Consider the following 57,671-nt stretch of genomic DNA (forward strand, 5'->3'; position numbering starts at 1 on the left):
CTAAGATACGCGTTAAATCACTCGCTTTTCCACGCTTTGCCAGAGGAATTTCAATTAAGTTAAACTGAACAAATTCCTGCAATCGTTTTGAAAATTCAGAAACAGCCTGCTCCACCCAAGAAGGCATTTTATTGCCACAAGCAACCAGCGTAACTTTAAGCATAATTTTATTTACTTTGCGGATTAGCTTGCCAAAGTCCTTCAAGATTATAAAAAGCACGACTTTCCGGTTGCATAATGTGCAACACAAAATCGCCGAAATCGATCAAAACCCAATCACCTGTTTCAAGGCCATTTTGGCTAAGTGCCGCTAATCCTATAGCTTTCATCTTTTCAACCACAACATCAGCGATTGCTTTGACGTGGCGGGATGAGCGCCCACTACAGATAATCATATAATCGGTTACAGAGGTTTGTTTTTTAACATCAATAACTGTCACCTCGCTAGCTTGAATATCGTCTAACGATTTTAGTAGTTGATTTAAAAATGATTGTTGCTCGGTCATAAAGTATAAAAATCTTATTCAAAAGGGGTGGATAATAACAGCAAAATTAAAACTCTCAAAGGTTTCTTTCTGAAACTTTCAAGAAAACGGTTAGATGTTCAGGCTGTGCTCGACTGCAAGCATTCAGACTAAAAGAAAATCACCAAGTTATAGACTGAAGCATAAATTGAACCCAACGTAAATGCTTGTACTACAATGTAGTTATTGTAACTATCATTCTAAAAAATGGAGATCTCTATGGCAGCCGCTTTCGGATGTGCGATCGAATCACATAATAACCCTGTGGGTAAAAGAATCGTACTGGTTTTGCAGGGTGGTGGAGCTTTAGGTGCTTTTCAGGCGGGCGTTTATGAAGGGCTTGAGAAATCACATTATATTCCGAATTGGGTTGCAGGGACTTCGATAGGAGCAATTAATGCAGCAATTATTGCAGGAAATGAACCAAAGAATCGCTTACCCCGTTTAAAACAATTCTGGGACGCAGTCACTCAACCTGAGATTTTTAATACAGGTTATGATTTTCCCGATGCATTAAACAAGCTGGTCGCTGACTGGCAATATCAGCAGGTTGTTTTATCAGGGATCCCTGTTTTCTTTAAACCTCGCGTCGACTCAGTAATTAACATGTTTTATGGCCCTTGGAATAGTTTTTATGACACCGAACCTTTGCGTGCTTTTCTCCAAGAGTTGGTTGATTTTGATTATCTAGCCAAAGGTGAAATGCGTCTTAGTCTTGGTGCTACTAATATTCATACGGGGAAAATACGTTATTTCGATAGTAAATATGAAAAGCTCGGTCCGGAGCATATAATGGCAAGCGGTGCCTTACCTCCGGCTTTTCCTCCTATTTTAATTGAAGGCCAATATTATTGGGACGGCGGTGTTTATTCCAACACACCATTGTCGGTTGTTTTGGATGATATGCCGCGAGTTAGTTCACTTTGTTTTATGGTGGATTTATGGAGTGCTAATGGAGACTTGCCTAATAGCGTCGATGAAGTGAAAAAAAGAAACCTAGAAATTATTTATAGTAGTCGTTCAGACGAACAACGTTGTCATTTTGAAGACAAACATAATTTACGCCGAGCAATTAGAGCCCTCTATGAGCAATTACCTGAAGATAAACAGCTATTAGCTGACAATGTGGAGCTAGCTTCCCTGGGATGCGTATCTGATTATGACATCGTGCAGCTTGAATACCAGCAAAAACAGTGGGAATCATCCACCAAAGACGCTGATTTTTCCGCTTATTCGACTAAAGAACGTTGGCGTCAAGGCTTAAAACAAGTGCAAAAGGCGCTCAAAGCAAAGAAATTTTGCACTCCTCACCCACCCCATGTCGGTGTGGCTGTTTATCGTGCTCTGGATGATTAGTCTCCAATTAATGGCATTTGATTAAAGACGCGGGTGATACTTCGCCTTTGTGGCGCGACAAAAGTGCTTTTATCGCGCCATACAAAATGAAACAAACGATTGTAGCGACGATTAAGATATTCAAAAGCGTCGAAAAAGTTTGTGTATAATGTGCCTTTAATTCAAGGATAGATAAGCTTTCCATTTTTATTGACGTTAGGGAAGCAAGTTTTCCAGATAAAAAGCCACCAATCCCTAAAGATACAAAGAAGATTCCCATCATCGTGCTAACTTTTTTACGACTGGCTAGCAGAGTTATTGCCGAGAGTCCAACAGGTGAGAGCAATAATTCAGCAACCGAAATAAGTAAATAAGCTGGGATAAAAAATAAAGGAGATAATAGCGCTCCGCCACTAGAGTTTTTGCAGACTAGGGTAATTAAGGCATAAGCAGCAGTCATGCAAACCATAGCGAGCAAAAACTTCCTTCCGGTTCGAATACCGCTTTGTACCAAGGTCAACTGAGTTTTGCTGCGTGAAAATAGATAACCAAAAATGATCATGCCAATACTCTGAATGCCAACGTAATAAGGAGGAGGAAAGTTAACTCCCCATAGTTTTGGTTCGACAACTCTAGAAATAAAGAGAGTTAAGGACATAAACATTTGAAAATAGAAAGCCCAAAACATAACCGAAATGATGCATAACAAACCGATAACAGCAGTCTGTTTTGCCTGATTAGGCGATTCACGTCGAATAGAATAGATCAAGTAGCCTAAAGAGAGTAAAACGACTACTGCAAAGGCTGAGTCGGCAAAAATAGGGAAGTTCAGAGCAGAATAAGAAATCAACCATAATCCAAACATCATAGCGATTGCTTTGACTAATTTTTCCAAGCGAAATTCATAGGGATGATAATCAGCCACTTTGTAGCGGTAAGCACCAAAGGCAAACACTGCAAAAGCAATGATCATCCCAAAAGCTGCACTTGCAAAAGAAACTGACCAACTAAAGCGGTCATTAAGTAAGCTTGGTAAAGTCGTCCCTAAAATGATGCCTGTAGTGATACCCATATAAAAAATAGTGAAACCACTTTCTCGTTTAGGAGAACCAATGTCATATTCATTACCCAAAAGCGAAGAGATGTTAGGCTTAAGCAAGCCTGTTCCCACCGCAACGCCGGCTAGCGCGACAGTTAGACTTGAATCAGATCTAAGTAGGGTGAGTGCAAGATAGCTAAAAAATAGGAAAGTTGCACCTGCAAGAATCGCTCTTTTTTGGCCTAATAAATGATCGGCAATCCAACCACCAATAACAGGTGAAAGATAAGTAAGCGCGGTAAAAGAACCAACCAATGCATAGATTTTATCGTCTTGCCATTTAAAATGCAGCGCAAGATAAAGTGCAAGTAAGGATTGCACAACATAAAATCCATATCTTTCCCACATTTCAGTGGCGAAAAAAAACCTTAATGAAGGTGGGTGTGAAGCATGATTAGTTAATTCGTTCTGCACAATGATTTCTTAGGTTGGATCCTGGTGGATGTAGTTTATCATATTGGCTTTAAATTTTACATACTGATGGTTTGAGAAGGTAGATTATTTTCTTTCTTGAGTATAACCCATAGTGTATGATAGCGCTCATATTCCCAGGACGGAGAAAAAATGCCAATTCAAAAGACAAATCCTCGCCATATCAAAGCAAATCGTGGTGCCGAGCTTGAAACCAAAAGTTGGCTTACTGAAGCTGTTTTACGTATGCTTTGCAATAACTTAGATCCCGAAGTTGCGGAAAATCCAGACTCTCTAGTTGTCTATGGCGGACTTGGCCGCGCTGCACGTAATTGGCAAGCTTTCGACAAAATAATCGAAGTACTTAAAAAACTTACAATCAACCAAACCTTACTCATTCAATCAGGCAAACCTGTCGGTGTATTTACTACTCATGAAGATGCACCTCGTGTATTAATTGCCAATTCTAATTTAGTTCCACGCTGGGCGACTTGGGAACATTTTAATGAACTCGATAAGAAAGGGTTAATGATGTATGGTCAAATGACCGCCGGCAGTTGGATTTATATTGGTTCACAAGGCATTGTTCAAGGTACTTATGAAACTTTTGTCGCCTGTGCGGAAAAGCATTTTGCAGGTGATTTATCGGGACATTGGATTTTAACTGCCGGCCTTGGTGGAATGGGTGGGGCACAGCCTCTTGCAGCAACAATGGCCGGTGCTAGTGTGCTCGCTATTGAATGTGATCCAACCCGTATCGAAAAGCGTTTAAAAACCCGCTATCTAGATAAATCGACTAATGATCTTGAGGAGGCTTTAGCATGGATTGAAGAGTCCTGCAGAAATAAGACTCCCTTATCTGTAGGTCTCTTAGGAAATGCTGCTGAAATCTATCCAGAACTCCTTAGGCGCAATATTAGACCCTCTTTGATAACCGATCAAACAAGCGCCCATGATCCACTCAATGGCTATCTACCCAAAGGATGGTCCTTAGAAAAAGCGAAAGAATTAAGACAAACTTCACCGCAAGAAGTAGTGGCTGCTGCGAAAGCATCCATTGCCGAACAAGTCCAGGCCATGCTTGGATTTCTAAGGCAAGATATTCCTGTGTTCGATTACGGCAACAATATTCGCCAAATGGCTTTTGAAACAGGTGTGAGCGAAGCCTTTGTTATTCCTGGATTTGTCCCTGAATATATTCGTCCTTTGTTTTGCGAAGGCATTGGTCCTTTTCGCTGGGTGGCTTTATCGGGCGATCCGGAGGATATCTATGCTACTGATGAAAAAGTGAAGGAATTGATGCCAGAGGATAAACATTTACACCGTTGGCTTGAAATGGCGCGCGAAAAAATCGCTTTTCAAGGGCTTCCCGCAAGAATTTGCTGGGTAGGCTTAAAAGACCGGGCCCGTTTGGCTTTGGCATTTAATGAGATGGTAAAAAATGGTGAGGTAAAAGCGCCGATTGTCATTGGCAGAGATCATCTTGATTCAGGTTCTGTTGCGAGCCCAAATCGTGAAACGGAAGGCATGTTGGATGGCAGTGATGCGGTATCGGATTGGCCACTATTAAATGCGCTGTTAAATTGCGCTAGCGGTGCAACTTGGGTCAGCTTTCATCACGGTGGAGGTGTTGGAATGGGCTTTTCACAGCATGCGGGAGTTGTTATTGTTGCTGATGGTACAGATAAAGCAGCGGCACGCCTTAGCCGAGTTCTCCACAATGATCCAGCAACAGGAGTTATGCGTCATGCTGACGCAGGGTATGAGCTGGCAAAAGAATGCGCTAGAGAAAATAATTTATGGTTGCCCATGGAGTTAATTGGAGAGCCCCAATAATGGAATTATTTACTCTGCTACCTGGCCAATTAAGTTTGCATACTATCAAGTCCCTAACTAAAGACAAAAAAAATTGCATGTTGGACGATAGTGCTGGGCCAATGATTGAAGCATCTTGCAATATTGTTCGCGAAGTGCTTGAAAGCAAAAAAACAGTTTATGGAATTAATACGGGCTTTGGCTCATTGGCTTGCCAACGCATTTCTACTGAACACCTACAACAACTACAACGAAATATCGTGCTCTCACATGCTTGTGGAGCAGGGGAACTACTTACAGATGAAATTGTTGCCCTGATCTTGCTACTTAAGATTAATAGCCTAGCCCAAGGTTATTCAGGAGTGAGAAGAGAGCTCATCGATGCCCTAACTATCCTTTATAACAAAGGAGTTTATCCTTGTATTCCTGCGAAAGGCTCTGTCGGTGCGTCGGGTGATTTAGTTCCTTTAGCACATCTTTCCTTACCATTAATCGGCGAGGGTGAAGTGCGCTATCAAGGCAAAATAATGAGTGCTGAAGAAGGTTTAAAACTCGCTGGAATAAAACCCTTAGAACTTGCACCCAAGGAAGGTTTAGCTTTGTTGAATGGTTTACAACCTTCAGCAGCACTCTGTATGGATGCTTTTTTTAAAGCTGAATTGTTGTTTGAAGCGGCTGTCTTAGCCGGTGGCCTATCGGTTGATGCGGCCTGTGCCAGCGATGTACCTTTTGATGATCGTATCCATTTAGCGCGTGGCCATCAGGCGCAACGTGATGTAGCGGCAATGTATCGTGAGTTACTAGCAGGTAGTCCTATTAGAGAATCGCATCGTCATTGTAATCGTGTACAAGATCCATATTCTTTAAGATGCCAACCACAGATTATGGGTGCCGTTTTGCATCAAATGCGCTTCGTTGGCGAAACCCTGCAGGTTGAGGCGAATTCAATTTCTGATAATCCACTGGTTTTTGTTGAACAAGAAGATATTCTTTCTGGCGGTAATTTTCATGGTGAAATGATCGCCATGGCTGCTGATAATCTTGCTCTTGCTATCGCAGAAATAGGAGCTAACTCCGAACGGCGTATTGCTTTGTTAATTGATAAAAATTTCAGTGGATTACCTGCATTTTTAGTTAAAGAGGGCGGCTTAAATTCAGGGTTTATGATTCCTCATGTGACGGCTGCGTCTTGTGCTAGCGACAATAAAGCGCTTGCACATCCGCATAGCGTGGATAGTCTGCCTACCTCCGCAAATCAGGAAGACCATGTCTCAATGGCTACCAATGCTGCAAGACGTTTGCATACTATGGTTGATAATACAGCAACGATTCTTGCTATCGAATTTTTAGCTGCTTGTCAGGGCTTAGAATTCCATAAACCGTTGACCACATCACCCAAATTAGCTGCAGTTTATGCAGAGGTTAGAAATTTTGTGGATGCCTATACCATGGATCGTTATTTTGCACCGGACATAGCTATTATTAAACAGAAAATTCTTGATGGTGACTTTGCGTTAGAGCCCTAATTATTAACTGATTAAAGGAGGAATCATGAGGCAGGTCCTATTTATTAGTGGAGCAAGCCGAGGAATAGGTCGCAGCATTGCCCATAAATTTGCAGGCATCAAAGCCTCTATTGTTGTGGCTGCTAAAACTGATAAGCCTCATCCAAGCTTGGAAGGAACAATCTATAGCGTTGCCAAAGAAATCGAAGAGCTGGGCGGGCAGGCCCTGCCATTGGTAGTCGATGTGCGGGATGAGGAGCAAATTCATCGGGCTATTGAAAAGACCATAAAGCAATTTGGCGGTTTGGATATTTTGATTAATAATGCCAGTGCTATCAGCTTAACCGATACAGTCTCGACGCAAATGAAACGTTATGATCTCATGCAGTCAGTCAATGCACGCGCAACCTTTGCTTGTTCACAGGCAGCAATTCCCCATCTGAAAAAATCCAAAAATCCGCATATTCTCACCTTATCTCCCCCTTTAACGATGAATCCAAAATGGTTTGCTCCCAACCTTGCTTATGCAATTAGTAAATATGGCATGAGTATGTGCACTTTAGGTCTAGCTGAAGAGTTGAAGGAATATGGAATAGCGGTTAACTCATTATGGCCGAAAACAACAATTGCAACCGCTGCAGTTCGTGTTCATTTCCCTGATCTTTATCAAGCGAGTAGAAAACCAGAAATTGTTGCGGACGCAGCTCATTGGATTTTATCTCAGCCGGCAAAATCGACGACTGGGAATTTTTTTATTGATGAAGAAGTGTTGGCGAAAACTGGCGTTAGAGATTTTTCAGTGTATGCTATCGACCCAACAATTAAGCCCTTTAATGATTTATTCTTATGACGGTCGAAATTTATACAGATGGTGCTTGCAAAGGCAATCCAGGTCCCGGAGGTTGGGGTGCTTTGCTGCGCTTTAATGGACATGAAAAAACGCTCTACGGCGGCGAACTTCAGACAACCAATAACCGTATGGAGCTCACCGCTGCAATTAAAGCCTTAGCAGCCTTGAACCGGCCTTGTGTCGTCAATTTGTTTACCGACTCGCAATATTTGCGCCTTGGAATGACAGAGTGGTTAAGCCAATGGAAAAGAAAAGATTGGCGTAATTCAAAAAAAGAACCGGTTAAAAATGCGGATTTATGGCAACAGTTGGATGAGTTAGCGAGTAAACATACGATTGTTTGGCACTGGGTGAAAGGGCATTCCGGCCATCCAGAAAATGAGCAAGTGGATGCGCTTGCTAATCAAGCGATTGAGGAACTTTTAAAGACTTAAAGATAAAATCTTTCGCCTAGTACCTGAACAAGTCGGACAAACTGCAGTACCTAGGGGTGGATTAAATGTAGTTAAAAAATCCTTCCGCCTACCTCCCGTGACTTGTCCGCGGTACCCACGTATCGAAGGTATGAGCAAAATCTCTAGATCAAGATCACGCGGACAGGCAGCGGGTCGTAGGGATGGGGTAAAGGTGATGAGGCAACAGGATTGACATCCAGTACAGATCTGAGCCAATATTCGCGATTTAACTTAAACATTAAGGTTTTTCGATGCGGCAAGTTGTCTTAGATACCGAAACAACAGGGATTGGACATGAATTAGGCCACCGAATCATTGAAATTGGCTGTGTCGAGTTAGTTGATAGAAAGCTCACAAATAATCATTTTCATGTCTATTTAAACCCCCAAAGAGCTGTCGATGAAGGCGCCTTTCGCGTCCACGGTATCAGCACCGAATTTTTGCAAGATAAACCTTTATTTCAAGAAATTGCGAATGATTTAATTGAATTCATCGATGGCGCAGAATTAATCATTCATAATGCACCATTTGATATCGGCTTTTTAGATGCTGAATTAAAGCGGATTAATTCTACTTTCCAAATTAAAATTCGTTGTTCGGTCTGCGATACCCTCGTTTTGGCGAAAGAAAAACATCCAGGCCAGCGCAATAATTTAGATGCACTTTGTAAGCGCTATGAAATAGATAATTCCAATCGTACGTTGCATGGCGCTCTACTTGATTCGGAAATTTTAGCCTCTGTCTATTTAGCTATGACAGGAGGACAGGCTAATTTATTCGATGATGCGGCTGAACTTATCGCTAATTCTGAAATTGTTGTTAACCAGCAAACTGAACAATTGATTAGTGGTTCCCCTGTCTTGACAGCGACTCCAGAGGAATTAGAACGTCACAAAGAGTTTGTCAAGTTCTTAATTAAAAAATCAGGTTCTAACCTTTGGGATACCGATACAGAGTAAGGGCGAGGTTGCTGAGATCCGCAATGCCCAAAAGACCCGTTACCCTCCGCAAAAGTGGGGGGATCAATATTCATTACTCCTTCAGCTCACAATCTCAATTCTCTAAATAATTAAGCTATTCCAGCTTTTCTATCCTTAACCGCTGTTTTTATTAGTTAAAAAAATTTGAAATGTGCAATTTTTGTCCTATAGTTAGATTCAGGAGCACTAACAACAGGAACCATCATGGAAGGAATAAAACCTCAAAAACTAGGTTATTTAGCTGTTCTTGGTTTTAGTTTTCTCTTCGCCGGTATAGACCAATCGGCCAGTGCTGCATCAATTGATGTTGGTTCGCCGAAAATGGTTCTTGCCTCTAACACCTTTGTCTTTAATCCGCGTACTCTCAGTTGGAAAGCTGTCAAAGATGGCAAGGTTATTCGCAGCGGAAAAGCAATTGGTGGTAGTAAATATTGCAAAGATATAGGGCGCTCTTGCAGAACTCCTTCTGGTACTTATCATGTACTTAGCAAAGGAGGGGCTGGTTGTCGTTCAAGCCGATATCCTGTTGGCAGAGGTGGGGCTAAGATGCCTTATTGCATGTTCTTCTCGACCAACTATGCTGTCCATGGTTCTTATGAACTGCCAAATTATAATGCGAGCCATGGTTGTATTCGGGTAAGTCCTGATGCAGCCCGATGGTTGAGTAACAATTTTATGCATATCGGTTCTACTGTGGTGGTAAAACCTTACTAAGATCTATCTATAGAACGTAGAGGATAAGTACTCTACGTTCTATAGATATTCTCAAAACTCATCATTACCCATCATATCCTCATCCCCGATACTGAAGGATGAACCGCAGCCACAAGTCGTTTTTGCGTTAGGATTACGAATGACGAATTGAGCACCTTGAATATTTTCAACATAGTCAATTTCTGCATCATTTAGATATTGATAACTCATTGAATCAACCAATAATTTAACAGAAGATTGACCATCTGAGCAGGTTTGCTCAATGATGGTGTCATCGTCTTGAATTTTTTCATCGAAGGTGAAGCCATATTGAAATCCTGAGCATCCTCCGCCGGTTACAAATACGCGAAGATTTAAGCTAGGATTTTCTTCTTCTGCGATTAAAGAAGCAACTTTGTCTGCTGCACTGACTGAAAAATAAATGCCTGCAGTAGAAGGGGAAGCATTGATTGCGCTCATAAAAACTCCCGATTAAAAATCTGATTCAGTGAGTCAAAACTTGGGGGACACACTGTACTTAAATTGAATATATATTAATATTGTACAATATTATCGAATAATTTGTTCTATTGTAGCTCCACCTAGGCAGAGATTTTTATCATAAAAAACCACGTATTGCCCAGGAGTTACTGCTCGTTGAAAACTTGAAAACATCACATAATGCTGATTGTCGTTTTCGGGTGAAATCATGCAGGCTTGTTCTGGCTGGCGATAACGTGTTTTTGCATAGCAAGTTAGAGGTAAATTATTTTTATAATCTGCTGCTAACCAGTGAATTTTACTACAGATGAGCCCCTGAGCATAAAGCATTGGATGACTATTGCCTTGGGCGACAATCAAGGTGTTGCTTTGCAGATCTTTATCGACCACGTACCAAGGGTCTTCACTTGCTTCTTGCCGACCACCAATGCCAAGTCCTTGGCGTTGGCCTAAAGTGTAATACATTAGTCCATCATGACGCCCCAAAAGTTGACCTTCAGAACTTTTAATATCACCTGGTTTGGCTAAAATAAATTCTTTTAGAAAACTCTTAAAGCGTTTTTCGCCAATAAAACAAATTCCGGTAGAGTCTTTTTTATCATGAGTGACTAAACCTAGGTCCTTAGCAAACTCACGAATTTGTGATTTTAAGTAGTCACCGATTGGAAATAAGGTTTTATTTAATGCTTCAGGATGAACGGCATGTAGAAAATAGGTTTGATCCTTTTCTCTATCTTTAGCTTTAAAAAGCTGGCCATTTTGAACCCTCGCATAATGTCCGGTCGCTATATAATCAGCGCCTAAATGCAAAGCATGATTTAAAAATGCGTTAAATTTAATTTCCTTATTGCAGAGTACATCGGGGTTTGGTGTACGTCCTTGCTCATACTCGCTAAGAAAATGAGCAAATACGCGATCCCAGTATTCTTGGGAAAAGTTAACGGTATGTAAAGGAATTTTTAATTGCTGGCATACTGCTTGAGCATCGGCTAAATCAAGAGCAGCAGGACAATACTCGTCGCTATCATCTTGCTCCCAATTCTTCATAAATAGGCCTTCAACCTGATATCCTTCCTCGCGTAAAAGCCAGGCAGCAACTGATGAATCAACCCCTCCAGACATCCCAACAATAACTTTTGCTTTCATGAAATAACAATATGTATAAAAAAAATTCTATTTTACGGTATAATAGAAGAATTTGAAATCGTCTTAAGAGTTCATATGTTAATTAATTTAAAAACTTACTCAGCAAAAGAAGGACTACAGCAGGTTAAAATAGAGTTAGACGAACGATTGCCTGCCCGTGTTGCTTCTCCCTGTGTTGTGAATTGCCAGTTTGATGTGAAAGCTTTGACTGATTATTATTTATTGACTCTTCGCTCTGAAGCGATAATAACTATTAGCTGTCAACGATGTCTTGATGAATTTTCTCATCACTACGTCAATCAAACTGAACTAGCTGTTTGCCATAGTGAGCAAATGGCTGAGAAAATGTTGGGGCAATATGAAAGTATAGTTTCTGAGCATAATGAAGTTGATCTTGTTGAGTTACTCACCGATGAACTACATTTGTACGCTCCAGAATTTCATCCTTCAACGAAAGAATGCGATAATCAAGCGTCCAAATTTATCGCTAAAGAGCAAGAATAAATTAGAAATTATTATGTAACACTTGGATTAACGACAAAAAATCGGTAATATTCCGGCCCAACGAATGCAAATTGTTTAGGAGTAATACAATGGCTGTACAGCAAAATAAAAAATCTCGTTCAAGACGTGATATGAGACGTTCACACGATGCTTTAACCAAACCAACTTTATCAGTTGATCCCATCACTGGCGAAACACACCGCCGTCATCATATCACCGAAGACGGTTATTATCGTGGTCGCAAAGTATTAGAAACTGATAACGTTTACGAAGAACAAGAGTAATTCGCTTGAAAAACATCACCATTGCTATAGATGCGATGGGCGGGGATCATGGTTTAAAAGTTGTGATTCCTGCTTGTGTTCGTGCTGTTCGACACAACCCTGATTTAAAGTTGTTGTTGGTTGGTGATCAAAATCAGGTTAATGCCCATCTAAAAAAACTAGGCGTAGCCCAAAATAGCCAATTTTCCGTTGTCCATGCTTCGGAAATTGTGGCTATGGATGAATTACCCTCTCATGCAATGCGCAATAAGAAAGATTCTTCTATGCGGGTGGCCATTAATTTGGTCAAAGAAGGTCGGGCTCAGGCTTGCGTAAGCGCTGGAAATACTGGTGCCTTGATGGCAACTGCTCGTTTTGTATTAAAAACCTTACCCGGAATCGATAGGCCGGCAATTATTGCTGAGCTTCCTACTGCACAAGGCAGAACGCGCGTTATTGATTTAGGTGCTAATGTTGATTCTTGTGCGGAACACCTTTTTCAGTTTGCCGTAATGGGGTCTGCGCTAATTGAAGCGGTGGATAAAAAACCAAAGCCTAAAATTGGTTTGCTAAACATTGGTGTTGAAGAAATTAAAGGCAACGATCAAGTTAAACGTACAGCCCATATGCTTGCTGAATGCAATTTAATGAACTATGTAGGCTATGTAGAAGGCGACTATTTTTATTCTGGCAAAGTGGATCTTGTTGTATGTGATGGGTTTGTGGGTAATGTTGCTTTAAAAGCAAGTGAAGGTTTAGCGAATTTAATGCTTTCCTTACTCAAAGAATCCTTTTCACGAAATATTTGGACTAAACTCGCTGGAGCTATTGCTCTACCTGCACTAGGTTATCTCAGGAAACGCATGGATCCTGCCCGTTATAATGGTGCAAGTTTATTAGGTTTGAATGGTATTGTGGTTAAAAGTCACGGCGGCGCAAAAGAAATCGCTTTTCAGTACGCGATCGAGGAAGCAGTTCTGCAAGTGAAAAATAATGTGGTCGATTTAGTGAGAGATCAAATAACCCATTTTATTAATCAAGGTTTGTTACTATGAAAAACGCCGTTATTAATGGAACAGGTAGTTACTTGCCCGAACGTGTTTTAACCAATAAAGAGTTAGAATCCACTTTGGATACGACCCACGAGTGGATTTTATCCAGAACAGGTATCAGCAGCAGACATATTGCCTCTGAACATGAAACAACCTCATTTATGGCTTGCCAAGCTGCTGCAAAAGCTATTGAAGCTTCCAACATAGAAGCAACTGAACTTGATTTGATATTAGTAGCAACCTGTACACCCAATCATTTTTTCCCGAGCATGGCTTGCCATGTACAGAAATTTCTTAAAATAACTCGACCAATAGCTGCATTTGATGTTAGCGCTGCATGCAGCGGATTTATTTATGCTATGGATATTGCAAGGCAATATCTAAGCTCTGGTACAGCTAAAAACGTATTAGTTATTGGTAGTGAAAGCATGTCGCGTGCGCTTGACTGGACCGATCGTTCAACCTGTGTGCTATTTGGTGATGGTGCTGGCGCCTTGGTGTTAAGTGCAAGTGACAAACCGGGTATTCTGGCTAGTACTCTTCATGCTTTACATGATGAAGAAGCTTACCTAAGCTATCCCAATTATGCGACTTTAGAACAAAAAGCCTATATTGGCATGCGCGGTAATGAAGTGTTTAAGCTTGCTGTAAATATAATGGGTGATCTTGTTGATGAGATTCTGCATAGTTGCCATTTGCAGCAATCAGATATTAATTGGTTAATACCGCATCAAGCAAATATTAGGATCATTCAAGCAATCGCTAAAAAATTGAATTTACCCATGTCGCAAGTGATTGTAACTATTGAAAAGCAAGGAAATACCTCAGCGGCATCAATTCCATTAGCTTTGGATTATTCCATTCGTGAAAAACGCATAAAACGAGGTGATTTGCTATTGATGGAAGCTTTTGGAGGAGGAATGACATGGGGCGCAATGGTTGTACGTTACTAGTTAAGTGTTTGTTGGAGTTTTTTTGATATGAGTAAGTTAGCGTTTGTTTTTCCTGGTCAAGGATCTCAATATGTTGGTATGTTAGCCGAGTTGGCTAATGACCATCCTATAATTGTTGACTGCTTCATAGAAGTTTCTGACAAGCTTGGATATGATTTATGGCAATTAATACAACAGGGTCCTGAGTCGCAACTGAATCAAACCGAATATACTCAAGTAGCTATGCTCACTGCAGACGTTGCCATCTACAAACTTTTGCAAGAGCAAGGTCTAAGGCGTGCTCAAATGATGGCAGGCCATAGTTTAGGTGAATATGCTGCCCTTGTTGCTGCGAATGCACTAAGTTTGCCTGATGCTGCGCAATTGGTTGCCAAACGCGGTCAATTGATGCAAAGCTCTGTGCCCTTAGGTCAAGGGGCAATGGCTGCAATTGTAGGTTTAGATGATGAACAGGTAGAGTTAATCTGTGCGCAAGCAAGCACACCGGAGTCTCAAGTTACTCCAGCAAATTATAATGCAATAGGACAAGTTGTTATTGCCGGCCATAGCGCAGCGGTTGAACGAGCCGTCAATCTAGCTGAGACTTTAGACGCACGATTAGCCAAAATAATACCTGTGAGTGTACCTTGCCATTGCCCCTTATTAGTTGGTGCAGCGGAGGCTTTTGCAGAATATCTGGCTAATGTAAATTTTAAAACCCCAGAGGTTTCTGTGATCTCTAATGTGGATTTAAGTGTTTATCAATCAGCGGCACAAATACGAACCTTATTAAAAGAACAGCTTTATTGCCCAGTGCGCTGGGTAGAAACAATTCAGCTTATGAGGAAAAAAGGAGTTGAATTGATTATTGAATGTGGCCCAGGAAAAGTATTAAATGGGTTGATTAAACGTATTGAGCGCAATTTGCCAACAATGAGTGTCAATGATAATGCAAGCCTTGAGCAAGTATTAGCCCAATTGATGATGACAGAAAAAACTTATTAAGGATTGCAGATGACGAGTTTAGAAGGTAAGACTGCATTAGTAACTGGTGCAAGTAGAGGAATCGGCAAAGAGGTTGCCTTAACGCTTGCAAAAAAAGGGGCTTATGTTATTGGAACAGCAACCACTGAACAGGGTGCGGAGTCTATTTCAGCGATGTTTTCTGAGGCGCAGCTCAAAGGAGAAGGTGCAGCAGTTGATGTAACGAGCGGAGAAAAAGTTGAAGATTTAATGACTCAACTTTCTGATCAAAATAAAATACCTTCCATTTTAGTAAATAATGCTGGTATCACTTGCGATAATTTATTACTAAGAATGGATGATGAAGAATGGTACAAGGTTATTGAAACAAATTTAAATGCTATATTTAGATTATCTAAAGCTTGTCTAAAACCGATGTTTCGTGCTCGTTGGGGACGAATCATCAGCATCGGATCTGTAGTCGGTTCGAGTGGTAATTCAGGCCAAGTTAACTATACAGCTGCGAAAGCAGGTGTGGTAGGCTTTACTAAGTCTTTAGCTCAAGAAATTGGTAGCCGTGGAATTACCGTAAATGTGGTTGCTCCTGGTTTTATTGATACTGATATGACTAGAGCCTTACCTGACATGGTTAAAGAGGAAATGCTAAGACGGATACCAATGAAAAAATTTGGACGTGTTGAAGATATCGCAGAAGTAGTTGCTTTTTTAGCTTCAGACAGTGCAGAGTATATAACTGGCGAGACCATTCATGTGAATGGTGGCATGTATATGGATTAAATGGCTTGCGTTCTTTGAATAAATGAATAAACTAGCCACCATAAATTTTTTTTAACATAAGAGGAAACACAAGTTATGAGTACAGTTGAAGAACGAGTTCGTAAAATTGTTATGGAACAATTAGGCGTTAAAGAGGATGAATTGAGAAATGACGCGTCCTTTGTTGATGACTTAGGTGCTGACTCACTGGATACTGTTGAATTAGTAATGGCTTTGGAAGAAGAGTTCGAAACAGAAATTCCTGATGAAAAAGCTGAAAAAATTACTACTATTCAAGAAGCTATCGATTACATCGAAGCAAATCTTAACAAAGAAGAAGCTTAATAGATCTTCAAGGAGCTCTCATTTGACTAAGCGGCGTGTTGTAGTAACCGGTATGGGGATGATTACCCCGGTCGGTCTTAATGTAGAACAAACCTGGCAGAATATTTTAGCTGGAAAAAGTGGGGTCGGAATGGTAGAAGATTTCGATACTGCTGATTACCCAACTAAAATTTGGGCGAAAGTTAAGAATTTCAACATTGAAAATCATGTCCCGCTCAAAGAAGCTCGTAAGATGGATCTATTTACCCAATACGGAATCGCTGCTGCTGATGAAGCAATAGCTGATTCTGGATTGGTAATTGATGAGAAGCTCTCCTGCCGTATCGGTGTTGCAGTAGGTGCTGGTATTGGTGGGATTCAAACAATCACCAATAACCAAGATAAATTGGTCGCTGGTGGACCACGAAAAGTCTCTCCCTTTTTTATTCCCGCTGGAATTATTAACATGGTTGCTGGTCAGATTTCGATCAAACATCATTTAAAAGGGCCTAATATTTCTGTAGTAACAGCCTGTACAACAGGCACTCATAATATAGGCCTTGCTGGCCGTATGATTGCTTATGGTGATGCTGATGCGATGGTTTGTGGTGGTGCTGAAATGACCACAACTCCTCTTTGCTTAGCTGGCTTCTCCGCTGTACGCTCATTATCCAAACGTAATGATGAGCCTGAAAAGGCATCACGTCCATGGGATAAAGATCGAGATGGTTTTGTTATGGGTGAGGGTGCCGGTATCTTGATACTTGAAGAATATGAACATGCAAAAGCCCGTGGCGCTACCATTTATGCTGAATTAGTAGGGTTTGGTATGTCTGGTGATGCTTATCATATCACTGCCCCAGATGAGGATGCAGATGGCGCAGCCCGTTCAATGGCTGCAGCTATTAAAGATTCAGGTATAGAGCCTAGCCAAATTGATTATATTAATGCTCATGGTACCTCAACTTATCTGAATGATATGAACGAAACTATAGCTGTGAAGCGTGTTTTCAAAGAACATGCCCATAATTTAGCAATGAGTTCAACAAAATCGATGACTGGACATTTACTAGGGGCTGCAGGTGCGGTTGAAGCGATTTTTAGTATTCTTGCGATTAAAGACCAAATTGCTCCACCTACAATTAATCTAGATAATCCTGATGAAGGGTGTGATTTAAATTATGTTGCACATGAGCCACAAAAAAGAAAAATTGATTATGTTTTAAATAATTCACTGGGCTTTGGTGGAACCAACGGAAGTTTATTATTTAAGCGAGTGTAAATGGAAGGGCGTCGCTTTAAATTATTCTTGTCCTTCTGTTTATTATTCGCTTTAATCGCCTTTTCAATCATTGGTTATAAAATTTATTGTATGTTAACACTGCCAATGATTGAAAAAACAAGTCCACCAATCACCCTTATTATCGATAGAAATACTACAGCAGCTGATTTTGTGCGAATGTTGGAATCGAAAGGAGTTATAAAATCTAACCGCCTATTTCTCTCTTTAATTCGCTTCAAAGGCTTAGCTCACCGATTAAAAGCAGGTATTTATCAAATTAGACCGGGCGAATCAGCTCTTCATTTTCTCTATAAAGTTGAAGCTGGAGAAGTTCTAGTTGAATCATTTCGCATTATCGAAGGAACTAACTTATCCCAGGTGATAACCAATTTGCAAAATGCGAAATACCTAAAATATAATCCCAATGATTGGCTGCCTATCATTGATCATCATCCCAGCGCTGAAGGTTTATTGCTTGCGGATACTTATAATTACAATGCTGGCTCTGAGGCTAGATTCTTGTTGCGGCTTGCTAACCAAAAATTACAGCAATATCTCAACGAAAGCTGGCAAAATCGAAGCTCAGGCTTACCGTATAGAACGCCATACGAATTATTGATTGTGGCTTCTATTATAGAGAAGGAAGCTGCTTTAGCGGAAGAGAGAAAAATAATTTCAGGGGTGGTAATTAATCGAATCAAAAAAAATATGCCTCTGCAAATGGATCCAACCGTTATCTATGGACTTGGTCCCAATTATAAGGGTAAATTGACTCATGAAGATATGAGCGTAAATTCGCCTTACAATACTTATATTCATCGTGGTTTACCTCCAACGCCAATTGCGATGGTGGGAAAAGAAGCAATTGATGCAGCTGCTCATCCCTTAGTCACAAATTATCTTTATTATGTTGCTAAGGGAAATGGTGCTCATCATTTTTCTGCAACTTATGAAGAGCAAAAGGCAGCTATTAAGCGTTATCAGAAGTGAGAGTGTTAAAGAAGGCCCAAGCTTCTTACGTTTGTTTATAGAATGTGTCCATATTATTACATTTAAGAGGATATTATGACTAAGCGTGGTCGATTTATCGTTGTAGAGGGGCTTGAAGGTGCCGGTAAATCAACCGCGATTCAGACAATAAAGCACTATTTACAAGATTTTGTTCCTGATATTTTACTGACCCGTGAGCCGGGTGGAACAAGAATAGGTGAGGCGGTCCGTCATTTAATTAAAGAAAAAGTGGAGAATGAAACGCTAGATCCTCGCTCTGAGTTACTGCTCCTTTATGCGGCAAGAGTTCAGCTTATTGAGCAAGTTATCCGACCCGCTTTAGATAGTGGCTGCTGGGTGTTGGCTGATCGCTTTGAATGGTCTACCTTTGCCTATCAGGGCGGGGGAAGAGGTTTGGAGCGGGAAATGATCACTAAACTATCTACTTTTTGCTTAGAAAATTTTAAACCTGATTTGATTATTTATTTAGATCTTAGTCCTGAACAAGGATTAGCTCGAGTAAAAAAACGCGGAGCCAGTGATCGGATAGAACAGGAATCATTAGCATTTTTTACTCAAATTCGTAATACTTATCTTCAACTGATTCAAACGACGGCTAATGCTATTTCAATTGATGCTAGTCAGGCTTTAGAAACAGTGCAACAATTAATAAAAACTCAACTCAAATCCTTTTTACTTAATAATGCAATCGCTAAAACAATCTGAATCAACTAATTTGCTGTGGGAACGGTTTCAATCGATTAGAGCGAAACAACGTGTGCCTCATGCCTTACTTTTAACGGGTGTTCAACAGAAGGTACTCAATGATTTTGCTTACAAAGTAGCTTCAGCAATACTTTGCTCCGAGCAACAAAAACCCTGTGGCAAATGCAAATCCTGTCGTTTGATTCATTTACAAGAGCATCCCGATCTGAATTATCTGTCAGTGGATAAAGAAGGCGGGGTCATTAAAATCGACCAAATCCGTGAACTACAGCAGCTTGTTTTTACCTCAGCTCAATTGACCAATGGCCGTGTAGTTATTATTAATCCCGCTGACAAAATGAACACAGCCGCAGCGAATGCCTTACTTAAATTACTGGAAGAGCCTCCAACTTTCGTGCATTTTCTTTTAATCGCACAGCAGCTAAGCAGCTTACCTGCAACTATAATTAGTCGGTGCCAGCAATGGCGATTTTCATCTTCTGAACAGGTCGGAGCAGACTATTTAACTATCGGCCAAGCCTATAGTTCAGATACTGAGAGAGGCATTCTTTTTGGGAAACTTGCAACCATCATTGAAGAGTTTATTCAATTCATGACAAATAGATTGTCCGTCTGCGCATTAGCGGATAAATGGTTAACTCATGATTTTTCTCTTTTAATGTGGCTTATTTACTTAATTAATGCACAACTTATTGATTATAAACTTAATATTTCACAAATTGAAAAAAGTTGGACGAAAACACTGATGGGGTTAGCACAACATTTTGAGGTGGTTCATTTGTTTAGACAATTGAACGAGATTAATGGGATTATGAGGAAGCTTCAGCGCAATATTAATATGAATCAGAGTTTGGTACTGGAGAATTTATTGCTGGGGTATAAATTAAATAAGTAGGAGGGCACCAGGCCCAACAACTTCATTTAACCTCAAACCTAGCAGTAACTCCATTAGCGCGTGTATTGGGATCATACATTGACTCAGCCAATATAGCCGGTACTGTGAAAATTCCTTTATTAATCGCTTTTATCCGATAAACAATTTCTTTCGCCGAGCTATCAATGCCGATAAAAAATACTACCCGATCTTCACGCACATCAGCATAGTCGACATTTTCACTGTTTACAGAATCTCGAACAACTTCGAAACCTCCAGGTAAAAGATCAACGATAGCAATGTTGCTTAGATAAGAATTTGTTGTGGAGCGAGTTTGAATATGCACTTCAATTTCTAAACCGAGTTCTGTGTTAGTAATTACATTGCCTTTGAGGTCACGATATTCACGATAAATTTCGATGCCTTGTTTACTTTCCTTAGTTATTAATTGCTTATCAAAGCCGGATTGCGTTAGTTGATAAAAATAGGTTTGTTTAGCGGGGTTATTAAAGCTAATTTGTTTCGCATCCGCATCAACCTCTACTTTTTCATAATTATTATTCGTAGTGGCTAAGGTTTTTTCTTGGTTATTAGTAAGCAGTTCCTTAATTACAAAGGATTCGCTCTGAACTGAACTTGGCTGGGCTTGGGCATAAGCACTCAACGCCATGCTGATATAGCCAGACAACAGTGTATTGATTTCATTACTATTGATAGCTTTGACTAAGGACATAACTAAGGTATTGCCCACGCTTGCTAAACGCTCAGGGAAATGTCGCGCTATTAAATAAAGATATTGTGCATCTGCAATATTACTATCATAAAAATCAGTTTCCATCGCCGATTTCATTTGTGGATTGTACTGGGCAATCAATTGCTTGGCTTCAGCAGTACTTTTTAGTAATTGATAGGTGGAAGCAAGATAAGCAGCCGTTAAGTCTTTTTGCCATTGTGGTTGATTTTGATCCAAATAAAGTTGCAGGTTAGTCACATAATTGGTGGTAACAATCTCATTCCGAGTCAAAATATAAATAGCATAAGCTTGAATGCGTGCTTTAGCCAAATCATTAGGAGTCTGTGCAGCTAGATCCCGCAAATATCCCAAGCCAGCACTGTATAAATCACCGGGAACATTGTAACCCTGTGCTTTAGCTTCAGTTAAAAACTGCATAGCATAGACAGAGGCGAACGCGTTGTTGGTATTATCAGTTAACCCTGGCCAATAACTAAATCCACCATTTGACATTTGCCGTTGTCCGAGCATTTGAATAGTTATATTAATTTTATCAGTGATAACTTGAGAGTCATTTGCAAACCAAGTTTGACCAGCCATAGCTAATAAAGGGAGGGCTTCGCTGGTTAATTGCTCTGTGCATCCATAAGGAAAGCCATCCAAATAGCGTTGCAAACCAGCAACTAAAATCAGTGGACTTGAGGATATTGCGGCTTGGGCTTTTCGATGTTCAGGATAGAGATCTCTATCGATATTGACCACGGTACGAGCATCAGTTGAACTACCGCTGATTACAGAAGTCATATAAGCACTGGCAGGGCGAACGCTTAGGGTCGCATCCATTTTCGATGATTTATCAGCTGTTGTCGCAACCAGGCTTATCTTGGCAGACCCTAATAAAGAATTGGCGTGTAATTTAAATTGCAGGGTTTTTTCTTTGCCCTCATCGATAGCTAAGGTTTCAGAGCTAGGCCCAATAATTTCTAACTCCGGTGTTGTGGTTAATTGCACCGCCACAGGCGCAGCAGCCCCCGAATCTTTAACATTGTTAGCCACGCTCGCTGTGATGACAAATTCATCACCTGGAGCTACAAAAGTTGGTGTATTAGGGTTAATGATAAAATTCCCACGGATTTCTGATTTTTTCTCCGTCGAACCTACCGCGTCATTGGCAACAGCAACCGCCATCACCCGTAAGCTACCATTAAAATAATCAGGAACTTCATAAGTGACTTGTCTTAGGCTAGAGTCAGTGTCCATAATGCCTGACCAATAAGCCACTGGCAAATCCGTTTTGCGTTTAAATGGGTTGAGGTGATTGGCTAAAAGTTCTTCGCTTCCGTCACCACCAACAGCAGAAAGTTCTCTATCTTGAACAAATTTAGGTAGAATTTGATCAACTGTTTGCTGAGTAATCACTTCAAGGGCATGTTTTTGAAAAAAGAAGGCAAGCGGATTGGGAGTAACAAAATGCGTGACTTGTAAAATCCCTTCATCAATAGCAAAAACAATAATTTTTCCAGGCTTATCAGTTTTATAGCCAATGGTAAATGGCTCACCCGGGCGCGCCAGTTCTGCTGTTTCAAGATCAATGTGTACGGTTTGGTTATCATGATTTAAATTAAAGGGAACCACCGCGTAACTGAGAGGGCTGATGAAAATATCAGGCGAGTCCCAATTGCGCACAAAACTGACATTAACATAGGCATTGCCTTGTAAATTATCTGGGATATGAATTTTCTGTACTGAACTGGTTGTTTCAGTTTTAAACCACTGGGTGGCATAAACTTTATCGCGCTCAATAGTAATTAAACCAGCACCAGTGTAGGGTGCTGTTATTTGTAGTTCAATATCTTCGCCGGCTTTGTATTCTGATTTATCCAACTTAATAGATAATTCGGCATTTTTAGCTAAAGGGACTTGGCTGCTACCAACGATGCTAAATTTAAATTGGCTTAATTCAGTATTGTTTTTATCCAATACCTTGAGTGCAAAATCACCAATTTGCTGTGTTGGCAAATTATAAGTAGTCCCTTTTTGGTCAATAGCGAAGGGTTTTGTCTCTACTACCGTTGATTGAATGATTGATTGATATTGATAGGTTCCATCCGCTCTTTTAACCAAGGTAGAAACTGGATGTAAAGAAACTAGCTGTAGCTTTAAATCGCTGACTTGTTGCTGACTGAGCTGAGGATTGACCGCAATATAATTAACGAAACGTTCGCTGTTTTGCTTAATATAAGTGAGATCACCATCCGGCTTGTAACCGATAAAATAAGGCAGTGGGCTAACCAAAGCGGTTGATTGTGCTGTAACAGAGCGACCTCCTTCCGCCTCAAAACCTTCAGCAAAGAAACTTAGCTGATAAGTAGCCTTATCAAAGCGCTCTAAATGTAAATTAAATTGAGCCTGACCGTTTTCATCCGTTGTGCTATCAGCCAAAGTATCAGTAAATACTTTGGCTGGTTTATTCGAATCAAGCAGTGGATCCGCAAAAATATAATCTGGGTATTGAGCAAACTGAACCCGTTTCGGAGCAAGAAGAATTTTTGCACTGACTTTCCGATCAGCAGCAGGTGCTCCGTATAAATTCCATAAACTGATTTTTGCTACAAGATCAGTCGGCGAAATCCATCCTTTAGTCGCTTCTTGTGAAAAGCTTGAGCTAATGCGCATACGATCAGGTTGAAACTCAGCCACATGAAAAGTGGTCGAACCTAAAAGGCTATCGGGGCGAGAATCTTTAACAATATAAAGGTTCACAGAGTACTGACCCGTTGGTGAGGTCGCAGAAGTTTGAAAATCCAGACTTGAGAAACCAGTTGCATCGAGGGTAAATTTTTGATCGTGAATAGTTGTACCCCGCGGATCGGTAATAGTAACCTCTAAAGGTAGACCCGCTGGTTGAGCGTGAGCATAAGCTTGCTTCACAATCATGCCGATATGAGCTGAATCGCCAGGGCGGTAAATTCCTCTATCTGAAAATAGATAAGCACTTAAGCTGTTTAATTCTGGATTAGTGCTATAAAGTCCACCGGTATCGAAGCGTGTGTAATTCAGTTGGCGCCCTAATTTATTATAAGGAATAAAGGAAACATCGGAGCCGAGACTCGCTAAGTAGACGGTAGGTTCGCGATCATCGACAAAATCACGCAGGCTAGGAAAGTTTGCACGGCCTTGGGCATCGGTCATTCTTGTTAAAACAGCCAAGCCGTTTTTGCCTAAAACGGTCACCGTAGCATTGCTAATCGGAGTACCTTGGGTGATGGATTGGACAAAGACATCATGAGAACCATCGTTGTTATCTTTAACGATTAATCCTAAATCCGTAATCAGAACCAAACGACTTGCATTAACATCAAGGGCGACATTTTGGGTCGGATCCCAAGCAGTGGCTTGCAACAGAAATAAGCCTTGTGGGCCTTTGGTATTGGCGGAGGCGGAGAGATATTTTGCAAAATCTAAGGCTGTATATTGTTGTTTAGTAAGATCTGAAGCATCAAAATGCTGGATTTCGGAAAAAATTTGACTGATATTTTGTTGATTAAAACTCTGATTAATAAAATAGGGGTTATTAAAATCACCTTCAGTTTGTGTGACTAATTGATTGATATTTTCTGGAAGCACCCGCGCAAAATTAAATTTAACAGCAGCTAAACCTCGGACGAGCACAGAAAGCTTTTTCTCGCTACTGAGGGCAAGTAAGGAGCCTTTATGGAGAAAGCTAATTTCCTTAGGAAATTCAGGCACTTTAATAATGGCAACATAATCCTGAGTTAGCGCAAAATTACCAAAGCCGTGCATTCCCTTATCAATTTTTAAATAAAGATATTGCGGTGTTTGGGCCTTAAATTTATAGCTATGTAAGTTTGAATAATTGCGTTCAGTAGGCAGAGCTTGCATTGTTAGTGGTTTGGCTAGTGCTAAAATATTTGCAGTGACTTCGCCAGGGTTTTGCCATTCATAATTAGTTTTTTCTGGCTCCGCCGCAGTTGCTGGGTAATTTTGTGGCAATAAATAGACCTGTAAAGATTTGTTCATTTCAGGCTCAGTAACGCCTAAAGTCGATTCGATAGTTAAAACTTGCTCAGGTCGGTCTTGTTGATTGCGAATAATCGACGCTGTAGCTTGATTGATTTTAAGATAATGACTGAGATCGGGAATTAAGAGATTCTGGCTCACTGACGTGTTTAAATCCCCTGGGCCTGTACTGGATTTAATGCCTTTATTAAGCGTTAACACGAGGTAACGGGATATTTCAGGAAGCGATAAATTTTCTGTGCGTAAATAGGCTATGCGTTTGTGCTCATCGTAGCTGACAGTGAATTTATATTGCTGTGCCTTTAAATCGCGTTTATTATTTTTTAGGGCTTGCAACATGAATGAAGTCTTAGCTTCGAAACTATTCCTGTCTACAGGAAAATTAAAATTAACCGTGGCAACAGCCTGCCTAGTTTTAGGATCCACAGGATCTTGATAAAACTTGAATTCACTAATTTTGGCCTGAAAAGGTTCTGTTGAGAAAGAATAATCATAACGGGCCATTTTTGCATCGCTTGCAAAAACATCTTTGGCAAAATGGACAGAATATCTTTGACCCGCTGGCCAGTCTTGAGCCGGTGTAAACACTAAATTGCTATCATCCGTCCAAACCCATTTGCCCGCCATTTTGGGCGACAATTCAATACCAGCTGGCACCTCTTTACCAATTAAATTAAGGGGCGCCACCGATTTACTAATAAAATTAGCTCCTGAGCCATTACCAAAACTAAAGCGGAGTGTGTCTGGGATTAATTGTTCGGCAACGGGAGTGATCTTAGGTGAAGTAATGGCAGCTTCAATTAATTGTGGCTTTGGCAAATGTTTATACCAGTAATAACTGTAGCCAAGTGCTGAAAGCATCACTATCAGTGCTGCACCGAGCCCCCAAAATGCCTTCGGATTCGTTGATGCTTGACGATGCAAATAATTCATCCAAGGAGGACTACTCCAGTTAACTCGACCAAATAGGGAAGAAAAAGCGCGCTTAGATAAGTTAATTGTTTTACAAAAGAATGAATTGTTCATAGATCGTTGTATTTAAAGTTTGCTGTCACAGACGGGGGGAAGTTTATCATATTTTGCTTAATTTTTATCTCAACTGGGATTAAGGGAGGAGTTCTACGTTAAGCCCATGATATTTTGAAAATAACCCAAATCATCATTCACTTCCTCAATTGAGCCAACAAATTCTTGAAAATGAGCGTACATGCTCTCATATTTACTATCAGACCAATCAGAGCTTAACTCAGCCTCAATGAGCCGCCTACGAGTTTCTTGTTCTGTAAGTGCTGAATCGCTAGCCGTTAATTGAATTTCTCTTAAAATACTTAAAATCGCTCTTGTACTCTCTTCAGAATAGTGATGCTGTGGTTTTGATGGTAAGACTAGGTAATTAATGATACTACTGAGCATATTTTCAGGACTGCTCGCTTCTGTTTTTGAAAATACTCTTATTATTTGATTTGGACTAATTGTTTGCTTTCCACATTTACCAGAAGGGTAGAGATCCTTAATATCATAGGGTGCTGCAGCACCAGCCATATCTTTAATGATCATAAAATAATGAGGATGACCAGCAAAATTATTTTGCATAAAAGGTAAAATCTTTTGATACCAGCTATCAAAAATTTTAACCGCCAAATTTATATCCAACACTTTATATTGTTGATTAATAACTAATAAAATTTTATCTGGCCCTTTTTGTATATGACTAAATTCGGTTACTTCAGTTCCTAAAGCGAAACTTAGGGTAAGTCTTGTGATAGAAAAACTGACGGCATCTCCTTTAAAACTATTTTTAAGATTATGGTTTTTGGTATCGTCGCTATCAACATGACGCAATCCTAAACCTTGGGTATTTTTTTGCTGTCTGAGTAAATAAACGACAAAATTAAATTTTTCTTGCTCGCTAAAAACTTCTGTTTGAGTGGAAAGGTCTTCAATAGGAGAAAAAGGGTGGTCTGCAAAATTAAATAATGCCCGCAGACTATTTGAAATTCCTGTCCATAAATGATTTAAAGTGGTAAAGATAGAGTTAAACATAGTTGATTGATATAGAAATTTGCAACAATTGTAAAAATTATTGGCAATAGAGTAAAATGAATTTTTACGTTAACCGTTATTCCTTACTTTATTGCAATAAATTTGATGCTACGATTTCTAAAATTTTTTAGTTTTTCTCTAATCTTAAGCTTTTTTTGTGGGGCAGCGATCTTATTTTTTTTACCGAAGCCTAGCTTATTGAGCGCTTATCCGTTTTCTACCGCAGTCTATGATGAGCAACAATGCTTATTGCGCTTAACCCTAAGCCAAGATGAAAAATATCGCTTGTTTAGACCTCTAACTCAGATTTCTTCCCAACTCAAAGAGGCAACTTTATTACAAGAAGATCAATATTTTTATTGGCATTATGGTTTAAATCCTCTAGCGATATTTAAAGCAGGTTGGCAAACTTATGTGGCTAAATCACGTCGTGTTGGTGCATCGACTATTAGTATGCAATTAGCGCGTATTCGCTTTGGCCTCAATTCTAAAAAAATATCGGGAAAATTATGGCAAATTATTCGCGCCCTGCAACTCGAAATGCATTATAGCAAAGATCAAATCCTAGAAGCCTATTTAAATCTTGCTCCCTATGGCAATAATATCGAAGGAGTGGGGGCTGCAAGTCTCATTTATTTTACCAAACCAGTGAGTAAATTAACGCTTCCAGAAGCGCTGACTTTAGCGGTTATTCCTCAAAATCCTAGCCGTCGAATTCCTTCAAATAAGAACCTAAAAAAGATCCGGGATAAGCTTTTTGTTCGTTGGCTTGCAAAGCATCCAGAAGATGCCTATCAGGCGCCAACCATTCATTTACCTTTAGAAATGCAAACGATTCATTCTTTGCCATTTATAGCACCGCATTTTGTCAATTCTGTTTTACATGAAAAAGGAAAACAACAGGAAATTATCACAACTTTGGATTCTCGTTTACAAGCGATTCTAAAACGTATCACTACTCAGTATTTACGACGAAAAAGAACAGTCGGTGCTTATAATGCAGCTATTTTATTAGTGGACAGTCGTGATAAGTCGGTGAAAGGATTAGTGGGTTCAGCCGATTTTTTTAATCATGAGATTGGCGGGCAAATCAATGGCACCAATATAAAACGTTCACCAGGTTCGACACTTAAACCATTTATTTACGGCTTGGCGCTTGATCAGGGATTAATTCATCCAAACACTGTATTAAAAGATGTTCCCCACAGTTTTGGCAGCTATAATCCAGAAAATTTTGATTATGATTTTATGGGTCCGATCAAAGCTAAAGATGCTTTGGTGTTAAGTCGAAATATCCCCGCGATTTATTTAGAAAGCCAATTAACCCAGCCCAATTTGCATCAATTACTTGAAAACGCCCAAGTGAGTGAGCTGAGATCTGAATCTTATTATGGTTTAGCCTTGAGTCTAGGTGGTGCCGAGTTAACCATGAAAGAATTAGCCAGTCTTTACGCGATGTTGAGTAATGACGGCCGATGGTACCCCTTACGAACGCGTAAAGATGAGCCGATCAATTCAGGTAGACAACTTCTCAGCTCCGAAGCCAGTTATCTAGTGTTAGATATGTTAAAAAATACACCTCGCCCTGAATTGCATAATTCCATGGCGAATAATACCCAAGTCGCATGGAAAACAGGAACTTCATCAGGATATCGAGATGCCTGGTCAGTTGGTGTTTTTGGCCCCTATGTGTTAACCGTTTGGCTTGGCAATTTTGATAATCAATCGAATCCTGCATTTGTGGGTAAAAATCTTGCTGCTCCTTTATTTTTTGAATTAATTGATGCTATCCGTCATGAACGTGGACCTTTACCTCTCCTAGAAAAGCGGCCTGAGACCATGAAACTGACCCGAGTTGAGGTCTGCAAAGCCTCGGGCATGCTGCCCACTCGTTATTGCCAAGACAAGGAAATGACTTGGTTTATTCCCGGTAAATCCCCGATAAAAACTGACACTATTTACCGCGAAGTGGCCGTTGATAAAAATACAGGTTTAAGAACTTGTCATTTCAATGAAAATACCCGTTTCGAAATTTACGAGTTTTGGCCTACTGACCTACTAAAAATTTTCAAGCAAGCAGGCATTCAACGCCGTGTTCCTCCTGTTTTTGAGTCTGATTGCCATGTAACGCAAACTAATTTTGGACTAAGCCCACAAATTAGCTCACCACAAACAGAGTTGAGTTATATCCTACGTGCCAACTCAGCACAAAATACAGAAATTCCTTTATCAGCGGTAACGGATGCTGATGTTGCTTCCATTTATTGGTTTATCAATGAGGTTTATTTAGCGAAAACTCGACCTGATGAACCCTTTTTGTGGCAGGCTAAACCAGGTAAATTTGTCATTCGAGTGGTAGATGATCATGGGCGTTCAGATGCACGCGATATCAACGTTGAAATGGGATAGCTAAAAGAGAAGGATGAAGCTCAATTGCCAGGCTGTATATTTTGAAGTTGAACCCTAGAATCAGATTATGAGGAAAATTGATGTATCAAACGCTATTATTTTATTGATTACGATGTTAACATACTGCACTTTTATATGTCCATTGATTTGCTTGTTAGGCGAAAACCGGTGAGTTTTAAGCATAGAGGTCATGATGTTACAAACGTTAAATAAATTAAGCGGGGCTGTAGCAGCTGCCATTTTATATCCTATTAAATCGGCAATACTTAATACCCTTGTCATCTTCGCAACGTTTGTTGTTGCTGTAATGCTTATTGTTGGATTGCCTATTTTAGTCGCTATCAAAGCTTATAATACCTATCAAGAGGACAAATTAGCCTTTGCTATTTGGTCGGGTCTAGTAATAGGTGTAATCACAACATTTGTGGGTATCCCTCTTGCAATTTTTATTATCTCTGTAGAAGCTTTAGCTGCAATAGCTGACTTAACCAACAATTTTATCGATGGAATAAGAGAGGGATACAAAGAAGGCTTATTTTTCCACGTAACCAACCGATTTTTATATAATTATGTCGGTTTCAGTAGTTTTTTAACAGGGATTATCGACTTTGTAGAAGAATTGGTTCAAAGCAGTGAGCAACCAGTCATGGATTCAAATGGTTTTAACAAGTTATTTGAAGAGCAGCAGCAAGAAGTAGAAGATTTCTCTTTATTATCCGAAGAGGAGCTTGCAACAGCGCAAGGAAAAGAGCAATTGAAAGATGCTGTAGCGCATTACAGAGAGCTGGATGCTCGGTTAACGAAATTAGATGAAGCTGTTCAAAAAAGAGTTGGCGCTGCAGCTTTATCCTTAAAAGATGATGACCACCATGATAATGTAGAAAAAATAACGGCTACAGGTGCCGTTCTTTATGGTGAAGATGGTGAATCTTTAGAAGATGAGCTTATGCTAATGGAAATTGAGCAACCGATTTTAGCGGTTAAGTTATTTGAAATTTCTTCAGGGCAATGGAGAGCTGTACCTGGAACCACTAAAATTGGTGATAGAACAAATCTGAGAAGTTGGGTAGAGACAAATAATTCCCATCCTTTAACCCGGGAGCGTTTCGACCTAGCCGATCCACATAATGGCAAAAATGCAAAATATGTTTTGGTTGACTACAATTGCAAAAAAGATGCGAGAGAGTTGGTAGAGGCTGCAAAGTTTATTCGCAAGGAGCTTAACAAGCGAGAAATAAGCCTACGGGAAGCAGGCAGCACTACTATATCGCATTTTAATCATCAATTTACTCAACTGTTTTTTGGTGATGGGCAAAATGATACAGCTGAGGAAGCGGTAGAACCTTCTAGTTCTAGTGGGTACACGCCGACATAGTGACTTTTATCAGTAGATAAATTTATCTCTACTAAATTGGTGATCGCCTTACAAATTTCACAAACGACGCAAAGATCGGTTTAAGATAGAGGTCATGATGTTACGAACATTAAATAAAATAAGCGGAGCAATAGTAGGTTTTGTTGTATATCCCATTAAATCGGCAATTATCAATACAGCCTTATTTGCAGGAACGCTCGTATTCGCTACATTGGTTCTATTCGTATTACCAATTTTTGCAGCTACTGATTATTATAGAACCTACCCAGATAGTACATTAGCTAAGGCTATTTGGAGAGGTATGGCACTAGGTATAGTAAGCTTACTTTTGGGTATCCCTTTTGCAATTATTATACTTGCTGCAGAAATAGTATTTGGAGTCGTGGATCTAATCCGAAGTTTTTGGAATGGAATAGCTGATGGATATCAGGAAGGCTTATTTTTCAATGTCATAAAACAAATTTTTTTCAATTTTGCCGATTGCAGCCTAACATTAGAACTTATTAAACAGTTAAATGAAAAAATCAGTCAACCGTATCCTCCTGCACATGATGATTTAGATGTCTCTGGGGAATATGCAGCTTTAGATGTACCTGAGGAAAATACTTTTAGGGTTTCTAATAAGGAACCTCCGCTAGATTCAGCTGCTTATAGTGCTATGATCCAAGAAACAGACCCCGAGGTCGTGTTTTTACCATTATCAGAGAAAGAGCTTGAGCTAGTACAAGGAAGAAAAGCGATTAAAGTACTTCTGGAAAACTATAGAGACTTAGATGCCCGTTTGACAAAGTTAAATGAAGAAATAGAAAAAAGAAGAATGCAAGCCTCAGAGGAACAAATAAATGAGGCTGAATTAACTCTAGATAGCGACCTCGATCAAGTTGCGATGTCGGATATCCACCAGCCAATTTTAATAGTTCAAATGTTTGAAGCTTCTCCTGATCAATGGAGGGTCGTGACTGGAACTACTAAGATTAGTTGCGACATAACGTTACGACAATGGTTGTGTGAAGCGAGTAGAACTCATCCGCTAACAAATGAACCTATCAATAACCCTTCCCCATATAGGGAGAAAAAAACAAAGTATGTAATAACCCCCTACACCGATAAAAGGGATGCTAAGGAGTTGGTAGAGGTTGCAAATTTAATTCGAAGAGAACTATATAAGAATAGTGAAGAGAGCCGATCAAGATCGAGTATTGGAGTTGTGACGCAATTAAGTGATCGATTAAGTCATATGTTTTTTGGCGCTAAACCTGATGAAATGCCTGAAAAGGGAGCTCCTAATGAAGATAACAGCATGGTTTTTGAGTAAAAGGTTAATCTATTAATCCTTGCTCGTGCAGGGATTGCAAAAGATTTCTAGTATGCCGAGAACTTGACAGAGTTAGGTAAAAAGCATTTACTTGAAAGGCTCACCTTGACTATGACTATAAAATAATCCCAATCACCACTTCTCGTAACTCACTTAGCAGCACATTAAAGGTCCGACAGGCGGCACCAATCGACATACACTCCAAGCCAATACGTTTTTTCGACAAAGCTTCTAAAATAATTGGCGGTGGAAATTTTCCTTGTTGCTTGTGGCCGATAATGATGATGTTCGGACTATAGCGAAGTAGAGGTTCTAGCGAATCTTCATTGAGTTGCTGAATGCTATCAATAGCCCAGTCAGTGATAATTTCGCGGCTACTTACAATGAGGCTTTTTTGATAACTAATCGAATCAACCTTAATTTCATTGTCGCTATAAGCTTGAATACTATGTTCGTCCGCAGCTTCTAAGTTGATATGCATGGTGTTTAAACGGGCAATAATTTATACTAAAGCGCAGTATATCACAGAGGTCGAAAACATGAGTCAGTTTCCACGCATTAAACGCTTGCCCCCTTATGTATTTAATACGCTAAACCAATTAAAGTCAGAGGCACGAGCGCGTGGAGAAGATATCATTGATTTTGGTATGGGTAATCCTGATCAACCAACCCCTACGCATATTGTCGACAAACTAATAGAAACAGCGCAGCGACCGGATACTCATCGCTACTCCATGTCAAAAGGAATTCCACGTTTGCGCCGAGCAATGGCTGCTTGGTATGAACGAAATTACCAAATTAGTCTCAATAGTGAGACACAGGTTTTAACCACGATTGGATCTAAGGAAGGCCTAGCGCATCTTGCTTTAGCAATTAGTGGTCCAGGAGATACAGTGCTAGTTCCCGATCCTGCTTATCCTATTCATACTTATGGCTTTATTATTGCCGGAGCTAATGTAAAACAAATTCCTTTAATTAATGAAAATCAATTTTTAGAGGCAGTGGAAGTGGCTATTGAACAGACTTGGCCAAGACCTAAAGCTTTAGTCATAAGTTTTCCTGCTAACCCCAGTACTCATTGTGTCGAATATGAGTTTTTTGAGCGCGTCATTGCTCTTGCTAAACGTCATGGGATTTGGGTGATTCATGATCTGGCTTATGCAGATATCGTTTTTGATGGCTACAAAGCACCCTCCATTTTGCAAGTGCCAGGTGCAATCGATATCGCGATAGAAACCTATTCCATGTCTAAATCCTACAATATGCCCGGTTGGCGTGTTGGTTTTGCCTGCGGAAATGAAGAGTTAGTGGGTGCCTTGACTCGAATTAAATCGTATTTGGATTATGGAACTTTTACCCCAATTCAAGTTGCAGCAATTACCGCTTTAGAGGGTTCAGATGATTGTGTGCATGAAATTAGAGCGATGTATGAACAACGTCGTAATGTTTTATGTGATGGGTTGCAGGATATCGGTTGGCAGGTTGAGCGGCCTAAAGCAACGATGTTTGTCTGGGCAGCTATTCCTGCGCATTACAGTCATATGGGCTCGCTCGAGTTTTCAAAATACCTACTTAAGGAAGCTTATGTTGCCGTATCACCAGGAGTAGGGTTTGGTCCTCAGGGCGATAATTTTGTGCGTTTTGGTTTAATTGAAAATCACCAACGAACACGACAAGCTTTACGTAATTTAAAAACCTTATTCCGTCGCGACGGTTATTTACAGGCTGTTTAACATGGATGTGGTGGTTAATGACGCAAAGGATAAGCGCCCCGCAGGCAGTGAACCTTTTAAAGGTCAAGAGGACTATTATCAAAATATTTTAGTCGGTTTAGGTTTTAAACCCGAAAATCTACCTTTGGCCAATTTTTTATCGCTTTATCATCATTTGCCTGAAGGGCAATGGCTTGTTGCTTCCCCGATTCACTGGGAGGCTACTCATAATGATGCCATGATTATTGCCGCTGGCGCTGGGCTCGAGTTAAGTGAAAACGAATCGCGTTCATGGCTCACGGAGATTGCAGGCTTCCTTCAGGACGATCAGTTCGAGCCTTTTTTTCATGATGCGGAAACTTGGCTTTTTAAAATAAATGGCAAACCAGCAATTACTAGCCGTCCTGTGCAAAGTCTATTACATCAATCCATCATGCCGACTCTCAATTCACTCGACCCCTCGCTTTATTGGCAACGCCTGATTACCGAGTTGCAAATGTATCTGAGCACACACCCCTTAAATCTGAAGCGTGAAAACAAGTTGCCAATTAATGGTCTGTGGTTTTGGGGAGAGGGCGAATTTAAAATCATTGAAAAAAGGGCGATAGCAACCGACGATGAGGGGCTTCTTAATCTCAATATACCCGAAATTAGCGCCCTGAGACCTGAAACAGTGCTCGAAAAAAATCATTTATTGATTATCAACGATCGAAAACAAATTGAGCTTTGTCATTTAAACGATAAAATCCGCAAAAACAAAGCTCATTGGTATTGGAATAACTTAGCTTATTCCACTCGAGCAGCTCATTGGTGGTCTAGATTTCTGTAGTTTGATAAAGAGGGAGATAATAAAAATATGCGCATTAAACAACGACAACTTCCACAAACCTTGCCTTCATTTTCAAACTATCCTTCGGTCTTGCAACGTATTTTTGCACTGCGCGGCCTCAGTGATGAATCCCAACTGGATAAAAGCCTACAAGCCTTACTGCCTTTTAATACGCTAACCGATATCGATAAAGCTTGTATTCGCCTCGAAAAGGCTTTACGTGAACAACACCGTATTTTGATTGTCGGTGATTTTGATGCTGATGGTGCTACTTCAACAGCAGTGGCTATTTCGGCCTTGCGTTTGATGGGTGCTTTACATGTTGAATTTTTAGTTCCTAATCGCTTTGAGTTTGGCTATGGCTTAACGCCAGCGATTATCGATGTGGCTAAAAAATGGAAACCTGATTTGATTATCACTGTTGATAACGGCATTGCCAGTATTGATGGTGTAGACGCTGCTCGCGAAGCAGGAATCGATGTTTTGATTACGGATCATCATTTACCCGCAGAGATCTTACCGAAGGCTTGTGCCATCGTTAATCCCAACCAAACTGGCGATCAATTTCAATCTAAATCGATTGCCGGTGTGGGCGTTATTTTTTATGTCATGCTTGCTTTAAGACGTCATTTAGTCAATGCCAATTGGTTTAGTTCCCAAGGCTTGGCTGAGCCGAATATGGCGCAACTATTAGATCTGGTCGCTCTTGGGACTGTGGCTGATGTAGTGGCGCTTGATAAAAATAACCGTATTTTAGTTAATCAAGGACTTGCACGCATTCGCCAAGGTCAAGGTCGTCCAGGTATTAGGGCTTTGATTGAAATTGCAGGTAGAAGTTGCGAACGCTTACGTGAAAGTGATTTGGGTTTTGCGATAGCACCAAGGTTAAATGCCGCAGGCCGCTTAGATGATATGTCGCTCGGTATTGAATGTTTGCTAAGCGATGACTATGAAAAAGCGCTCATGCTTGCCAAACACTTAGACGAGCTCAATCAAGAGCGCCGAGTGATTGAAGCAGAAATGAAAGAGCAAGCGATGTTGGCAGTCGATAAGCTAGCTAAAAAAATAGAAAACGCGCATCATCTTCCCGTTGCTTTATGTATGGCTGATCCGAGTTGGCATCAAGGAGTAATTGGTATCTTAGCGGGACGCTTAAAAGAGCGCTATCATCGCCCGGTAATTGCCTTTGCAATGGTCAGCGACAATGAGTTAAAAGGTTCAGCACGCTCGGTATCGGGCTTAAATATACGAGATGCACTTGCCGCAGTTGATCGCGACCATCCTGGGTTAATGACTAAATTTGGTGGCCATGCAATGGCTGCAGGTTTAAGCATGCATCCCCAAGCATTCAATGATTTTCAACAGGTTTTTGTTGCCGAGGTTGCTAAACATCTCGATGTTTCTCAATGCGAGGGTGAGTTATGGACTGATGGTTCTTTGCAACTGGCAGAGATCAATATAGAAACCGCCGCTTTATTGCAGCAAGCCGGCCCTTGGGGACAACAATTTCCCGAGCCTTGTTTTGATAATATCTTTGAAATCCTTGAACAACGCTTAGTAGGGCAGCATCATCTTAAATTAAGTTTGGTCCATCCTGAGGGCGGAAATGCAATCGATGCTATTGCCTTTAATGTTGATCTCAATCAATGGCCTAACCACCGCGTTCGTCAAGCGCATATCGCTTATAAATTGGATATTAATGTTTATCAAGGCCGCACAAGACTGCAATTATTGGTGGAAACTATGCAGCCGGTTTAAGTTTCGAGTATAATCAACTGTTTTTAATTTCTGATAACGGCTGTGAAATCCTCTGAAGCATTAATCTCACCCCTTGCAATCGCTCCAATGATCGATTGGACTTACACGCATTTCCGCGTGTTTATGCGTCTTATCGCACCCAACGCGCTTTTATACACTGAAATGCAAACGGTCGGCGCTATTGTTAATAATCCAAATCGCGCTCTGTCTTTTCAACCTATAGAGCATCCTTTAGCTTTACAACTCGGCGGTGCTGACAAGGAAGGGTTAATTCGTTGCGCAAAAACTGCGGAGGAAAGAGGGTTTACTGAGATTAATTTAAATTTAGGTTGCCCAAGTGATCGAGTACAAGCAGGTCGATTTGGTGCTTGTTTAATGGCTGAACCTGATGTGGTTGTTGACTGTATAGCCGGTATAAAAAAGCAGGTTTCTATTCCTGTGACTGCTAAAACGCGTATTGGTATTGACCATCAAGATAGCTACGAATTTTTTTCCTCTTTTGCGCATCAACTTGTTGATGCCGGTTGCGATAAATTGATTGTCCATGCACGTAAAGCCTGGCTGCATGGTTTAAATCCCAAGCAAAATCGCACCATTCCGCCCGTGCATTACGATTATGTCTATCGAATTAAACAAGAAATTTCTAATATTCCAATAGTCATCAATGGAAACATTAACAGCAACGAGGAAATAGCTGCCCATATGCAATACGTGGATGGTGTAATGCTGGGGCGCTTGGCTTGCCAAAATCCCTATGCCTTAAACTCAATCCATCATTATTTTTATCCCAATACGCCCGTTCAGTCTCGTTCAGCTATTTTGCAGCAATATATTGATTATGCACAAATACAAGCCGAGCAGGGTGTAGGTTTAAGTTTATTGCTAAAACCTATTTTTAATTTGGCTTATGGCTTAGCTGGTGCAAGAAGTTGGCGAGAGTGGTTGGTAAAAGTTCAACAACAGAAAAGAATAGATAGATTAGATCAAGTGATGTCGATGCTTGTGGAGATGGAAGAAAATAGATTTGTGGTGAGCTGAGATATTAGGGTAAGACTGCTGGGTTTAACCCCTTACTCCCGAACTAAGCGAACTAGCTTCATGGAGCAATCATGAAAAAAATAATATCACTATTAGTATTTGCCTTTACATCAACCGCGAACGCATATATTTGCTATCCAGGCTATCATTATAGTGATAATTACTCTTCTGATCTAAGTTGTGAAGTTTATCGATTTAAAGATTATTTATTAGGAAAGACTTATAATAATGCATGCTACAAAGGTTTATTTTTTTACTATTATTGCAAAAAAGATGATTGAAATTCCCCTCAGATAGGATGTTCTCCAGTTTGCATGGTATTTTTATCAAAATTCTAGTAAATTAAGCGCTTTTGAAGCTGAAATTCTCAAGAGGATTACCAAGGGCTATGCTGAATACGTTAATGAAAAAGATGTTTGGTAGTCGCAATGAACGCACCTTGCGACGCATGGAAAAAACAGTAATGGCCATTAATGCCTTCGAACCTCAGATGCAAGCACTTACTGATGATGAGTTGGCTGCTAAAACTGCTCAATTTAAGGCGCGATATGCGGAAGGCGAAACCTTAGATGAAATGCTTGCCGAGGCATTTGCACTCGTGCGTGAAGTCTCTGTACGTACCCTAGGTTTACGCCATTTTGATGTGCAGTTAATCGGGGGCATGGTTTTACATGAAGGCAACATTGCAGAAATGCGTACAGGGGAAGGTAAAACCTTGATGGCAACCTTAGCGGCTTATCTGAATGCCATCAGCGATCAAGGCGTGCATGTGGTGACTGTCAACGACTATCTCGCTAAGCGGGATAGCCAATGGATGAAACCCATTTATGACTTTCTCGGTTTAACTGTGGGCGTTATTTTCCCTGACATGCCTCATGGTGAAAAACAAATCGCTTATCGCGCTGACATCGTTTATGGAACAAACAATGAATTTGGTTTCGATTATTTACGCGATAACATGGCCTTCAGTTTAACTGACAAGGTTCAGCGTCAATTAAATTTTGCTATCGTGGATGAGGTCGACTCCATTTTAATCGATGAAGCACGTACTCCTCTCATTATTTCAGGAGCAGCAGAAGGTAGTTCTGAGCTCTATGTCAAAGTGAATCAATTAATCCCTCAATTAGTTAAGCAAGAAGAAGAGGGAGATCAAGGTGATTACACAATTGATGAAAAACAAAAACAAGCTCATTTAACGGAGCTCGGCCATCAACATATTGAAGAGTTGCTCGTTGAAGCCGGCCTGCTTGATCCAGGTGAAAGCTTATATCACGCATCTAATATCATGCTCATGCACCATGTTAATGCAGCACTGAAAGCGCATGCCATGTTCCATCGCGATATTGATTATATAGTGAAAGATAATCAAGTTGTTATTGTGGATGAGCATACTGGCCGAACTATGGCTGGTCGACGGTGGTCAGAAGGTTTGCACCAGGCGATTGAAGCAAAAGAGCGTGTTGCCATTCAACAAGAAAACCAAACCCTCGCTTCAATTACTTTCCAAAATTACTTCAGGATTTATAATAAATTATCGGGTATGACTGGAACTGCTGATACAGAAGCCTATGAGTTCCAACAAATTTACAATCTTGAAGTAGTGGTTATTCCTACTAATAAAACAATGCGTCGCCGCGATGAGGCTGATTTAGTTTACCTAAGCCATGAAGATAAATATCAAGCCATTATCACCGATATCAAAGAGTGTATAGCGCGAAAACAACCTGTTTTGGTGGGTACCACATCAATTGAAACGTCTGAGTTAGTGAGTAACCTACTAAAAAAAGTGGGTGTGAAGCATCAAGTACTCAATGCGAAATTTCACGAAAAGGAAGCACAAATTATTGCTGAAGCAGGTAGGCCAGGTGTCGTAACTATTGCTACTAATATGGCAGGACGCGGTACTGATATTGTTTTAGGGGGGAGTTTATCCGCTGAATTAGCTGCTTTACCAGAAGAGGCTAGTGAGGCTGAGCGTGAAGCAATAAGAAAAGATTGGCGCGCCCGCCACGAAGCTGTGATTGAAGCTGGTGGTTTACGTATTATTGGTTCCGAGCGTCACGAGTCAAGACGTATTGATAACCAGCTTCGCGGTCGCGCAGGGCGCCAAGGTGACCCAGGAAGCAGCCGTTTTTATCTCTCTTTAGATGATAATTTAATGCGCATTTTCGCCTCAGAACGCGTTGCTTCCATGATGCGACGTTTGGGTATGAAGCCTGGTGAGCCCATCGAACATAATTTAGTTACCAAAGCGATAGAAAATGCACAGCGTAAGCTTGAGGGACATCATTTTGATATCAGAAAACAACTTCTTGATTATGACAATGTCGCCAATGATCAAAGAAAAGTGATCTATACTCAACGCGCAGCAATAATGGCAATGACGGATCCCAAAGAAGTGGTTGAAGCTATGCGTGAAGAAGTTATTAACGATCTAGTGGATAATTTTATACCGCCACAAAGTTTGGAAGATCAATGGGATCTGGATGGTTTATCGCAAACTTTATCTGAAGATTTCCAAATTAAAGCCAATGTTAAGCAATGGGCTGAAGAAGATCACAGTATTCAACCTGAACAGATCAAAGAGCGGATTTTTGAGCTTTGCTTAAATCGTTACCGCGAAAAAGAAGAAAGGGCAGGACGTGAAGTCTTAAGTCAATTCGAAAAATCGGTCATTCTACAAACAATGGATAATCATTGGCGTGAACATTTGGCTTCTATGGATTATTTGCGTCAAGGTATTCATTTACGTGGTTATGCTCAAAAGGATCCAAAACAAGAATATAAACGCGAAGCCTTTTCTTTATTTAAGGGTATGTTAGATACTCTGAAATATGACATTGTTCGCATAGTCACTGCGGTTGAGGTTCAAACTGAGCAAGATGTTGATGCTGTTGAACAACAACGACGTGCAGAACAAGTGCAAAAAATGACCTTTCACCATCAAGAAAGTTTTGATGATGCTGATGAGAGTAATGTATCTGAAAATACTTTCCGACGTGCGGAAAGAAAGATAGGTCGTAATGATCCCTGTCCCTGTGGTTCAGGCAAGAAGTACAAAAGTTGCCACGGAAGCTTAGCGTGAAAGTTGCTGTAGCGGTTATTTATGATAAACAAGGCCGTATTTTAATTGCTCAAAGGCCGCTAGATGCTGCTCACGGTGGCATGTGGGAATTTCCTGGCGGAAAATTGGAGTCTGATGAGTTAGCAGAAACGGCCTTGATTAGAGAAATTAAAGAAGAAGTGGGGTTGGATATTCTTGATTACTCTTTTTTAGGTGAAATTGTGCATTATTACGGTTCTAAAATGGTCCATTTATTGGTTTTTGCAGTAAAAAAATTCCAAGGAGAACCCTTTAAACGTGAAGCTCAGCTTGATCTACAATGGGTTGAAGTCAACAATCTTTCTGAATATAGTTTTCCTGAAGCGAATTCCCAAATTATTGAGCTAATAAAGAGCGAGATTGAATTGTAGGCTCGCTGATACTTTATGGAGACTGCAATGAGGTTGTTTTCCCGGTTGATATCTATCCTATTGATTTACTCTGCTGTTATATCCCTACATGCAGCGACAACAAACTCTAGTGGCAGTTGCCCAGATTTGAAAGGCTTGGAAGCGATTATAACTGAGCTGGATGTTATAATCACACAAGAGGTTTGCACTAAAAATGTTAAACCTGAAAACATTCAATGGCTGGCCAGGGCACTTCTTCCTAAACTAATGAATAAAACATTTCTTGGTGTGGAGCCTCCTCCATTTTGGCAGAGCATAACGAATGAAATCATCACGAACTGTTATACTAAAGGTAATTTGTGCACTGACAAAATACAGAGTAATTTTGAGAGTTGCCTGATGGAAAAATTTCCTACCGTAATTTGGCAATTAGGTTTATGGCTTGCAGAGAATTGTGATGCACTAAATAACAATATTGTTATGAATTGGAATCAAAAAAAACTTGTTGTTAAAGGAATAATTTCTGCTTTTATTGCTAAGTTATAACTGAGCTCCGTTTGGTCAATACCAATAAATCCAGTTCGGGCCTTATAAAAAAAGCTCTTTTCATGAGTGCCTTAATTATAAAGACCAATCAGAATTAGAGCTTAAGGCATCCTAAACAATAAAATACACAATAAGATCATAGATTGACATTTGTGTTTAAATTTACCACAATCAGTTGCTTCTTATTATTGTTGTAGGAAAAATAGTCTATGGCCCGTAAAAAACAAATTAATCATTCTAGAAATAGCACACCTTTATCATTAAAAAACAAAAAGTGGCAATCTCAATCTCGTGAGGAAAGGGAGTTTATTGATGAAAACCTTGGAAGAATGAAAAGTCGGATACTCAGAGAAATAAAAGAAAAACAAACTCAAAAAGTTAGAATTGTGTGTTTGCCTAAGACAGATGAGGAAAACCTCAATTTATGCCAAAAAATGAGCACGAGATTTAGTCAGAAAGCAAAAGGCATCTTAGTTGGTTTAAAACGAGAATCAGAAGGATTGCCTCCCAAGCCATTGACCCTTTCAGAGTTAGAGCAGATTCAGGATATACCGTTTCCACCTAATACTACACTTTATATTTCAGGCCACGGAAATAATTTTACCCTATCTGAACTGACTCCAGAAAAACTTGTTAAACAAGTTTCTGAATTTTTAATTGACACAGGTATTCGGAAAATTAGTTTGGATGCTTGTAATTCGGGAGTGGCCTATTATCCAGAAGATGTTGCTCATGTTACTGACATTAATTTGGTTAATGCTTTAACTACTTGTTATGCCAAACGATTCAGTCTAGCATTGCATGATTCTGGGGTAGAGGGAGTAGAGGTTTTTGGATATAGAGGTAGTATACAAGACGAGAAAATAGGCCATAAAGAAAAAAAAATACATCGTATTTCCACATTCTTTGCTTCTCATCATAAGTCATCAGAAACAAAAGAAAGGGGATCTAGAGTTAGGGTTGGATATACCGATGGTATTTTAACTACTGAACCAGAACTGACTGAAGATATTTATATTGAAAAATTAAATACAGAGGGTGAGGCTGAACTGGTTAGGACAACTTATAATTAAGTAGAATTAGCTGTTTTTGCAACTGAGCCAAAAATATTTCACTATTTGGCGTTTAGGTTAAGGGAATTAGTCTATGCTTTTAAAATACATGGGTGAAGCCTGAGTTCGAATTTTCATCCATTTGAATAATAGCTAAGACTTTAGTTGAGCTATCTAATTAAATATAGGAGCTGATATGAAAAAAATAGAATTCCCTAAACTGGCTACTCCCAACGATTTGGACGTCAAAGATCGTAATGCCATTGCAAAAGTTATTAATCCACTCGTAGCAGATACGTTTGCTTTGTATGTAAAAACAAAGAATTTTCATTGGCATATGTCAGGAAGTCATTATCGTGATTACCATCTTTTATTGGATGAGCAGAGCGACCAAATTTTTGCAATGATCGACGTTTTGGCTGAACGTGTTCGCAAACTGGGCCAAAAAACCATTCACTCAATTGGCCAGATTAAAGAATTAACAACAATTAAGGATAATAATGAAACGTTAGCAGCCGATGAAATGCTAAACGAACTTCTCCAAGACAATCGCAATTTTGCCACCCAAATGCGCGCTGCCCATGCGGTTTGTAGCAAGAAAAATGATGTTGCTACAACAAGTTTGTTAGAAAATTATATCGACGAAACAGAACGCCGGATTTGGTTTTTGTTCGAAACCATTGCGAAATAGCGAGTTGATTCAGGTAGATCCCTCGTTGGGCGCAGAATGTGTGACTTATTGTTTGGCAATTAGCTTCATTTATTGCACCCAGTGTAGCGAGGGCTTTCCAGAAGTTAAGCTTATAACTGACAAAGCGCTAAATAAAGCTTTGCCTCAGTCTCCCGAACTTCTCGCATCGTACTCACTTCACATAAGCGCAAACTGAGTCCATGATGGCCTAACTGCATGCGAGGAACTATGCCAAACGATTTATCGATTTTTAATAAAATAAGATGGCAAGATGTCTTAGGCGGTAAAGGGCGTTGAAAATAACCATTAAACATATCAATTTTATCGAATTGCGCAGTGTTTCTTATCAAAGACAAATACAGGGTCACCGTACTATGCAAAGCTCGTAAATTATTTAACCAAATAGCAAGATCACGTTGTCTGATGACAGGATTCGATTCTAGCCATAATAAAAGGGGTGGAGAATACATTTCACAATCATTTGATTGTGCAGGTTGAGCCAGTTTGATTGCTTGCAAGAAAGGATTATTGTGTATGTTTTCCCCAAAACGACCTACCGTCTGAGATAAAATTTGAATCTGTGTGTGCAAGTTAGTATATAAGTCAATTGGAATTTCCACGCGCGATTTATTGAGTGAATGCTGTACACGCATTAATTCTTTTAAGAACCGACTTTTTAACTCTGGTTTTTCAATTAGTTTGACTATTTCTATAACATTTTTTAAGGCATAGTGATGAATAATAGGATGTGTTTCTTCGCAAGCCTGATTGATAGTGCGATTTAAATATTCCAACCGCAGTGCAATTTTTGGTAAGAAATGGGTAGCTAGTTCGAAGGTAATTGTATCTTCTTGCATAATAAAGTTGCTTTCCTTAGCCGGTATATATGCTTTTACGAAATAAATCTCATTATGATGACTTTTGCCTTGCGAATTGTAAATACTGCTGATGCAAAAATTTAACTTTTTTCGCTAAATCATTAAGGGAACCATCATTATTGACAATATCATCTGCAAATTCACGATGAGTAGTCTCATTGACTTGAATTGCCAATATGGCTTCTGCCTGTTCTTGAGTACTTCGATCTCGCTCCATCACTCGCGTAACTTTTTGTTCGTAATCCGCCACAATAAGTAACACTCGATCAAGATAGGGATAATCGGAACGGCGATTTAAAAGAGGGATTTCAATGACGACATAAGGACCTGTTGAGCGTCTAATCTTTTCTTGGATGAGCTGTCTAATTAATGGATGAAGTAATTGCTCTAACCAAAGTCGTTGCTTTGGATCTTTGAAAATCATTTCACGGAGTGCAAAGCGATTGAGTTCGCCCGTGGACTGAATAACCGATTGGCCGAAATGTTCTGCAATGGTGATTAAGGCCGGTTGATTGGCTGCGGTTAACTCGCGTGCAGTCTCATCGGCACTAATTACAGCGATGCCATGTTCTTTAAAAAAACGGCTCACTGTTGATTTTCCGCTAGCAATATTTCCTGTTAATCCTACACAATACATAAATTTACTCTTGTGAATTTAAATTTTTACAAGTCATCAAATTAATATAGCAAGTATCTGGAAATGAACTATGTTGTTGGCAATAGGATTTCGCTGCTATTGCTGCATCATCTCGATCAGCGTGAGCATTACTAGGCCATTCTTTCGCTGTTTGATCAAGCGCGATACATTGCCACTTTGGACGAGTTGATATACCGTTAACAAATTCTTCGCAGGCTGCTTCAGATACTTTGCAGCTAGTTGGAATCTTACTTTGTTTTTTACATTCATCAAAGGCTTTATGAATGGCAGTAATTTCATAGCTACTATTGATAACCCATTCCATATTTTCTGCATCATGGGCGCTACAGGTCCAATAATTACCATTTGAAAGATCAGCTGCCATCGCGAGAGAAAAAATAGAGCAGAATAGGAAAAGAATTATGAAAGATTTATTCATTTCGGTGCGCCTTCTTCAATGATTTGTACTAAACGTTCATAAGACAAGGCTTTTGCAAAATACCATCCTTGCATAAAATTAATGTTATTTTTAAGTAAAAAATGGACTTGTTCTTCAGTTTCTACACCCTCAGCAATAATATTGAGCTCCATGCATCTTGCCATGTGGATAATTGCTTGATTGAGTGTCTCGGTAACAGCGCCAGTGCCGATAGCTTGTATGAAAATTTTATCAATTTTGAGATAATTAAAAGGGAAATGTTGTAAGTATTTTATGCTTGCATGGCCGGTACCGAAATCATCAATGGCTAAAGAATAACCCTTTGCCCTTAAGTCATGCATCTTGGATGCAATCTGTGGGTCGTTTTGATCTAAAAGTTCTCTTTCGGTTAACTCCAACATTAATTGATGTGGGAGAATTTTATAATCAGCACATAATTCATAAAATTGCATGAAAAAATCTCTATCAGAAAAATGGTTTGCTGACAGGTTAAATGATAAATAAAAATTAGGCTGACGTTTAAGAAAAAAATGAGATTGTTGAAAAGTTTTAGCAATTAATTGCAGAGTAATAGGCACAATCAATCCTGATTTTTCTGCATCACCAATGAAGGAATCGGGCATAATAATTTCATTTGAATCGGTTTGCCACCGGAGCAGCACTTCAGCACCGCAAAAACGGCCTGTAAAATTATCACGGATAGGTTGAAAAGCAGGTTGAAAATGATTTTGTTTAAGGGCGTTAGATAAAGCATAGTGTAAAGAATAGCGATTATTGAGCATGGCCCGTGATTTAAGATAAATGAGCGAAGAAACAAGTGAAATAACGAGAAGCAAGGGTAGTTCTTGATAGAAAAAAGATGCAGTTAACTTGACAGGACTTGCTACAATAATAATTTTAATATGCGCCAAACTTTGTAGAGGCGTTTCGACTGTATAGCTTTTTGTATTAGTTATGGAAGAATCATTACCAACAACCAGTAAATTTTTCTTGAGATTAGAGTCGAATAGGACTATTTGCTCATCACTAGTAGGAACGGATTTCAATAGTTCCATAAAAACACTCTTAACAATATAAGTACCAAGATAATATTTGCCCAACTGCTGCTGCAATAAAAAAGCCGGTACTTTGTCTGAGCCAATAGTAATGGGGCCCCTTAGAACCGGTGTTCGTTCTGGAAGCGATGGAAGAGCCAGTTGAGGAGTGAGCGTTGAGCAAATTATTTTGTTTTTATTATCGCTGAGTACTGCTGCAGAAATAGCAGGATTACTAAAATTTAGATTATACAAATAAGGGAGCAGATCATTTTGACAGTTTTTGAGCTCACGACCATATAAAGGGATTGAATAGATTGAGTGAAATACTGTATCAAGTAGTGCATCAAATTTAAGACCAAGCTTATTAGCGCTGAGCTCTAATTGCTGCTGTTTTTGCAGTCGATAGTTATACCATTGATGATGAACTACGATAATTAAAAATAAAATTGTTAAGAGAGGCCATAAAAAATTCAATGTCCGTTGGGCTTTATCATGTTTCCTATAAATGTTGGTTTTCATTTAACCCTTACTTATAGAGCCTTCTTATAGAGTTTAGGGTGATTTCTGCTAATTTCTCAATGGTTTTATTCTCAATATTTAATGGTGGAAACCAGTATAAAGTATTTCCTAAGGGTCTTAAAAGAGCACCTAGCTCAAGCGCTTCTTGATACAATTGAAAACCGGTTCTTTTAGTGCCGCAATCGACTAAATCTGCCGCAACAATTGCGCCTACAGAGCGAATGTTCGTTAATTTTCCAGTTATTGATGCTAGTTCATGAAATTGTTGCTGCATAATTTGACTCAGTTGTTGCGCGCGTTCAATTAATTTTTCCGTTTCCATCACGTTGAGTGTTGCAAGGGCAGCGCTAATTGCAAGTGCATTACCTCCGTAGGTATGAGAATGCATAAACGTTTTGCCCTTTTCATAATCGTCGTAAAAAAGTTCATAAATTGGATGATCAACCAGTACGCAACTGAAGGGTATTGAGCCTGAGGTTAGGCCTTTTGATAGGCAAATTAAATCAGGTTTTACTTCGGCATGCTCGCAAGCAAACCATTTTCCAGTTCTGCCTAACCCAGTCATTATTTCATCGGCAATGAAATAAATCTCATGTTGTTTCGCCCAGTGAGCTAATTTTTTCAAAAAATCTGCACTATAGCAGCGCATACCATTTGATCCTTGGACAATAGGCTCAACAATAATTGCGCAGATACTGTGTTTAATCTTTTCTAATTGCTCAAGAATGGTTGGCCAATATTCTCCCGAGTCTTTCCATAAAGGATCGTTTTTACTAGAAACATAGGGTAAGGGCTTGAGAAAATGGCATTGCACACCGTAGCCTTCATAAGGCTTTTTAAAAATTCCTAAATCGCTAACACTCATGGTAGCGAAAGTCTCGCCATGATAGCTGTTTTGCAGAGAGATAAACTCATTGCGCTGCGGCCTTCCCTTGAGTTGGTTCGCATGAAGTGCAAGTTTCATCGCAATTTCCACAGCACTAGAACCATCGCTAGCAAAGAAAACATGTTGTAGCTTAGAGATTTCAGCCATTTTTTCACCGAACTCCACTAAAGCGGAATGCGTTGTGTGCGCAGAAATGATGTGTTCAAAAGAATCCAATTGCTCTTTAAGTGCTGCAATAACGGCAGGATGACCATGACCTAACGATTTACACCACCAACTAGAAATGGCATCAATTATTGGTCCTTTGTCGGTATAGAGATAACTTCCTTGGGCATGGTTTACGATCAAAGGAGGGCATTGTTGAAAATCTTTCATCTGCGAACAGGGGTGCCAAATATGGTTTAAATCTCTTTCAATTAATCGCATGTGTTAACCTAGGTTTAAATTTTGGTTGACAAGAAATGGAGTCACTCTATCATGTTCGACAGATTAAAAAAAAGGGGTGAATAGTGAGTAAAGGTAGTGAGCGTTGGACCTTGGCCGAAGTGGCAAGCATTTATGAGCAACCTTTTAATACGTTACTCTATACAGCGCATTGCATTCATAAAGAAAACCATGATGCAAATGCTATACAGCTAGCAAAATTGCTGAGTATTAAAACGGGAGCTTGTCCTGAGGATTGCGGTTATTGTTCACAAAGCGGGCATTATAAAACACATGTCGAAAAAGAAAAATTAATGACTGTCGATGAAGTGCTCGCAAAAGCTGCTGAGGCGAAGGCGAATGGCGCCAAGCGTTTTTGCATGGGAGCAGCCTGGCGTTGCCCCCCTAATAAGGCAATGCCTGAATTAAAGGCAATGATTGAAGGGGTGAAAGCGATGGGCATGGAAGCTTGTATGACGTTGGGAATGTTGGATAAATCACAAGCTTGCGAATTAAAAGAAGCGGGCTTAGATTATTATAATCACAATATCGATACTTCACCTTCTTATTACGACAAAGTCGTTACTACCCGACAATTTAGTGAACGCTTAGAAACACTAGAAACGGTGCGCCAAGCGGGAATGAAGGTTTGCTGTGGTGGCATTTTAGGTTTAGGTGAAACACGAGAAGATAGGATTGAATTCTTATTTACTCTGGCAAACATGGAGTCACCGCCAGAAAGTGTGCCCATTAATCGTTTAATTCCTGTTGAAGGGACACCCCTTGCCCATGCAAAACAAGTTGAGGGTATCGAGCTAGTACGCACAATTGCTACAGCACGCATACTAATGCCGAAAAGTGCAATTCGCCTCACTGCCGGTCGAACTGAAATGAGCGATGAATTACAAGCGCTTTGCTATTTCGCAGGTGCAAATTCTGTTTTTATCGGTGGAAAACTGCTTACTGAAGCAAATCCTGAGCGCGATGAGGATCGAATTCTTTTTAAAAAATTAGGAATACAGGCATTTGCTGAAGCATGATTAATGATGTCCTGATTGAACATATAGCCCAACTTAAGCAAGATGGCCTGCATCGACGTCGAATACTTAATCATTTCGATGATAGGTCGCTAATTAACTTTAGTTCGAATGATTATTTGTCACTTGCTGAAGAGTCGATTATTCGCGAAGCGTTCCAAAAGGGCTTTGCCAATTATCCTGCAGGTAGCGGCGGCTCTATGGTGATTTGTGGCTATCATACAAGCCATCGTGAATTAGAACAGGCTTTTGCTCAAGCTCTCGGTGTGGATGATGCGCTGTTATTTAGTTCAGGATATGCTGCCAATTTGGGTATTATTTCTCTGTTTGCCCATTTTAATAGCCATTTTCTTATCGACAAAGGAACTCACGCCTCTTTCTACGATGGATTGCGGCTGGCAAATGGCAAATATACCCGCTATTTGCACAATAATCTCAACCATTTAGCCAATAAATTAGAAACTCGTCCCGTGAATCCAGTTATTATTACAGAAGCTGTATTCAGTATGAGTGGACAAACAACGGATCTTCTTGAGCTATCAAGATTAGCTGCAAATTATAACGCTGACTGTGTCATTGATGAGGCCCATGCCTTTGGTGTGTTGGGCGAAGAAGGGTTAGGTGGAGTAAAGCTTTGTGGACTGACTCAACAAGAAATCCCCTTAAGAATTATTCCGCTTGGCAAGGCGTTTGCCTTCCAAGGCGCGATAGTTGCGGGGCGCGGTGAATGGATAGATGCTTTATTGCAACTCGCCCGTTCGCATATTTATTCGACGGCAGTGAGTCCGGCTTTGGCCTATGGAATTTTAGAAACTTTAAATTTTATTCGTAATGCAGGGAGTAGACGGCAAAAACTCTATGAGTTAATTAGCTATTTTCGCAAATTGAGTGAAAATTCGCCTTTAACCTGGCGCGACTCTTCAACGCCTATTCAACAATTACAGCTCGGATGTCCTTATCAGGCATTAGCCTACGCGGAGAATCTCCGTCAACGAGGCATTTTTTGCCAAGCCATGCGTGAGCCTACGGTGAGCAAAAAGGATACGGGATTGCGGGTTATTTTAAATTATCATCATGAGGCAGAAGATCTTGAGTTTTTATTTGAAATGCTTCATGACCAAGCAAGTTAACCCATAGCAGCAAAATTTAAAGGTTTTAAACCTGTAAACCTATCGAGATTAGATAGAATTAAAACCATGGTGAATAAAATGAAAAAAGTACTCTCAAGTTTTTTAGTAATATTACTTTTGCTGTCAACGAATGGTTGGTCCTGTACTCGATTATTTTGGAATACTAAGGGTGCGATGGTTGTCGGTAGGAGCTTTGATTGGGATAGCCATTATAATGAAACGATACTTATTTTACCCAGAGGTATGCAACATGTTGGCGGGGTTAAGGTTAATGAAGCGAAATGGCGATCAAAATTTGGCTCCATCGTTGTCCAAGAAAATCATGAACAACAAACTGGAATTACTGATGGTATTAATGAGAAAGGTTTGGCGGCCCATTTGCTCTCTTTTGAAGATGCTCAATATGAGGAAAGAGATAAGACTAGACAGGGCGTTAGCGTTTTGCAATGGTTGCAATATTACCTAGACAACTTTGCGTCGGTTAAAGAGGTTATTAAACACATTCATGATGTTCAGATTGAAACGACCCATTTTGCTGCTTTCTCAACTCTCCCCCTACATGTAGCCATTGAAGATTCAGAAGGTGACTCCGCTATTATTGAATTTATAGAGGGTAAGTTAAAAATTTATCATGACCGAGCTTACAGAGTGATGACCAATGAGCCTAGTTACGCTCAACAGTTAGATAATTTGGCTTATTATGAGGCAAGCGGGTGCCAGAAACCTTTGTTGCCTTTGGATGATAAATCGACATCTCGTTTTGTACGAGCGGCTTGTTATATGAGTGCTCTACCGCTTGCTTCAACTAGTCAACAGGCTGTGGCTATGATCTCATCAATTATTGAAAATGTTTCTGTTCCTTACGGTATGTCCGAAACCGAAGCAACTTGGTGGCGGACTTTTATCGATTACAGCAGCCATCGCTACTATTTTAAATCAACACGCGTCCCCACATTTTTTTGGCTAGATTACGCAAAAATCGATTTTAGTCGCAGCAGTTCTTTTCGACAAATTGAAGCTCATGCACCTCATTTGATGGGAGATCTATCTTAATCTAAGTATGTTTTTGTTTATTCATGTGTAGGAAACCGCTTTATTATTCCGTGGAAATTGTCTAGGCAGATGTAGCGAAGCGCTGATTGATCCGCTCATTTTATTAACATCCCTTTTGCAAATAGAGTAAAAGGGGAGTTTTCATTATATTCTAATTGAAACCAAGGGATGATGCGGTGAAACTTGCGTATTTTTAAGCAGTTCAAATCTGTTGAGAATAAGCCGTTTAGCTAAATAGAGGAAAGAAAGAACTTTATGGCAACGTATAGTATTTGCCCAAAATGAGAGGATTTATCAGTACTTCATACCATTAAGGATATGTTTGCTTAAAAGGTTTTTATTTTATGAATTTATACATCAAAGTTATTGGCAAAGGCTCTCCTTTAGTTTTTTTTCATGGCTGGGGTTTTGATCATACAATCTGGCTACAACTGGCGACTTGTATTGACAATGAATATCAGCTTTTTTTAGTTGATTTACCTGGATTTGGTTTAAGTTCGCCGATGAGTTGGGAACTGTTTAAGAAAAATTTAATTCAACAATTACCAGCGCAATTTGCACTTGCTGGTTGGTCAATGGGAGGGCTTTTGGCTACGCGTTTCGCTATTGAAGAGCCCACCCACGTTACAAAACTAATTAATATTTCATCTTCTCCCCGTTTTATTAAAGAAAAGGCTTGGCCAGGGATTGAAAAACAGGCTTTCAGCCAATTTTTTATTAACTTAACAGCAGATCCCCAGCTAACTATTTCTGAGTTTATTGGTTTGCAATTAAAAAATAATAGTTATCAATACCACAATGAAATAATGCCTGATCCCGCTAGCTTAAAAGAAGGATTACAAATCTTAGCTGATTGGGATTTACGAGAGCTGCTCCATTCATTGAAAAGACCAGCCTATTTCTTATTCGGTCATCTTGATGCAATAACACCAAGAGCAACTATGGCCGCCATGCAAAAACTTTATCCTCAATTTAATTATCTGATGTTTGCCAAAGCGGCGCATATACCATTTTTGTCTGATCGAGCTGAGTTTATAACAGTATTACAGGACATTTTGCGATGAAAATTTATTTTATTACCGGAACAGATACGGATAGCGGCAAAACCTATGTCACTTGTCAATTGTTAGATTATTTCAAACAAAGAGAAAAAAAGGCTCTTGCTTTAAAGCCAGTTGCCAGTGGTTGTTATGAAAAAGAGGGACTTTTGCAAAGCGAAGATGTTTTAAATCTACAAAAATATAACGCTAACCCTTCGTTTAAAATAAATGGTTGGCAATTTGCCCCAGCTATTTCTCCCCATATTGCAGCGAAGCAAGTAAATTCTCGCTTAAGCCTGCAAGATATCGCCGATTTTTGTTTTAATAAACAATTTTCTAATATGGATTATTTGCTCATTGAAGGAGCAGGAGGCTTAATGGCTCCTTTAAATGATGAGGAAACTTGGCTTGATTTTTTAAAACTCACACAAATTCCTGTTATTTTAGTAGTTGGGATGCGGCTTGGTTGTTTAAATCATGCCTTACTTACTGATGCTGTATTAAAGTATAACCAGATAAGCTGCGCCGGTTGGATAGCGAATTGTTTGGACAATGAGATGCTAGTCAGAAATGAAAATATTACTACTTTAGCGCAAAAAATGCATATGCCGCAATTAGCAACCGTTAGCTATCAGGGGAATCTGGATACACTGCTATTAGGTTAATGAAAATGCTGTCTTTCCTTCCTTTGCGGGAATGATAAGCCTCTTAACTTATATGACTGTCTGTTTTTGTAGAAATTAAGTTAAGGATTAATCAAAAACTGCCGCAAATTTAAGCAATTATGCATTGTCGATAACCCGCTAATTAAGCTATAATACTCAATTCTTTTAAATAATTTTTTATTATATAAAAACGGTACGGAGATTCGTTGATGCCAATTTATGAGTATGAATGCACAAGTTGCCATCATCATTTTGATTTAATGCAAAAAATAAGCGATGAACCGGCAAAACAATGCCCTCAATGCTTTCAAAATTCCGCAGTACGCCTAATCTCTGCAGCAGGATTTCAATTAAAAGGAAGCGGTTGGTACGCCACTGATTTTAAAAATAAGGGAAAATCAGAGCCGAAAAAGGAAACGACTTCCGCCAATGCTGAAAAAACGACAGGTTCAGAGAAAAAATCTGAGGACAAGAAAACTACGGGTAGCACATCAACTAGTAAAAAAGGTGATTCTGAGTGAAAGCGCTTCGTAGTTATCTACTCACAGGTTTAGTAGTATGGTTGCCTATTTTGGTAACTTTTGTTGTATTGCGCTTTATTATTGAACTGCTTGATAACACCATTGCTTTACTACCTAATTCCTACCAACCAGAAAAACTTTTTGGGGTGCATATACCTGGGTTAGGGGTGCTGCTTTCCTTATTGTTGCTTCTTGGAACAGGTATTTTAGCGACTAACCTTATCGGGCAACGCCTAATGGGTTGGGGTGAAGCCGTATTGGTGCGCATCCCCTTGGTTCGTTCCATTTACAATACTGCAAAACAAGTTATCCAGGCCGTTTTTGCTACGAATAGCCAAGCGTTTCGTAAAGTACTGCTTGTTGAATACCCAAGAAAAGGATTATGGACAATCGCTTTTCTGACTGGATCACCGCATCCTGAATTAAATACACTTGTTGGGGACGAACTGCTATCCATTTTTGTACCAACAACACCAAACCCTACCTCTGGTTTTTTCATGATGATTCCCAAGGAGGATGCTATCGAATTGTCAATGACAATCGAAGAGGCATTAAAGCTCATTATTTCTTTAGGCGTTATGCAGTCTACACTCGCTGCAAATTGAGAAATAAAAACTAATATAAAGACAGGTGGCTTATGAGATCACATTATTGTGCAAAGGTTAATGAAACAATGACTGAGCAGTCAGTGAGTGTATGCGGTTGGATACATAACCGTCGTGATCACGGTGGAGTAATTTTTTTAGACGTTCGGGATCGCTCTGGATTAGTCCAAGTTGTTTATGAACCAGAACTTGCCTCAGTCTTTGCTATTGCTGAAAAACTACGTCATGAATATGTTGTTCGTATTCACGGAATCGTTCGTTCTCGACCAGAAGGGATGATCAATGAAAAAATGGCAACAGGTCGTATTGAAATTTTGGGCACCCAACTTGAGATATTAAACCAGGCACAAACACCGCCGTTCTTGCCTGATGAACATCAATTAGTGAATGAAGATTTACGGTATCGTTACCGCTACATCGATTTAAGACGTAGTGATATGCAAAATAATCTCACCTTGCGCCATAATTTAATTCGTTGCATTCGTGATTATTTAAATTTACAGAATTTCATCGATATCGAAACACCCATGTTGACTAAGGCAACTCCTGAGGGTGCAAGAGATTATCTTGTTCCTTCGCGCGTGCACCCAGGGCAGTTTTATGCCTTACCTCAGTCACCCCAATTGTTTAAACAGTTGTTAATGATGTCTGGTTTTGATAAATATTATCAAATTGTACGTTGTTTCCGCGATGAAGACTTACGTGCAGATAGACAACCTGAATTCACCCAGCTCGATATTGAAATGGCTTTTATTGATGAAAGCGCTATTCAACAACTCATCGAAGGCATGCTCCAAAAGGTTTTTCAAGAAATTTTAGGCGTTGAAATCCCTAAAACCTTACCAAGAATGACTTACAGTGAAGCAATGCGCCGTTTCGGTAGTGACAAACCTGACCTACGTATCCCGTTAGAATTAGTTGATATTGCTGATCTAGTGAAAAACTGCGAGTTTAACGTGTTTGCTGCGGCGGCAGAAAGCAAAGAGGGTAGGGTCGTTGCCTTAAAATTACCAAATGGCTGCACTTTAAGTCGTAAAGATTTAGATGATTATGGAAAATTTGTAGGCATTTATGGCGCCAAAGGTTTAGCTTACATCAAAGTAAACGATCGTGCCCAAGGAATAGAAGGGCTGCAATCGCCGATTCTCAAGTTTCTTTCTGAAGGCTGCGTGAATGCCATCCTCGATCGAGTTGAAGCGAAGACCGGCGATGTAGTTTTCTTTGGCGCTGGCCATGAACAAATGGTTAATGAATCGATGGGCGCATTACGTATTAAATTAGGCCATGATCGTAATCTTGTTGAGCCAGGTTGGCGCTTATTATGGATTGTTGATTGGCCAATGTTTGAAAGAGATCCAAAAACAAACCAATTACTCGCCATGCATCACCCCTTTACCTCCCCGCAGGAGTTGTCGATTGATGCGCTCAAGCAGAGTCCAACAAAAACCTTGGCTAAAGCTTACGATATTGTAATTAATGGCTATGAAATTGGCGGTGGCTCAATTCGTATTCATCAGACCCAATTGCAACAAGCAGTCTTTGACCTTTTAGGAATTGAGAAAGAAGAAGCCCAGCAGAAATTTGGTTTCTTACTTGATGCTTTACAATATGGCTGTCCTCCCCATGGTGGAATTGCTTTAGGTATTGACCGCTTAGCTATGTTATTAACCAATTCAACTTCAATTCGTGATGTGATTGCTTTTCCAAAGACCCAGTCTGCGTCCTGTCTACTGACTGATGCGCCGTCGGAGGTCGGTAATACACAACTTAATGAGTTAGGAATTCGTCTTGCACCAACTTCACCAACGAAATAAATTAAATCCGACTGATGCCAGTCCATTTTTCTGGCATCGGTTATTTTTCTACCTAGTCTGTATAGCGTTTACTGTACTGGCTTCGGCTCCTCTTTGTGCTAAATCAGATGGCGGCGCTGGTAAACTGATTGAATACCTTGTTCAAGAAAAAAATAGCTTAACTCAGTCTCTCAATGAGACAAAATTATTTGCTGCTCCAGCCAACCAAGAAGAATATAACAAGCGCTTACAAGAAAATAAGACTATGTTGGTGCTTAATCGTGCCAAAATTGCAAGTCTGGAAAGCTTCCTAGTCAATCAAAAAAAATTACAACAAGATTTCACTTTGAAATTAAAACGCTTACAGCAAACTCCTTTATCCGATACCGATCAAATCAGTTCGCAAGAACGAATGTCTAATATTTCTACCCTCATCGATATCAACAAAAAAGGAGTTGATTTAATTGCTGAAGACCTAGTTTTAGCCAATCATTATCAAGATGCATTGAGCTTACAGAAGGAGCAATTAAATTTATGGAAATCCAAGGCACAAATGCATCAAGAATTAGAAAAACTGAGAGCCCAAGAAGATCGACTGCGAGAATCCTTGGAAAAACTTTATGAAAATAGTATCAAGTTACAACAACAAGCAAAATCCAATATTAACTCAACGCTAAACTATCCGCTTGAAGCAAAATTAATGTTAAATAATCAAGTAATCAGTTTAACTCAATATAAAATTGCTGAACTTGATTTACAAAAACAACTGGTAAAAGCAGATTATAAATTACAAAAAAGTCCAGATATTAGAACTTTACAAGCTGTTACCGAAACCTATAAAAATTCGATCACGCAATTATCGGACATGGAAGAGTCTTTAAAGAAAATGGTAGGTATGCTCAATAATGAGCTATTACAGGTTACTGATTCTAATTTAAAGCAGCAGTTTACTGCTTTGGTGCGGATAGTTAATTCAAAAATAGAGGGTATTGTCATTCAACAGCAAACCCTGCAAGAAGACCTTGAAAATCACGAACAAGAATTAAAAAAGCAATTATCGGTGAGACAAAGTTTATCTGAATACCGGCTCGATAGTTGGCCGTCAATTATTCAACAAATTTCGAAAATTCCAAGCCAGCTTTATAACTACAGCAAATCACTTGTGATGAAAGTGAAGGAAAATTATTTATGGCAAGACGTCCTTCCCGCGACTTTAATTTGGTTAACGGTGGGATTAGTTATCTTTGCTAGTTTTGCCTTGAATAAATTATTGAAAAATTTAACACGAGATAAAGAACGCTCGCGTTTATCGGGTCATTTATATACTGGAACTCTAACACTTCTTAGCCGCAACTTACCTCAATTGGCGATTACAACTTCCATTTTACTGTTGCTCTATCTTAATCATGTGGTCTTTGCTAATTATCAATTGCTCGTAAATCTGCTTGGCGTATGGCTTACTTTTCGTACCCTAATTTTAATTGCTAGTTTAGCCTTATTGGAGCGAGTAAGTGATTCATCAGGAAAAGATGTCAGTTTATTTTATCGCCTCAAATGGTTGTTATTGACTGGCGGTTGGGCGACCGCTTTGATGGTTATTTCTAACGAACTCCCGTTATCGTCAATCTTACAAGACATTTTCAGCCGTTTATTCATGTTATTTTTGGTCGCTGTATCAGTGGTTGGCTGGCGCTCAAGAGAAGTTATCACTCATATAATGCACCCACTGTTAAAATCGAAAAAGCGCTATTTCCGTAATGCAGCAGTGCTTTTAGTGGTATTAATTCCCATCACGCTATTTACCACTGCCATAATAGGACTAGTAGGTTATATCAACTTGGCTTGGACAATGAGCCGTTATCAAATGCAAATTCTTTTAATCATTACCGGCTACGTTTTAAGTCGTGGCTTGCTTTTTGATGCACTGGAACTGATGTCGGAATGGATGATTTCATCGTTACATAATGGTTGGCTGTGGATAGAAGTCGTATTAAAGCCTTTAGACAAGATCT

General features: G+C 39.8%; 52 protein-coding genes (2 of these 52 cut by a window edge). 39 read left to right on the forward strand and 13 right to left on the reverse strand.

Annotated features, from left to right (window positions below; translation table 11 throughout):
* Both rlmH and rsfS read right to left on the reverse strand, forming a co-directional pair.
* On the reverse strand, window positions 1-163 hold the beginning of the coding sequence (gene rlmH / locus Lnau_RS06175) for a 23S rRNA (pseudouridine(1915)-N(3))-methyltransferase RlmH (protein ID WP_058504264.1). It extends 308 nt beyond the left edge of the window; the window shows 163 of its 471 coding nt (coding positions 1-163); its start codon is at window positions 161-163; its stop codon lies beyond the left edge, outside the window.
* Between the two features lie 4 nt (window positions 164-167).
* On the reverse strand, window positions 168-506 hold the full coding sequence (gene rsfS / locus Lnau_RS06180; protein WP_058504265.1) for a ribosome silencing factor: 339 nt from the start codon (window positions 504-506) through the stop codon (window positions 168-170).
* Between the two features lie 237 nt (window positions 507-743).
* Between rsfS and Lnau_RS06185 the strand changes: the two genes are divergently transcribed.
* Window positions 744-1,880: a patatin-like phospholipase family protein gene (locus Lnau_RS06185; protein WP_058504266.1), complete on the forward strand. Its 1,137-nt coding sequence runs from the start codon at window positions 744-746 to the stop codon at window positions 1,878-1,880.
* A gap of 7 nt (window positions 1,881-1,887) precedes the next feature.
* Here the strand turns inward: Lnau_RS06185 and Lnau_RS06190 are convergent, their stop codons facing one another.
* Window positions 1,888-3,372 carry a peptide MFS transporter gene (locus tag Lnau_RS06190; protein ID WP_058504267.1) on the reverse strand — a complete coding sequence of 495 codons (1,485 nt, stop codon included), beginning with the start codon at window positions 3,370-3,372 and terminating at the stop codon, window positions 1,888-1,890.
* A 150-nt stretch (window positions 3,373-3,522) separates the two neighbouring features.
* Between Lnau_RS06190 and hutU the strand changes: the two genes are divergently transcribed.
* The 6 genes from hutU (at window position 3,523) to Lnau_RS06220 (ending at window position 9,688) form a co-directional block, all read left to right on the forward strand.
* The gene (hutU, locus tag Lnau_RS06195) at window positions 3,523-5,205 is read left to right on the forward strand and encodes a urocanate hydratase (RefSeq protein WP_058504268.1); all 1,683 of its coding nucleotides are present in this window, start codon (window positions 3,523-3,525) and stop codon (window positions 5,203-5,205) included.
* Entirely contained in the window at window positions 5,202-6,710 is a 1,509-nt protein-coding gene (gene hutH / locus Lnau_RS06200) for a histidine ammonia-lyase (protein ID WP_058504829.1), read from the forward strand. Before hutU ends, hutH begins: the two co-directional genes overlap by 4 nt.
* A gap of 25 nt (window positions 6,711-6,735) precedes the next feature.
* On the forward strand, window positions 6,736-7,539 hold the full coding sequence (locus tag Lnau_RS06205) for an SDR family oxidoreductase (protein WP_058504269.1): 804 nt from the start codon (window positions 6,736-6,738) through the stop codon (window positions 7,537-7,539).
* Window positions 7,536-7,973, forward strand: a complete 438-nt coding sequence (gene rnhA / locus Lnau_RS06210) for a ribonuclease HI (protein ID WP_058504270.1) — start codon at window positions 7,536-7,538, stop codon at window positions 7,971-7,973. The genes Lnau_RS06205 and rnhA overlap by 4 nt, the downstream gene beginning before the upstream one ends.
* A 272-nt stretch (window positions 7,974-8,245) precedes the next feature.
* Window positions 8,246-8,953 carry a DNA polymerase III subunit epsilon gene (dnaQ, locus tag Lnau_RS06215; RefSeq protein WP_058504271.1) on the forward strand — a complete coding sequence of 236 codons (708 nt, stop codon included), beginning with the start codon at window positions 8,246-8,248 and terminating at the stop codon, window positions 8,951-8,953.
* Between the two features lie 225 nt (window positions 8,954-9,178).
* Complete coding sequence (locus Lnau_RS06220; protein ID WP_058504272.1) at window positions 9,179-9,688, forward strand: L,D-transpeptidase; 510 nt, start codon at window positions 9,179-9,181, stop codon at window positions 9,686-9,688.
* A gap of 51 nt (window positions 9,689-9,739) precedes the next feature.
* On the opposite strand, the gene erpA is transcribed toward Lnau_RS06220, so the two are convergent.
* Together erpA and mnmA are read right to left on the reverse strand one after the other, a co-directional pair.
* Window positions 9,740-10,147, reverse strand: coding sequence for an iron-sulfur cluster insertion protein ErpA (gene erpA, locus Lnau_RS06225; protein WP_058504273.1), 408 nt, complete (start codon window positions 10,145-10,147; stop codon window positions 9,740-9,742).
* A gap of 90 nt (window positions 10,148-10,237) precedes the next feature.
* A complete protein-coding gene (gene mnmA / locus Lnau_RS06230) occupies window positions 10,238-11,314 on the reverse strand; it encodes a tRNA 2-thiouridine(34) synthase MnmA (RefSeq protein ID WP_058504274.1) in 1,077 nt (358 codons plus the stop codon).
* Between the two features lie 75 nt (window positions 11,315-11,389).
* Here mnmA and Lnau_RS06235 point away from each other — a divergent pair, with 75 nt between their 5' ends.
* From Lnau_RS06235 to Lnau_RS06285, 11 genes are all read left to right on the forward strand, one after another.
* Window positions 11,390-11,818 (forward strand): YceD family protein, encoded by a 429-nt coding sequence (locus tag Lnau_RS06235; RefSeq protein ID WP_058504275.1) that lies wholly within the window; start codon window positions 11,390-11,392, stop codon window positions 11,816-11,818.
* A gap of 89 nt (window positions 11,819-11,907) precedes the next feature.
* Window positions 11,908-12,102 carry a 50S ribosomal protein L32 gene (gene rpmF, locus Lnau_RS06240; protein WP_058504276.1) on the forward strand — a complete coding sequence of 65 codons (195 nt, stop codon included), beginning with the start codon at window positions 11,908-11,910 and terminating at the stop codon, window positions 12,100-12,102.
* 5 nt (window positions 12,103-12,107) lie between these two features.
* A complete protein-coding gene (gene plsX / locus Lnau_RS06245; protein WP_058504277.1) occupies window positions 12,108-13,136 on the forward strand; it encodes a phosphate acyltransferase PlsX in 1,029 nt (342 codons plus the stop codon).
* The gene (locus Lnau_RS06250) at window positions 13,133-14,086 is read left to right on the forward strand and encodes a beta-ketoacyl-ACP synthase III (RefSeq protein WP_058504278.1); all 954 of its coding nucleotides are present in this window, start codon (window positions 13,133-13,135) and stop codon (window positions 14,084-14,086) included. The genes plsX and Lnau_RS06250 overlap by 4 nt, the downstream gene beginning before the upstream one ends.
* A gap of 27 nt (window positions 14,087-14,113) precedes the next feature.
* Window positions 14,114-15,070: an ACP S-malonyltransferase gene (gene fabD, locus Lnau_RS06255; RefSeq protein WP_058504279.1), complete on the forward strand. Its 957-nt coding sequence runs from the start codon at window positions 14,114-14,116 to the stop codon at window positions 15,068-15,070.
* 9 nt (window positions 15,071-15,079) lie between these two features.
* Window positions 15,080-15,826, forward strand: a complete 747-nt coding sequence (fabG, locus tag Lnau_RS06260; RefSeq protein WP_058504280.1) for a 3-oxoacyl-ACP reductase FabG — start codon at window positions 15,080-15,082, stop codon at window positions 15,824-15,826.
* A gap of 75 nt (window positions 15,827-15,901) precedes the next feature.
* Window positions 15,902-16,150: an acyl carrier protein gene (gene acpP, locus Lnau_RS06265; protein ID WP_058504281.1), complete on the forward strand. Its 249-nt coding sequence runs from the start codon at window positions 15,902-15,904 to the stop codon at window positions 16,148-16,150.
* Window positions 16,151-16,172: 22 nt separating this feature from the next.
* On the forward strand, window positions 16,173-17,411 hold the full coding sequence (gene fabF, locus Lnau_RS06270; RefSeq protein WP_058504282.1) for a beta-ketoacyl-ACP synthase II: 1,239 nt from the start codon (window positions 16,173-16,175) through the stop codon (window positions 17,409-17,411).
* Window positions 17,412-18,401, forward strand: coding sequence for an endolytic transglycosylase MltG (gene mltG, locus Lnau_RS06275; RefSeq protein WP_058504283.1), 990 nt, complete (start codon window positions 17,412-17,414; stop codon window positions 18,399-18,401).
* Between the two features lie 75 nt (window positions 18,402-18,476).
* A complete protein-coding gene (tmk, locus tag Lnau_RS06280) occupies window positions 18,477-19,127 on the forward strand; it encodes a dTMP kinase (RefSeq protein ID WP_193786798.1) in 651 nt (216 codons plus the stop codon).
* The gene (locus Lnau_RS06285; RefSeq protein WP_058504285.1) at window positions 19,105-20,022 is read left to right on the forward strand and encodes a DNA polymerase III subunit delta' C-terminal domain-containing protein; all 918 of its coding nucleotides are present in this window, start codon (window positions 19,105-19,107) and stop codon (window positions 20,020-20,022) included. The genes tmk and Lnau_RS06285 overlap by 23 nt, the downstream gene beginning before the upstream one ends.
* A gap of 22 nt (window positions 20,023-20,044) precedes the next feature.
* On the opposite strand, the gene Lnau_RS06290 is transcribed toward Lnau_RS06285, so the two are convergent.
* Both Lnau_RS06290 and Lnau_RS06295 read right to left on the reverse strand, forming a co-directional pair.
* The gene (locus Lnau_RS06290; protein ID WP_058504286.1) at window positions 20,045-25,801 is read right to left on the reverse strand and encodes an alpha-2-macroglobulin; all 5,757 of its coding nucleotides are present in this window, start codon (window positions 25,799-25,801) and stop codon (window positions 20,045-20,047) included.
* Between the two features lie 93 nt (window positions 25,802-25,894).
* The gene (locus Lnau_RS06295) at window positions 25,895-26,818 is read right to left on the reverse strand and encodes a hypothetical protein (RefSeq protein WP_058504287.1); all 924 of its coding nucleotides are present in this window, start codon (window positions 26,816-26,818) and stop codon (window positions 25,895-25,897) included.
* A 105-nt stretch (window positions 26,819-26,923) separates the two neighbouring features.
* Here Lnau_RS06295 and pbpC point away from each other — a divergent pair, with 105 nt between their 5' ends.
* From pbpC to Lnau_RS06310, 3 genes are all read left to right on the forward strand, one after another.
* A complete protein-coding gene (gene pbpC / locus Lnau_RS06300; protein ID WP_058504288.1) occupies window positions 26,924-29,227 on the forward strand; it encodes a penicillin-binding protein 1C in 2,304 nt (767 codons plus the stop codon).
* A 190-nt stretch (window positions 29,228-29,417) separates the two neighbouring features.
* Window positions 29,418-30,602, forward strand: coding sequence for a hypothetical protein (locus Lnau_RS06305; RefSeq protein WP_133134810.1), 1,185 nt, complete (start codon window positions 29,418-29,420; stop codon window positions 30,600-30,602).
* A 94-nt stretch (window positions 30,603-30,696) separates the two neighbouring features.
* Window positions 30,697-31,917: a YwiC-like family protein gene (locus Lnau_RS06310; protein ID WP_133134809.1), complete on the forward strand. Its 1,221-nt coding sequence runs from the start codon at window positions 30,697-30,699 to the stop codon at window positions 31,915-31,917.
* A 115-nt stretch (window positions 31,918-32,032) separates the two neighbouring features.
* Here Lnau_RS06310 and Lnau_RS06315 read toward each other — a convergent pair whose 3' ends face one another.
* Window positions 32,033-32,398: an Mth938-like domain-containing protein gene (locus tag Lnau_RS06315; protein ID WP_058504291.1), complete on the reverse strand. Its 366-nt coding sequence runs from the start codon at window positions 32,396-32,398 to the stop codon at window positions 32,033-32,035.
* 58 nt (window positions 32,399-32,456) lie between these two features.
* Between Lnau_RS06315 and alaC the strand changes: the two genes are divergently transcribed.
* From alaC to Lnau_RS06365, 9 genes are all read left to right on the forward strand, one after another.
* Complete coding sequence (gene alaC / locus Lnau_RS06320) at window positions 32,457-33,650, forward strand: alanine transaminase (protein ID WP_058504830.1); 1,194 nt, start codon at window positions 32,457-32,459, stop codon at window positions 33,648-33,650.
* A gap of 1 nt (window position 33,651) precedes the next feature.
* On the forward strand, window positions 33,652-34,458 hold the full coding sequence (locus Lnau_RS06325; RefSeq protein ID WP_058504292.1) for a hypothetical protein: 807 nt from the start codon (window positions 33,652-33,654) through the stop codon (window positions 34,456-34,458).
* A gap of 27 nt (window positions 34,459-34,485) precedes the next feature.
* The gene (recJ, locus tag Lnau_RS06330; protein ID WP_058504293.1) at window positions 34,486-36,216 is read left to right on the forward strand and encodes a single-stranded-DNA-specific exonuclease RecJ; all 1,731 of its coding nucleotides are present in this window, start codon (window positions 34,486-34,488) and stop codon (window positions 36,214-36,216) included.
* Window positions 36,217-36,258: 42 nt separating this feature from the next.
* Window positions 36,259-37,254, forward strand: coding sequence for a tRNA dihydrouridine(20/20a) synthase DusA (dusA, locus tag Lnau_RS06335; protein WP_274520261.1), 996 nt, complete (start codon window positions 36,259-36,261; stop codon window positions 37,252-37,254).
* 388 nt (window positions 37,255-37,642) lie between these two features.
* Window positions 37,643-40,339, forward strand: coding sequence for a preprotein translocase subunit SecA (gene secA, locus Lnau_RS06345; RefSeq protein WP_058504296.1), 2,697 nt, complete (start codon window positions 37,643-37,645; stop codon window positions 40,337-40,339).
* Window positions 40,336-40,728: an 8-oxo-dGTP diphosphatase MutT gene (gene mutT, locus Lnau_RS06350; protein WP_065240252.1), complete on the forward strand. Its 393-nt coding sequence runs from the start codon at window positions 40,336-40,338 to the stop codon at window positions 40,726-40,728. The genes secA and mutT overlap by 4 nt, the downstream gene beginning before the upstream one ends.
* A 15-nt stretch (window positions 40,729-40,743) precedes the next feature.
* Window positions 40,744-41,253, forward strand: a complete 510-nt coding sequence (locus tag Lnau_RS06355; RefSeq protein WP_157070635.1) for a hypothetical protein — start codon at window positions 40,744-40,746, stop codon at window positions 41,251-41,253.
* A 209-nt stretch (window positions 41,254-41,462) separates the two neighbouring features.
* A complete protein-coding gene (locus Lnau_RS06360) occupies window positions 41,463-42,326 on the forward strand; it encodes a hypothetical protein (RefSeq protein WP_058504299.1) in 864 nt (287 codons plus the stop codon).
* A 175-nt stretch (window positions 42,327-42,501) separates the two neighbouring features.
* Window positions 42,502-42,996 (forward strand): Dps family protein, encoded by a 495-nt coding sequence (locus tag Lnau_RS06365; protein ID WP_058504300.1) that lies wholly within the window; start codon window positions 42,502-42,504, stop codon window positions 42,994-42,996.
* Between the two features lie 110 nt (window positions 42,997-43,106).
* Here the strand turns inward: Lnau_RS06365 and zapD are convergent, their stop codons facing one another.
* Genes zapD through bioA form a run of 5 tightly spaced genes read right to left on the reverse strand, consistent with a single transcriptional unit; the run spans window position 43,107 to window position 47,818 of the window.
* Window positions 43,107-43,853: a cell division protein ZapD gene (gene zapD, locus Lnau_RS06370; protein ID WP_058504301.1), complete on the reverse strand. Its 747-nt coding sequence runs from the start codon at window positions 43,851-43,853 to the stop codon at window positions 43,107-43,109.
* Window positions 43,854-43,905: 52 nt separating this feature from the next.
* Window positions 43,906-44,511 carry a dephospho-CoA kinase gene (gene coaE, locus Lnau_RS06375; protein WP_058504302.1) on the reverse strand — a complete coding sequence of 202 codons (606 nt, stop codon included), beginning with the start codon at window positions 44,509-44,511 and terminating at the stop codon, window positions 43,906-43,908.
* A gap of 4 nt (window positions 44,512-44,515) precedes the next feature.
* Window positions 44,516-44,950, reverse strand: coding sequence for a hypothetical protein (locus Lnau_RS06380; protein ID WP_058504303.1), 435 nt, complete (start codon window positions 44,948-44,950; stop codon window positions 44,516-44,518).
* Window positions 44,947-46,506, reverse strand: a complete 1,560-nt coding sequence (locus Lnau_RS06385) for an EAL domain-containing protein (RefSeq protein WP_058504304.1) — start codon at window positions 46,504-46,506, stop codon at window positions 44,947-44,949. Before Lnau_RS06385 ends, Lnau_RS06380 begins: the two co-directional genes overlap by 4 nt.
* 7 nt (window positions 46,507-46,513) lie before the next feature.
* Window positions 46,514-47,818 (reverse strand): adenosylmethionine--8-amino-7-oxononanoate transaminase, encoded by a 1,305-nt coding sequence (gene bioA, locus Lnau_RS06390; protein WP_058504305.1) that lies wholly within the window; start codon window positions 47,816-47,818, stop codon window positions 46,514-46,516.
* An 83-nt stretch (window positions 47,819-47,901) separates the two neighbouring features.
* Between bioA and bioB the strand changes: the two genes are divergently transcribed.
* The 9 genes from bioB to Lnau_RS06435 all read left to right on the forward strand — a co-directional run.
* The gene (bioB, locus tag Lnau_RS06395; protein WP_058504306.1) at window positions 47,902-48,855 is read left to right on the forward strand and encodes a biotin synthase BioB; all 954 of its coding nucleotides are present in this window, start codon (window positions 47,902-47,904) and stop codon (window positions 48,853-48,855) included.
* Entirely contained in the window at window positions 48,852-49,982 is a 1,131-nt protein-coding gene (locus tag Lnau_RS06400; protein ID WP_058504307.1) for an aminotransferase class I/II-fold pyridoxal phosphate-dependent enzyme, read from the forward strand. Before bioB ends, Lnau_RS06400 begins: the two co-directional genes overlap by 4 nt.
* A 78-nt stretch (window positions 49,983-50,060) precedes the next feature.
* Window positions 50,061-51,035: a linear amide C-N hydrolase gene (locus Lnau_RS06405; protein ID WP_058504308.1), complete on the forward strand. Its 975-nt coding sequence runs from the start codon at window positions 50,061-50,063 to the stop codon at window positions 51,033-51,035.
* A 344-nt stretch (window positions 51,036-51,379) separates the two neighbouring features.
* Window positions 51,380-52,099: an alpha/beta fold hydrolase gene (locus tag Lnau_RS06410; RefSeq protein ID WP_058504309.1), complete on the forward strand. Its 720-nt coding sequence runs from the start codon at window positions 51,380-51,382 to the stop codon at window positions 52,097-52,099.
* Complete coding sequence (bioD, locus tag Lnau_RS06415; protein ID WP_058504310.1) at window positions 52,096-52,740, forward strand: dethiobiotin synthase; 645 nt, start codon at window positions 52,096-52,098, stop codon at window positions 52,738-52,740. The genes Lnau_RS06410 and bioD overlap by 4 nt, the downstream gene beginning before the upstream one ends.
* A gap of 209 nt (window positions 52,741-52,949) precedes the next feature.
* The gene (locus Lnau_RS06420) at window positions 52,950-53,261 is read left to right on the forward strand and encodes an FmdB family zinc ribbon protein (RefSeq protein ID WP_058504311.1); all 312 of its coding nucleotides are present in this window, start codon (window positions 52,950-52,952) and stop codon (window positions 53,259-53,261) included.
* Window positions 53,258-53,866, forward strand: a complete 609-nt coding sequence (locus Lnau_RS06425; RefSeq protein ID WP_058504312.1) for a DUF502 domain-containing protein — start codon at window positions 53,258-53,260, stop codon at window positions 53,864-53,866. The genes Lnau_RS06420 and Lnau_RS06425 overlap by 4 nt, the downstream gene beginning before the upstream one ends.
* Before the next feature lie 32 nt (window positions 53,867-53,898).
* The gene (gene aspS, locus Lnau_RS06430) at window positions 53,899-55,680 is read left to right on the forward strand and encodes an aspartate--tRNA ligase (RefSeq protein ID WP_058504313.1); all 1,782 of its coding nucleotides are present in this window, start codon (window positions 53,899-53,901) and stop codon (window positions 55,678-55,680) included.
* Window positions 55,655-57,671, forward strand: the 5' portion of a protein-coding gene (locus Lnau_RS06435; RefSeq protein WP_058504314.1) for a mechanosensitive ion channel domain-containing protein. 947 nt of this gene lie beyond the right edge of the window; the window shows 2,017 of its 2,964 coding nt (coding positions 1-2,017); it begins with the start codon at window positions 55,655-55,657; the stop codon falls past the right edge of the window. The genes aspS and Lnau_RS06435 overlap by 26 nt, the downstream gene beginning before the upstream one ends.

It is taken from the genome of Legionella nautarum (genome assembly GCF_001467895.1).
GTDB classification, from domain to species: domain Bacteria; phylum Pseudomonadota; class Gammaproteobacteria; order Legionellales; family Legionellaceae; genus Tatlockia; species Tatlockia nautarum.

Coding starts and splice junctions, on each gene's coding strand:
- rsfS (WP_058504265.1), bottom strand. CDS start 506: ATGACCGAGCAACAATCATTTTTAAATCAACTACTAAAATCGTTAGAC.
- Lnau_RS06185 (WP_058504266.1), top strand. CDS start 744: ATGGCAGCCGCTTTCGGATGTGCGATCGAATCACATAATAACCCTGTG.
- hutU (WP_058504268.1), top strand. CDS start 3,523: ATGCCAATTCAAAAGACAAATCCTCGCCATATCAAAGCAAATCGTGGT.
- Lnau_RS06205 (WP_058504269.1), top strand. CDS start 6,736: ATGAGGCAGGTCCTATTTATTAGTGGAGCAAGCCGAGGAATAGGTCGC.
- rnhA (WP_058504270.1), top strand. CDS start 7,536: ATGACGGTCGAAATTTATACAGATGGTGCTTGCAAAGGCAATCCAGGT.
- dnaQ (WP_058504271.1), top strand. CDS start 8,246: ATGCGGCAAGTTGTCTTAGATACCGAAACAACAGGGATTGGACATGAA.
- Lnau_RS06220 (WP_058504272.1), top strand. CDS start 9,179: ATGGAAGGAATAAAACCTCAAAAACTAGGTTATTTAGCTGTTCTTGGT.
- erpA (WP_058504273.1), bottom strand. CDS start 10,147: ATGAGCGCAATCAATGCTTCCCCTTCTACTGCAGGCATTTATTTTTCA.
- mnmA (WP_058504274.1), bottom strand. CDS start 11,314: ATGAAAGCAAAAGTTATTGTTGGGATGTCTGGAGGGGTTGATTCATCA.
- Lnau_RS06235 (WP_058504275.1), top strand. CDS start 11,390: ATGTTAATTAATTTAAAAACTTACTCAGCAAAAGAAGGACTACAGCAG.
- rpmF (WP_058504276.1), top strand. CDS start 11,908: ATGGCTGTACAGCAAAATAAAAAATCTCGTTCAAGACGTGATATGAGA.
- Lnau_RS06250 (WP_058504278.1), top strand. CDS start 13,133: ATGAAAAACGCCGTTATTAATGGAACAGGTAGTTACTTGCCCGAACGT.
- fabD (WP_058504279.1), top strand. CDS start 14,114: ATGAGTAAGTTAGCGTTTGTTTTTCCTGGTCAAGGATCTCAATATGTT.
- fabG (WP_058504280.1), top strand. CDS start 15,080: ATGACGAGTTTAGAAGGTAAGACTGCATTAGTAACTGGTGCAAGTAGA.
- acpP (WP_058504281.1), top strand. CDS start 15,902: ATGAGTACAGTTGAAGAACGAGTTCGTAAAATTGTTATGGAACAATTA.
- mltG (WP_058504283.1), top strand. CDS start 17,412: ATGGAAGGGCGTCGCTTTAAATTATTCTTGTCCTTCTGTTTATTATTC.
- tmk (WP_193786798.1), top strand. CDS start 18,477: ATGACTAAGCGTGGTCGATTTATCGTTGTAGAGGGGCTTGAAGGTGCC.
- Lnau_RS06285 (WP_058504285.1), top strand. CDS start 19,105: ATGCAATCGCTAAAACAATCTGAATCAACTAATTTGCTGTGGGAACGG.
- Lnau_RS06290 (WP_058504286.1), bottom strand. CDS start 25,801: ATGAACAATTCATTCTTTTGTAAAACAATTAACTTATCTAAGCGCGCT.
- Lnau_RS06295 (WP_058504287.1), bottom strand. CDS start 26,818: ATGTTTAACTCTATCTTTACCACTTTAAATCATTTATGGACAGGAATT.
- pbpC (WP_058504288.1), top strand. CDS start 26,924: ATGCTACGATTTCTAAAATTTTTTAGTTTTTCTCTAATCTTAAGCTTT.
- Lnau_RS06305 (WP_133134810.1), top strand. CDS start 29,418: ATGATGTTACAAACGTTAAATAAATTAAGCGGGGCTGTAGCAGCTGCC.
- Lnau_RS06310 (WP_133134809.1), top strand. CDS start 30,697: ATGATGTTACGAACATTAAATAAAATAAGCGGAGCAATAGTAGGTTTT.
- Lnau_RS06315 (WP_058504291.1), bottom strand. CDS start 32,398: ATGCATATCAACTTAGAAGCTGCGGACGAACATAGTATTCAAGCTTAT.
- alaC (WP_058504830.1), top strand. CDS start 32,457: ATGAGTCAGTTTCCACGCATTAAACGCTTGCCCCCTTATGTATTTAAT.
- Lnau_RS06325 (WP_058504292.1), top strand. CDS start 33,652: ATGGATGTGGTGGTTAATGACGCAAAGGATAAGCGCCCCGCAGGCAGT.
- recJ (WP_058504293.1), top strand. CDS start 34,486: ATGCGCATTAAACAACGACAACTTCCACAAACCTTGCCTTCATTTTCA.
- secA (WP_058504296.1), top strand. CDS start 37,643: ATGCTGAATACGTTAATGAAAAAGATGTTTGGTAGTCGCAATGAACGC.
- Lnau_RS06355 (WP_157070635.1), top strand. CDS start 40,744: ATGGAGACTGCAATGAGGTTGTTTTCCCGGTTGATATCTATCCTATTG.
- Lnau_RS06360 (WP_058504299.1), top strand. CDS start 41,463: ATGGCCCGTAAAAAACAAATTAATCATTCTAGAAATAGCACACCTTTA.
- Lnau_RS06365 (WP_058504300.1), top strand. CDS start 42,502: ATGAAAAAAATAGAATTCCCTAAACTGGCTACTCCCAACGATTTGGAC.
- zapD (WP_058504301.1), bottom strand. CDS start 43,853: ATGCAAGAAGATACAATTACCTTCGAACTAGCTACCCATTTCTTACCA.
- coaE (WP_058504302.1), bottom strand. CDS start 44,511: ATGTATTGTGTAGGATTAACAGGAAATATTGCTAGCGGAAAATCAACA.
- Lnau_RS06380 (WP_058504303.1), bottom strand. CDS start 44,950: ATGAATAAATCTTTCATAATTCTTTTCCTATTCTGCTCTATTTTTTCT.
- Lnau_RS06385 (WP_058504304.1), bottom strand. CDS start 46,506: ATGAAAACCAACATTTATAGGAAACATGATAAAGCCCAACGGACATTG.
- bioA (WP_058504305.1), bottom strand. CDS start 47,818: ATGCGATTAATTGAAAGAGATTTAAACCATATTTGGCACCCCTGTTCG.
- Lnau_RS06400 (WP_058504307.1), top strand. CDS start 48,852: ATGATTAATGATGTCCTGATTGAACATATAGCCCAACTTAAGCAAGAT.
- Lnau_RS06405 (WP_058504308.1), top strand. CDS start 50,061: ATGAAAAAAGTACTCTCAAGTTTTTTAGTAATATTACTTTTGCTGTCA.
- Lnau_RS06410 (WP_058504309.1), top strand. CDS start 51,380: ATGAATTTATACATCAAAGTTATTGGCAAAGGCTCTCCTTTAGTTTTT.
- bioD (WP_058504310.1), top strand. CDS start 52,096: ATGAAAATTTATTTTATTACCGGAACAGATACGGATAGCGGCAAAACC.
- Lnau_RS06420 (WP_058504311.1), top strand. CDS start 52,950: ATGCCAATTTATGAGTATGAATGCACAAGTTGCCATCATCATTTTGAT.
- aspS (WP_058504313.1), top strand. CDS start 53,899: ATGAGATCACATTATTGTGCAAAGGTTAATGAAACAATGACTGAGCAG.